General features: G+C 74.4%; 51 protein-coding genes (2 of these 51 running past the window's edge). 30 read left to right on the top strand and 21 right to left on the bottom strand.

Annotated features, from left to right (window positions below):
* On the top strand, nucleotides 1-633 hold the 3' portion of the coding sequence (locus CUT44_RS04525; protein WP_100200800.1) for a zinc-binding dehydrogenase. The gene continues 339 nt to the left of window position 1, outside the view; 633 of the gene's 972 nt are visible here — the last part of the coding sequence; its start codon lies beyond the left edge, outside the window; the stop codon is at nucleotides 631-633.
* Between the two features lie 286 nt (nucleotides 634-919).
* The gene (locus tag CUT44_RS04520) at nucleotides 920-2323 is read left to right on the top strand and encodes a dipeptidase (protein WP_100200799.1); all 1404 of its coding nucleotides are present in this window, start codon (nucleotides 920-922) and stop codon (nucleotides 2321-2323) included.
* A gap of 71 nt (nucleotides 2324-2394) precedes the next feature.
* Here CUT44_RS04520 and CUT44_RS04515 read toward each other — a convergent pair whose 3' ends face one another.
* On the bottom strand, nucleotides 2395-3396 hold the full coding sequence (locus tag CUT44_RS04515) for an NUDIX hydrolase (RefSeq protein WP_100200798.1): 1002 nt from the start codon (nucleotides 3394-3396) through the stop codon (nucleotides 2395-2397).
* A gap of 90 nt (nucleotides 3397-3486) precedes the next feature.
* Complete coding sequence (locus CUT44_RS04510) at nucleotides 3487-4428, bottom strand: ROK family protein (protein WP_100200797.1); 942 nt, start codon at nucleotides 4426-4428, stop codon at nucleotides 3487-3489.
* A gap of 165 nt (nucleotides 4429-4593) precedes the next feature.
* Between CUT44_RS04510 and CUT44_RS04505 the strand changes: the two genes are divergently transcribed.
* A complete protein-coding gene (locus CUT44_RS04505) occupies nucleotides 4594-5649 on the top strand; it encodes a LacI family DNA-binding transcriptional regulator (protein WP_100200796.1) in 1056 nt (351 codons plus the stop codon).
* A gap of 106 nt (nucleotides 5650-5755) precedes the next feature.
* Here CUT44_RS04505 and CUT44_RS04500 read toward each other — a convergent pair whose 3' ends face one another.
* The 3 genes from CUT44_RS04500 to CUT44_RS04490 form a co-directional block, all read right to left on the bottom strand.
* Nucleotides 5756-6718 (bottom strand): electron transfer flavoprotein subunit alpha/FixB family protein, encoded by a 963-nt coding sequence (locus CUT44_RS04500; RefSeq protein WP_100200795.1) that lies wholly within the window; start codon nucleotides 6716-6718, stop codon nucleotides 5756-5758.
* 49 nt (nucleotides 6719-6767) lie between these two features.
* A complete protein-coding gene (locus CUT44_RS04495) occupies nucleotides 6768-7553 on the bottom strand; it encodes an electron transfer flavoprotein subunit beta/FixA family protein (protein ID WP_100200794.1) in 786 nt (261 codons plus the stop codon).
* Nucleotides 7554-7784: 231 nt separating this feature from the next.
* The gene (locus CUT44_RS04490; RefSeq protein WP_408646708.1) at nucleotides 7785-8144 is read right to left on the bottom strand and encodes a thioredoxin family protein; all 360 of its coding nucleotides are present in this window, start codon (nucleotides 8142-8144) and stop codon (nucleotides 7785-7787) included.
* 458 nt (nucleotides 8145-8602) lie between these two features.
* On the opposite strand from CUT44_RS04490, the gene CUT44_RS04485 reads away from it, so the two are divergent.
* The gene (locus CUT44_RS04485) at nucleotides 8603-9316 is read left to right on the top strand and encodes a lysophospholipid acyltransferase family protein (RefSeq protein ID WP_100200792.1); all 714 of its coding nucleotides are present in this window, start codon (nucleotides 8603-8605) and stop codon (nucleotides 9314-9316) included.
* Nucleotides 9317-9352: 36 nt separating this feature from the next.
* Here the strand turns inward: CUT44_RS04485 and CUT44_RS04480 are convergent, their stop codons facing one another.
* From CUT44_RS04480 to CUT44_RS04465, 4 genes are all read right to left on the bottom strand, one after another.
* Complete coding sequence (locus CUT44_RS04480; RefSeq protein WP_100200791.1) at nucleotides 9353-9931, bottom strand: transglutaminase-like domain-containing protein; 579 nt, start codon at nucleotides 9929-9931, stop codon at nucleotides 9353-9355.
* A 31-nt stretch (nucleotides 9932-9962) separates the two neighbouring features.
* Nucleotides 9963-11090 (bottom strand): threonine aldolase family protein, encoded by a 1128-nt coding sequence (locus CUT44_RS04475; protein ID WP_408646707.1) that lies wholly within the window; start codon nucleotides 11088-11090, stop codon nucleotides 9963-9965.
* On the bottom strand, nucleotides 11069-11848 hold the full coding sequence (locus CUT44_RS04470) for an SDR family oxidoreductase (RefSeq protein WP_100200789.1): 780 nt from the start codon (nucleotides 11846-11848) through the stop codon (nucleotides 11069-11071). Before CUT44_RS04470 ends, CUT44_RS04475 begins: the two co-directional genes overlap by 22 nt.
* 112 nt (nucleotides 11849-11960) lie before the next feature.
* A complete protein-coding gene (locus CUT44_RS04465) occupies nucleotides 11961-13373 on the bottom strand; it encodes a DUF6421 family protein (RefSeq protein WP_100200788.1) in 1413 nt (470 codons plus the stop codon).
* A 359-nt stretch (nucleotides 13374-13732) separates the two neighbouring features.
* Between CUT44_RS04465 and CUT44_RS04460 the strand changes: the two genes are divergently transcribed.
* On the top strand, nucleotides 13733-14419 hold the full coding sequence (locus CUT44_RS04460) for a glycerophosphodiester phosphodiesterase (RefSeq protein ID WP_100200787.1): 687 nt from the start codon (nucleotides 13733-13735) through the stop codon (nucleotides 14417-14419).
* Here the strand turns inward: CUT44_RS04460 and CUT44_RS04455 are convergent.
* On the bottom strand, nucleotides 14403-15002 hold the full coding sequence (locus tag CUT44_RS04455) for a GNAT family N-acetyltransferase (RefSeq protein WP_100200786.1): 600 nt from the start codon (nucleotides 15000-15002) through the stop codon (nucleotides 14403-14405). The genes CUT44_RS04460 and CUT44_RS04455 overlap by 17 nt on opposite strands.
* Nucleotides 15003-15068: 66 nt before the next feature.
* Here CUT44_RS04455 and CUT44_RS04450 point away from each other — a divergent pair, with 66 nt between their 5' ends.
* The 5 genes from CUT44_RS04450 to CUT44_RS04430 all read left to right on the top strand — a co-directional run bounded on the left by CUT44_RS04450 (nucleotide 15069) and on the right by CUT44_RS04430 (nucleotide 18926).
* Nucleotides 15069-15461 (top strand): VOC family protein, encoded by a 393-nt coding sequence (locus CUT44_RS04450; RefSeq protein WP_100200785.1) that lies wholly within the window; start codon nucleotides 15069-15071, stop codon nucleotides 15459-15461.
* Between the two features lie 198 nt (nucleotides 15462-15659).
* Entirely contained in the window at nucleotides 15660-16262 is a 603-nt protein-coding gene (locus CUT44_RS04445; RefSeq protein WP_100200784.1) for a DUF5134 domain-containing protein, read from the top strand.
* 68 nt (nucleotides 16263-16330) lie between these two features.
* On the top strand, nucleotides 16331-17272 hold the full coding sequence (locus tag CUT44_RS04440; RefSeq protein ID WP_100200783.1) for a M56 family metallopeptidase: 942 nt from the start codon (nucleotides 16331-16333) through the stop codon (nucleotides 17270-17272).
* A gap of 86 nt (nucleotides 17273-17358) precedes the next feature.
* Nucleotides 17359-18033 (top strand): phosphatase PAP2 family protein, encoded by a 675-nt coding sequence (locus CUT44_RS04435; RefSeq protein ID WP_100200782.1) that lies wholly within the window; start codon nucleotides 17359-17361, stop codon nucleotides 18031-18033.
* 233 nt (nucleotides 18034-18266) lie between these two features.
* Nucleotides 18267-18926 carry a TetR/AcrR family transcriptional regulator gene (locus CUT44_RS04430; RefSeq protein WP_100200781.1) on the top strand — a complete coding sequence of 220 codons (660 nt, stop codon included), beginning with the start codon at nucleotides 18267-18269 and terminating at the stop codon, nucleotides 18924-18926.
* Between the two features lie 18 nt (nucleotides 18927-18944).
* Here the strand turns inward: CUT44_RS04430 and CUT44_RS04425 are convergent, their stop codons facing one another.
* A complete protein-coding gene (locus tag CUT44_RS04425) occupies nucleotides 18945-20429 on the bottom strand; it encodes an LVIVD repeat-containing protein (protein WP_100200780.1) in 1485 nt (494 codons plus the stop codon).
* 197 nt (nucleotides 20430-20626) lie between these two features.
* On the opposite strand from CUT44_RS04425, the gene CUT44_RS04420 reads away from it, so the two are divergent.
* Entirely contained in the window at nucleotides 20627-21340 is a 714-nt protein-coding gene (locus CUT44_RS04420; protein WP_100200779.1) for a DUF305 domain-containing protein, read from the top strand.
* A gap of 257 nt (nucleotides 21341-21597) precedes the next feature.
* Here the strand turns inward: CUT44_RS04420 and CUT44_RS04415 are convergent, their stop codons facing one another.
* The gene (locus CUT44_RS04415) at nucleotides 21598-21957 is read right to left on the bottom strand and encodes an ArsR/SmtB family transcription factor (protein ID WP_100200778.1); all 360 of its coding nucleotides are present in this window, start codon (nucleotides 21955-21957) and stop codon (nucleotides 21598-21600) included.
* A gap of 104 nt (nucleotides 21958-22061) precedes the next feature.
* On the opposite strand from CUT44_RS04415, the gene CUT44_RS04410 reads away from it, so the two are divergent.
* The 5 genes from CUT44_RS04410 to CUT44_RS04390 all read left to right on the top strand — a co-directional run bounded on the left by CUT44_RS04410 (nucleotide 22062) and on the right by CUT44_RS04390 (nucleotide 27279).
* On the top strand, nucleotides 22062-23141 hold the full coding sequence (locus CUT44_RS04410) for an NADH:flavin oxidoreductase/NADH oxidase (RefSeq protein WP_100200777.1): 1080 nt from the start codon (nucleotides 22062-22064) through the stop codon (nucleotides 23139-23141).
* A 123-nt stretch (nucleotides 23142-23264) separates the two neighbouring features.
* Entirely contained in the window at nucleotides 23265-24350 is a 1086-nt protein-coding gene (locus CUT44_RS04405; RefSeq protein ID WP_100200776.1) for a WD40/YVTN/BNR-like repeat-containing protein, read from the top strand.
* A 117-nt stretch (nucleotides 24351-24467) separates the two neighbouring features.
* Nucleotides 24468-25154 carry a uracil-DNA glycosylase gene (locus CUT44_RS04400; RefSeq protein ID WP_332888249.1) on the top strand — a complete coding sequence of 229 codons (687 nt, stop codon included), beginning with the start codon at nucleotides 24468-24470 and terminating at the stop codon, nucleotides 25152-25154.
* Nucleotides 25151-26194 (top strand): N-acetylglucosamine kinase, encoded by a 1044-nt coding sequence (locus tag CUT44_RS04395; protein WP_233221212.1) that lies wholly within the window; start codon nucleotides 25151-25153, stop codon nucleotides 26192-26194. The genes CUT44_RS04400 and CUT44_RS04395 overlap by 4 nt, the downstream gene beginning before the upstream one ends.
* 119 nt (nucleotides 26195-26313) lie before the next feature.
* Nucleotides 26314-27279, top strand: coding sequence for a sirohydrochlorin chelatase (locus CUT44_RS04390; RefSeq protein WP_100200775.1), 966 nt, complete (start codon nucleotides 26314-26316; stop codon nucleotides 27277-27279).
* A gap of 96 nt (nucleotides 27280-27375) precedes the next feature.
* On the opposite strand, the gene CUT44_RS04385 is transcribed toward CUT44_RS04390, so the two are convergent.
* Both CUT44_RS04385 and CUT44_RS04380 read right to left on the bottom strand, forming a co-directional pair.
* The gene (locus CUT44_RS04385; protein WP_100200774.1) at nucleotides 27376-28443 is read right to left on the bottom strand and encodes a lactonase family protein; all 1068 of its coding nucleotides are present in this window, start codon (nucleotides 28441-28443) and stop codon (nucleotides 27376-27378) included.
* A 165-nt stretch (nucleotides 28444-28608) separates the two neighbouring features.
* A complete protein-coding gene (locus CUT44_RS04380; protein ID WP_100200773.1) occupies nucleotides 28609-29031 on the bottom strand; it encodes a YjbQ family protein in 423 nt (140 codons plus the stop codon).
* Between the two features lie 102 nt (nucleotides 29032-29133).
* Here CUT44_RS04380 and CUT44_RS04375 point away from each other — a divergent pair, with 102 nt between their 5' ends.
* Entirely contained in the window at nucleotides 29134-30255 is a 1122-nt protein-coding gene (locus CUT44_RS04375; RefSeq protein ID WP_100200772.1) for an NAD(P)-binding domain-containing protein, read from the top strand.
* 39 nt (nucleotides 30256-30294) lie between these two features.
* Here CUT44_RS04375 and CUT44_RS04370 read toward each other — a convergent pair whose 3' ends face one another.
* Complete coding sequence (locus CUT44_RS04370; protein ID WP_100200841.1) at nucleotides 30295-31311, bottom strand: LacI family DNA-binding transcriptional regulator; 1017 nt, start codon at nucleotides 31309-31311, stop codon at nucleotides 30295-30297.
* Between the two features lie 386 nt (nucleotides 31312-31697).
* Here CUT44_RS04370 and rhaI point away from each other — a divergent pair, with 386 nt between their 5' ends.
* The 7 genes from rhaI to CUT44_RS04335 all read left to right on the top strand — a co-directional run bounded on the left by rhaI (nucleotide 31698) and on the right by CUT44_RS04335 (nucleotide 40928).
* A complete protein-coding gene (rhaI, locus tag CUT44_RS04365) occupies nucleotides 31698-32861 on the top strand; it encodes an L-rhamnose isomerase (protein ID WP_100200771.1) in 1164 nt (387 codons plus the stop codon).
* 8 nt (nucleotides 32862-32869) lie between these two features.
* Nucleotides 32870-34936 carry a bifunctional aldolase/short-chain dehydrogenase gene (locus CUT44_RS04360; protein ID WP_233221211.1) on the top strand — a complete coding sequence of 689 codons (2067 nt, stop codon included), beginning with the start codon at nucleotides 32870-32872 and terminating at the stop codon, nucleotides 34934-34936.
* 146 nt (nucleotides 34937-35082) lie between these two features.
* Entirely contained in the window at nucleotides 35083-36519 is a 1437-nt protein-coding gene (locus tag CUT44_RS04355) for a rhamnulokinase (RefSeq protein ID WP_233221210.1), read from the top strand.
* Nucleotides 36510-37268, top strand: a complete 759-nt coding sequence (locus tag CUT44_RS04350; RefSeq protein WP_100200770.1) for a (Fe-S)-binding protein — start codon at nucleotides 36510-36512, stop codon at nucleotides 37266-37268. The genes CUT44_RS04355 and CUT44_RS04350 overlap by 10 nt, the downstream gene beginning before the upstream one ends.
* Entirely contained in the window at nucleotides 37265-38821 is a 1557-nt protein-coding gene (locus CUT44_RS04345; protein ID WP_100200769.1) for a lactate utilization protein B, read from the top strand. The genes CUT44_RS04350 and CUT44_RS04345 overlap by 4 nt, the downstream gene beginning before the upstream one ends.
* The gene (locus CUT44_RS04340) at nucleotides 38818-39516 is read left to right on the top strand and encodes a LutC/YkgG family protein (protein ID WP_100200768.1); all 699 of its coding nucleotides are present in this window, start codon (nucleotides 38818-38820) and stop codon (nucleotides 39514-39516) included. The genes CUT44_RS04345 and CUT44_RS04340 overlap by 4 nt, the downstream gene beginning before the upstream one ends.
* 116 nt (nucleotides 39517-39632) lie before the next feature.
* Entirely contained in the window at nucleotides 39633-40928 is a 1296-nt protein-coding gene (locus tag CUT44_RS04335) for an exo-beta-N-acetylmuramidase NamZ family protein (RefSeq protein ID WP_100200767.1), read from the top strand.
* Nucleotides 40929-40962: 34 nt separating this feature from the next.
* Here the strand turns inward: CUT44_RS04335 and CUT44_RS04330 are convergent, their stop codons facing one another.
* Nucleotides 40963-43779, bottom strand: a complete 2817-nt coding sequence (locus CUT44_RS04330; RefSeq protein WP_100200766.1) for a type 1 periplasmic-binding domain-containing protein — start codon at nucleotides 43777-43779, stop codon at nucleotides 40963-40965.
* A gap of 263 nt (nucleotides 43780-44042) precedes the next feature.
* Between CUT44_RS04330 and CUT44_RS04325 the strand changes: the two genes are divergently transcribed.
* Nucleotides 44043-44297 (top strand): hypothetical protein, encoded by a 255-nt coding sequence (locus tag CUT44_RS04325; RefSeq protein ID WP_100200765.1) that lies wholly within the window; start codon nucleotides 44043-44045, stop codon nucleotides 44295-44297.
* On the opposite strand, the gene CUT44_RS04320 is transcribed toward CUT44_RS04325, so the two are convergent.
* Both CUT44_RS04320 and CUT44_RS04315 read right to left on the bottom strand, forming a co-directional pair.
* A complete protein-coding gene (locus tag CUT44_RS04320; RefSeq protein ID WP_100200764.1) occupies nucleotides 44281-44841 on the bottom strand; it encodes an O-acetyl-ADP-ribose deacetylase in 561 nt (186 codons plus the stop codon). The two genes, CUT44_RS04325 and CUT44_RS04320, sit on opposite strands and share 17 nt — an antisense overlap.
* A 147-nt stretch (nucleotides 44842-44988) precedes the next feature.
* Entirely contained in the window at nucleotides 44989-45672 is a 684-nt protein-coding gene (locus CUT44_RS04315; protein ID WP_100200763.1) for a ThuA domain-containing protein, read from the bottom strand.
* An 86-nt stretch (nucleotides 45673-45758) separates the two neighbouring features.
* Between CUT44_RS04315 and CUT44_RS04310 the strand changes: the two genes are divergently transcribed.
* Both CUT44_RS04310 and CUT44_RS04305 read left to right on the top strand, forming a co-directional pair.
* The gene (locus CUT44_RS04310; RefSeq protein WP_100200762.1) at nucleotides 45759-46154 is read left to right on the top strand and encodes a VOC family protein; all 396 of its coding nucleotides are present in this window, start codon (nucleotides 45759-45761) and stop codon (nucleotides 46152-46154) included.
* Entirely contained in the window at nucleotides 46151-46588 is a 438-nt protein-coding gene (locus tag CUT44_RS04305; protein WP_233221209.1) for an NUDIX hydrolase, read from the top strand. The genes CUT44_RS04310 and CUT44_RS04305 overlap by 4 nt, the downstream gene beginning before the upstream one ends.
* 34 nt (nucleotides 46589-46622) lie before the next feature.
* On the opposite strand, the gene CUT44_RS04300 is transcribed toward CUT44_RS04305, so the two are convergent.
* Both CUT44_RS04300 and CUT44_RS04295 read right to left on the bottom strand, forming a co-directional pair.
* Nucleotides 46623-47006 carry a nuclear transport factor 2 family protein gene (locus CUT44_RS04300; protein ID WP_100200761.1) on the bottom strand — a complete coding sequence of 128 codons (384 nt, stop codon included), beginning with the start codon at nucleotides 47004-47006 and terminating at the stop codon, nucleotides 46623-46625.
* A 58-nt stretch (nucleotides 47007-47064) separates the two neighbouring features.
* Nucleotides 47065-48921: an ABC transporter ATP-binding protein gene (locus CUT44_RS04295; RefSeq protein ID WP_100200760.1), complete on the bottom strand. Its 1857-nt coding sequence runs from the start codon at nucleotides 48919-48921 to the stop codon at nucleotides 47065-47067.
* Between the two features lie 321 nt (nucleotides 48922-49242).
* Between CUT44_RS04295 and CUT44_RS04290 the strand changes: the two genes are divergently transcribed.
* Nucleotides 49243-51165, top strand: a complete 1923-nt coding sequence (locus tag CUT44_RS04290) for an ABC transporter transmembrane domain-containing protein (protein WP_100200759.1) — start codon at nucleotides 49243-49245, stop codon at nucleotides 51163-51165.
* Nucleotides 51162-52943: an ABC transporter ATP-binding protein gene (locus CUT44_RS04285; RefSeq protein ID WP_100200758.1), complete on the top strand. Its 1782-nt coding sequence runs from the start codon at nucleotides 51162-51164 to the stop codon at nucleotides 52941-52943. The genes CUT44_RS04290 and CUT44_RS04285 overlap by 4 nt, the downstream gene beginning before the upstream one ends.
* A gap of 86 nt (nucleotides 52944-53029) precedes the next feature.
* On the opposite strand, the gene CUT44_RS04280 is transcribed toward CUT44_RS04285, so the two are convergent.
* On the bottom strand, nucleotides 53030-53824 hold the full coding sequence (locus tag CUT44_RS04280) for a metal-dependent hydrolase (protein ID WP_100200757.1): 795 nt from the start codon (nucleotides 53822-53824) through the stop codon (nucleotides 53030-53032).
* Between the two features lie 121 nt (nucleotides 53825-53945).
* Here CUT44_RS04280 and CUT44_RS04275 point away from each other — a divergent pair, with 121 nt between their 5' ends.
* Nucleotides 53946-55937, top strand: the 5' portion of a protein-coding gene (locus tag CUT44_RS04275) for a DEAD/DEAH box helicase (protein WP_100200837.1). Its footprint extends 537 nt past the window's final position; 1992 of the gene's 2529 nt are visible here — the first part of the coding sequence; the start codon lies at nucleotides 53946-53948; its stop codon lies beyond the right edge, outside the window.

The following is a 55937-nucleotide window of genomic DNA, read 5'->3' as shown; positions in this document are numbered from 1 at the left end:
TCGCTCCGCGACGCCACCTGCCTGCTGGGCCCGGGACTCACCGCGGTGAGCCTGGTGGAGGCGGCCCGGGTGCGCGCCGGGGAGACCGTCCTGGTGGAGGCGGCGGCGGGCGGGGTCGGCAGTCTGCTGGTGCAGCTGGCGAAGATCGCCGGAGCACGGGTGATCGGGGCGGCACGGGGCCGGAAGAAGCTGGCGCTGGCCGAGGAGCTGGGCGCGGACGCCACGGTGGACTACGGCGTGGAAGGCTGGGCCGACCGGGCGCGGCGGGCCGCGGGCGGGCGCGGGGTGGACGTGGTGTGGGACTCGGTGGGCGGTGCGGTCGGCCGTCGGGCCGTGGAGACCCTCGCCCCGGGCGGCCGGTTCGTCGTCTACGGCATCGCCTCCGGCAGCGGTACCGAGATCCCCGGCGCCCTGGTCTACGGACGGGGCCTGACCGTCATCGGCTACGGCGCCGGCAACCCCGTCATCGACCACTCACGGCGCCACGCGCTCCAGGCCCGCGCCCTGGCCGAGGCCGCCGTGGGGCGTCTCAGGCCCGTCGTCGGGCAGTGCTTCCCGCTGGAGGAGGCCCCTCGGGCACACGAGGCACTCACCGCCCGCGCGACCGTGGGCAAGGTACTGCTCATTCCCTAGTGCCGCGTCGGCCGGAACCCCGGGCGGGAGCGCCGCATGCGGCTCCCGGTCGCGACCGCCTCCTCCCGGCCCCGGAAGCCCGGGAGGACCACGGCACCAGGGCGTCTCGCCGCCGGGCGTACCCCGGCTGACTGACGCGGTACCGGACCGCGGACCTCCCGGTCCGCTGTGGGAGTGCTGTGGGAGTGCTGTGGGAGTATCGGCGGCGGGTATTCCCGAACCTCCCGCCCGCACGGCCGGTGATCCCGTCCCCGGGCACACGACGCGACACCCGAAGGAGCGCTCCATGGCGCAGGACGCCGCTGTCCCCTCCACCCGGCCCGGTACCGACGCGCCCGGTGTGGCGGCCACCGTCGCCTCGCTGATGCCGCTGGCCCGCACCGAGCTCACCGAGCTGGTGGCCTTCAGGTCGGTGGCCGACCCGGCGCAGTACCCGCCCGAGGAGTGCGAGGCGGCGGCCCGCTGGGTGGCGGACGCGCTGCGTTCCGAGGGCTTCACGGACGTGGCCCTGCTCGACACCCCGGACGGCACGCGCTCCGTGTACGGGTACCTGCCCGGCCCGGCCGGCGCACCGACCGTGCTGCTCTACGCCCACTACGACGTGCAGCCGCCGCTGGACGAAGAGGCCTGGCTGTCCCCGCCGTTCGTCCTGACCGAGCGGCAGGGACGCTGGTACGGGCGCGGCGCCGCGGACTGCAAGGGCGGCTTCGTCATGCATCTGCTCGCACTGCGCGCGCTGAAGGCGAACGGCGGGGTCCCGGTCGGCGTCAAGGTGATCGTCGAGGGCTCGGAGGAGCAGGGCACCGGCGGTCTGGAGCGCTACGCCGAGGAGCATCCGGAGCTGCTGGCCGCCGACTGCGTCGTCATCGGGGACACCGGCAACTTCCGCCGCGGGGTGCCCACCGTCACCGCGGCGCTGCGCGGCATGACCATGGTGACGGTGCGGGTGGACACCCTGGCGGGCAACCTGCACTCCGGGCAGTTCGGCGGCGCCGCCCCGGACGCGCTGGCGGCGCTGATCCGCACCCTGGACTCGCTGCGCGCCGAGGACGGCTCGACCACCGTCGACGGGCTGTCCTCGGACACCTCCTGGGACGGCCTGGAATATCCCGAGGAGGACTTCCGCGCGGACGCCAGGGTGCTCGACGGGGTGGAGCTGACCGGCTCGGGCACCGTCGCCGACCGCGTCTGGGCCCGGCCCGCCGTCACCGTGCTCGGCATCGACTGTCCGCCGGTGGTCGGCGCCACCCCGTCGGTGCAGGCGAGCGCGCGGGCGCTGGTCAGCCTGCGGATCCCGCCGGGCGTCTCCCCCGACGAGGCCACCGCGCTGCTCACCGCCCATCTGGAGGCCCACGTCCCCTGGGGCGCCCGGGTACGGGTGGAGCAGGTGGGCCGGGGGCAGCCGTTCCGCGCGGACACCACCGGCCCGGCGTACACCGTGATGGCCGAGGCGCTGCGCGAGGCGTACGACGGTGCCGAGATGCGGATCGCCGGGCAGGGCGGCTCGATCCCGCTGTGCGGCACCCTGGCCGCGCTCTACCCGGAGGCGGAGATCCTGCTGATCGGGCTGAGCGAGCCGGAGGCGCAGATCCACGCCCCCAACGAGAGCGTCTGCCCCGAGGAGCTGCGGCGGCTGTCGGTCGCCGAGGCGCTGTTCCTGCGCGGGTACGCCGAGGCCGGACGCGGCTGAGCCGGTCCCCGGTCCGGGAGCCCGAGCCTCCGGACCGGGTCCCGCCCGTCCGGCGGCCGGCCGGACGGGCCTCATCCGCCGACCGGGACACCCGCCTCCAGGTTGAGGGCGGTGCCCCGCTCCCGGGCCCGCAGTGCCCAGTGCAGCCGGTCCCGGCGCACCGGGGGCAGCAGTCCGGCCGCCTCCCGCTCGGTGACGAAGCGCCAGCCGCGCAGTTCCGCGCCGGGCAGCAGCATGCCGCGGGCCGCGCTCCCGGTCAGCACTCCGCCGTCGAAGAGGAGCCGCAGGCCGCCGTGGCCCGGCGGCACCGGCGGCTCCCAGTCGACGACCAGCAGCCGCGGCTCGGTGTCCAGCCGCAGCCCCAGTTCCTCCGCCACCTCGCGCATCCCGGCCCGGGCGGGCGGCTCGCCGGGCTCGACGACGCCGCCGGGGAACTCCCAGCCGGGTTTGTAGGTCGGGTCGACGAGCAGCACCCGGTCCCGCTCGTCGAAGAGCAGGACCCCGGCCGCCACGGTCTGCGCGGTCGGCGCCGGGGTCTGGACGATGTCGCAGGCACCGGCGCCGGCGAGCACCGCCCGGGCGACCCGCTCGGCGGTCTGCCGGGGCGTCAGCGCCGAGGCGTCGACGGTGTACGCGTCGTCCCGGAGCCAGGACAGCGCCCGCCGGTACTCCGCCGACCGGTCCCCGGGCGGGGTCTCCCCGCCCGGGGCGACAGGTCTTCGCAGGATCGTTTCATCTGTGTGCAGCAGTACATGGCACACCGGGACACGGCGGGCCGCCAGCCCGCCGAAGATCTCGTCGCGGTACTCCTGCCGCAGCAGTGTCATCGGGACCACCAGGGTGCCGCCCACCTCGTCGTGGAGAGCGGCGGCCGTCTCCACCACCAGCCGCCGCCAGACGGGCAGGTCCTGGTGGTCGGCCACCTCCTCCAGCCGCTTGCGCGGCAGGACCGCGCGCAGTTCGCCGGCGATCCGCCCGGGGTCGAACAGGGCACCTCCCGGGAACAGCTCGGCCAGCTCGCGGGCCACGGCGGTCTTGCCGGCACCACAGGCGCCGTTCAACCAGACGATCACGGTCCCCCTCCTCCGTCGTCCCGGTTCACTTGCCCGCTCGGCACCGTCCCGGAAACGCACGGCGGCACCGGAAGGCCGCCGCCGCTCCCGTCACTCCGGGCGGCCCAGCACCTCCCGGCAGGCCGCCGCGGCCCCCACCAGTCCGGCGTCCGTGCCCGTCCCGGCCGGTACGACCTCCAGGTGCCGGACGAAGGAGAGCGTGGCGTACTCCTTCAGCGTCCGGCGCAGCGGCGCGAACAGCACCTCTCCCGCCTGGGCCACTCCCCCGCCGATCACCGCGAGGTCGATCTCGACCAGGGCCGCGGTCGCGGCGATCGAGGCCGCCAGCGCCCGCGCGGCGCGCTCGAAGGAGGCGGTGGCCACCGGGTCGCCCGCCCGGGCGGCGGCGGCCACCGCGGCGGCGCCGGCCGCGCCGTCCGGTCCCGGCCGCCAGCCGTCCGCCAGGGCCCGGCGCGCGATGTTGGGCCCGCTGGCGAAGCCCTCCACACAGCCGCGCGCCCCGCACGGGCAGGGCTCGCCGCCGAGTTCCACGCTGAGGTGGCCGATGTGGCCGGCGTTGCCGGTCGGTCCGGGGTGCAGCCGGCCGCCCAGGACCAGCCCTCCGCCCACGCCGGTGGAGACCACCATGCACAGGACGTTGTCCCGGCCGCGCGCCGCGCCCTGCCAGTGTTCGGCGGCGGTGATCGCCACCCCGTCCCCGACCAGGGTCACGGGCAGCTCCCCCACCCGCTCGCGCACCCCGGCGACCAGGGGATAGTCCCGCCAGCCGGGGATGTTGACCGGGCTCACCGTGCCCCGCCCGGCGTTCACCGGCCCGGCGCTGCCGACGCCCACGGCCGCCACCCGCCCCCACTGGGGCGCGGCCCGCAGTTCGCCGAGCACCTCGGCCACCGCACCCATCACGGTGCCGCCCGGCTCCCGGGCCGGGGTCGGCCGCCTGGCCCGCAGCAGCACCCGGCCCTCACCGTCCACCAGCGCGCCCGCGATCTTGGTGCCGCCGATGTCGAGGGCAGCGAGAAGGTCCTGGTCCATGAGCGGCAAGTCTCACCCATTCCTGACAACGTTGTCCACTCCGCTGCCGGCCCTGGCCGGGCATGGTGTTCTGCGGCATCATGCTCAGCGGCGACGGCACGTCCCCCGCGGTCCCACAACCCGCGGCCGCTTCGCCGCCCGCCATGCCGACAGAACAGGACCTCAGTGACCGACACCGCACAGCCGGCACGATCCCACCGACGCCGCTACGGTCTGCGGCCCACGATGAAGGACGTGGCGGCGCGCGCCGGAGTCGGGCTCAAGACCGTCTCCCGGGTCGTCAACGGCGAGCCGGGCGTCACCCCCGACACCGAGCGCCGGGTGCAGGAGGCCATCACCGCGCTGGGTTTCCGCCGCAACGACAGCGCCCGCGTCCTGCGCAAGGGCCGCACCGCGAGTGTCGGCCTGGTTCTGGAGGACCTCGCCGACCCCTTCTACGCCCCGCTCAGCCGTGCCGTCGAGGAGGTCGCCCGGGACCACGGAGCGCTGCTGATCAACGGATCCAGCGCCGAGGACGGCGACCGCGAGCGGGAGCTGGTGCTCGCCCTGTGCGCCCGGCGCGTGGACGGGCTGGTGGTCATCCCCGCCGGCGACGACCACCGCTATCTGGAGCCGGAGATCGCCGCCGGGATCGCCACGGTCTTCGTGGACCGCCCGGCCGCGCGCATCGAGGCCGACGCGGTGCTCTCCGAGAGCTTCGCCGGAGCCCGGGACGGCGTCGCCCACCTCATCGCCCACGGCCACCGCAGGATCGGCTTCGTGGGCGACCTGCCGCACATCCACACCGCCGCCGAGCGGCTGCGCGGCTACCGCGCCGCGATGGCCGGGGCCGGGCTGCCGGTGGACGGGTCCTGGATCGCGCTCGGCCCGACCGACCCGGCACGGGTACGGGCCGACACCGAGCGCATGCTGGCCGGGGGCGGCCCGGCCGAGCCGGTCACCGCACTGCTGACGGGCAACAACCGGATCACCGTCACCGTGGTACGGGTGCTGGCCGCTCTCCCCCGGCGCGTCGCGCTGGTGGGCTTCGACGACTTCGAGCTGGCCGACCTGCTGACCCCGCCGGTCACCGTCATCGCCCAGGAGCCCGCCCTGCTGGGCCGCAGAGCCGCCGAGCTGCTCTTCCGGCGGCTGGACGGTGCCGCCGACCCGCCACGCCGCGTGACACTGCCCACCCGGCTGATCCCGCGCGGCTCGGGGGAGATACCGCCGCAGCCGTGACCCCGGCGGCTCCCTCCGCACCACCACCGGGACCGCACGCGGCGGGGCCGCGCGGCCCTCCCCGGTCGCGCGGCCCCGCCGTGTGGTGCCGTCCTGCTTCTGCCGGTCAGCCCTTGCGGGCCTTGACCTCCTCGGTCAGCTGCGGAACGACCTGGAAGAGATCACCGACGACGCCGTAGTCGACCAGGTCGAAGATCGGGGCCTCGGCGTCCTTGTTGACGGCCACGATGGTCTTCGAGGTCTGCATGCCCGCCCGGTGCTGGATGGCGCCGGAGATGCCCGCCGCGACGTACAGCTGCGGCGAGACGGTCTTGCCGGTCTGGCCGACCTGATGGGTGTGCGGGTACCAGCCGGCGTCCACCGCGGCGCGCGAGGCGCCCACGGCCGCGCCGAGCGCGTCGGCCAGGTCCTCGATGACCGCGAAGTTCTCGGCGCCGTTGACGCCGCGGCCGCCGGAGACCACGATCGCGGCCTCGGTCAGCTCGGGGCGGCCGGTGGACTCGCGCGGGGTGCGGGAGACGACCCGAGTGCCGGTGGCGGTCTCGCCGAAGGTCACGGCGAGCTGCTCCACCTCGCCCGCGGCCGGGGCGGTCTCGGGGGCGGCGGAGTTGGGCTTGACGGTGATGACCGGGACGCCCTTGCTGACCCGGGACTTCGTGGTGAAGGAGGCGGCGAAGACCGACTGGGTCGCCACCGGGCCCTCGTCACCGGCCTCCAGGTCGACGACGTCGGTGATGATGCCCGAGCCGATGCGCAGCGCCAGGCGGGCCGCGATCTCCTTGCCCTCCGTGGAGGAGGGCAGCAGGACGGCGGCCGGGGAGACGGCCTCGACCGCGGCCCGGAGCGCGTCCACCTTCGGCACGACGAGGTAGTCGGCGAACTCCGGCGCGTCGGCGGCGAGCACCTTCACCGCGCCGTACTCGGCCAGCGTCGGGGCGGCCTTGTCGGCACCGCCGCCCAGGTGCACGGCGACCGGGTCGCCGATACGGCGGGCCAGGGTCAGCAGTTCGAGGGTGGGCTTGCGGACGGCGCCGTCCGTGTGGTCGACGTAGACAAGGACTTCAGCCATGGGAGTGCTCCTGCGGGAGTTGCGAGGACGGTTGAGGAGGATCGGGGGGTCAGATGAACTTCTGGCCCGCGAGGAACTCGGCGAGCTGCTTGGCGCCCTCGCCCTCGTCGGTGACGATCGTGCCCGCGGTGCGGGCCGGGCGCTCCGTGGCGTCCTCGACCTTCGTCCAGGAGCCCCCGAGACCGACCTCGTCCGCGTCGATGTCCAGGTCGTCCAGGTCCAGCGACTGAACCGGCTTCTTCTTGGCGGCCATGATGCCCTTGAAGGAGGGGTAGCGCGCCTCGCCGGACTGGTCGGTCACCGAGACCACGGCCGGGAGGGACGCCTCCAGCTGCTCGGTCGCGGCGTCGCCGTCGCGGCGGCCGGTGACCTTGCCGTCGGCCACGGAGACCTCGGACAGCAGCGTCACCTGCGGCACGCCCAGGCGCTCGGACAGCAGCGCGGGCAGCACGCCCATGGTGCCGTCGGTGGAGGCCATGCCGCAGACGACCAGGTCGTAGCCGGTCTTCTCGACCGCCTTGGCCAGCACCAGGGAGGTGCCGACGGCGTCGGTGCCGTGCAGGTCGTCGTCCTCGACGTGGACGGCCTTGTCCGCTCCCATGGACAGCGCCTTGCGCAGCGCGTCCCGGGCGTCCTCGGGCCCCACCGTCAACACCGTGACCTCGGCGTCATCGGCACCCTCGGCGATCTGGAGCGCCTGCTCGACGGCGTACTCGTCGAGCTCCGACAGCAGGCCGTCCACGTCCTCGCGGTCGACGGTCAGGTCGTCGGCGAAACGCCGGTCGCCGGTGGCGTCGGGCACGTACTTCACACAGACAACGATCCTCAAGCTCACGCCGGCTCTCCTACTTGCGTCGATTACTGGCAGCCTCGTCCTCACAGGCAGCATAGGCGCCTGGTCGGGCGGATTCCGGTCCGGTGGGGCCGGCTCTCCATCCAGGATATTACTCGTCAGTATACTTTTCCCCTACCCACCTCCCGGACCGGTGAACTGTGACCTTCCCAACGGCTCACACCGCCTCGCCGAGCGCCGCCCCCTCACACCGCCTCGCCGAGCGCCGCCCCCTCACACCGCCTCGCCGAGCGCCGCGATGATGTCGACCTTGCGCGGCAGACCGGCCGCCCGCCGCACCACCCTCCCCCGCGCGTCCAGCACCAGGACGGTGGGAGTGCTCGTGATCCCCAGCGCGCGCACCAGCTCCAGCCGGGACTCGGCGTCGACCTCGACATGGGCGACGCCCCCCACCATGCCGGAGACCTCCGCCAGGACACGCCGGGTGGCCTGGCAGGGCCGGCAGAAGGCACTGGAGAACTGGACCAGGGTGGCCCGCTCCCCCAGCCGTTCCGCACCGATCTCCCCGGCGGTCAGCCACTCCCCCGCGCCCCGTCCCCGCATCGCCGTCCTCCCGTGTTGCCCACGCGGCATTCCTGAGGTGCCGACTCCGGCACCGCCTTCCGCAGCACCCGCCACCGCCCCCGTCATTCCCGGATCCGGCCACCGCGTGCACGAGCGAACGGCCCCAGGGACCACAGACACAGCGGTGGCGCGCCCGACGATGGCCGGGAGGGGACGGGGAGGGGCGGGTGCTCCGGACACTCAAGCGTTATTTGCGGCCAATGAGCGGCTCAGGAAACGTGACACGTCCACGGCCGTAAATAATGCCGTCCGGAGTACCCGCCCCGGACCGGCCCCGCACCCCCCACCCACCGCACCCGCGCCCGCAGGCCCCCGGCACCCCGGCGCCCGGACCGCCCCGGCGACGTGACGAAGATCTCTCCGGCCCGCCGCGCCCGGCACTGGGCAGAGAAGTTACGCACACGTAGGTTCGGGTAGACCAGCCGGGAGAACCCTCCCCAGGCAGCTCACAGAAGGGTCCTCCCCGCATGGCAGAACTGGTGTATCCACCCGTCATCGGCGCGGCGCGCGCCCTGTTCAAGTCCCTCGACCTGCGCTTCGACATCGAGGGCACCGAGAACATCCCGCGGCACGGCGGTGCCGTGCTGGCCAGCAACCACATCGGCTACCTCGACTTCGTCTTCGCCGGGCTGACCGCCCGGCCCGCCAAGCGGCTGGTGCGCTTCATGGCGAAGGAGTCGGTCTTCCGGCACAAGGTCTCCGGACCGCTGATGCGCGCCATGAAGCACATCCCGGTGGACCGCGCCCAGGGCGAGCACGCCTACCGCCACGCGGTGGATTCACTGCGCTCCGGCGAGATCGTCGGGGTCTTCCCCGAGGCGACGATCTCGGAGTCCTTCACCCTCAAGCGGTTCAAGACGGGTGCGGCCCGGATGGCGCAGGAGGCGGGCGTCCCGCTGCTGCCGGTCGCCCTGTGGGGCACCCAGCGGCTGTGGACCAAGGGCCGCAAGCGGGACTTCGGCCGCAACCACTTCCCGATCACCATCCGGGTGGGCGAGCCGCTGCGGGCCGCGGCGGGCGAGTCGGTGGCCCAGCTCACCGAGCGGCTGCGCGACCGGGTGCAGGAGCTGCTGGAGGCGGCGCAGCGGGCGTACCCGGTGCGGCCCCAGGGCCCGGACGACACCTGGTGGGTCCCCGCCCACCTGGGCGGTACGGCACCGGCCCAGGCCCAGGCGCGGTAGGCCCGGTACCCAGGCCCGGTGCCCCCGCGCCCGCCGTCACAGGGACACCGGCAGCAGCCGGTCCAGCTCCGTCCGGTCGGCCGACCGCCGCAGCGCGTCGAGGACAGGGGCGGGCGGAGCGGCGTACAGGACGGGGATGTCGTACTGCCCCGCCGCCGGGTCCGGGGTGTACGCGAGGCGTTCGCCGTCGAGGGAGAAGCGCGCGTCCACGCCGGGCCTGTTGCCCCTCGGGTCCTGGCGGGCCCAGGGGCGGCCGGGCAGCTTCACCGCGACCAGGCCGTGCACGACTTCCAGCTTCTGGTAGCACAAGGCGGCCGGGATCCCCGCGTGGCGGAGCAGCGCGGCCAGCGCGTGCGACTTGGCGTAGCAGATGCCGTTGCGGGTGGCCAGCACGTCCGAGGCGCGCCAGGCCACCCGCGGGTCGCCGCTGTCGTAGGAGTGCGGGACGGCGTCGCGCACGAACTCGTAGGCGGCCCGGGCATAGGACTCGGGCTCCGCACCGGCCGAGGACCGCAGCCGCGCGGCCGTCCGCGCGACCAGCGGATGCCGGTGGTCGACGGCCTCGTCGGCGGCGAGGTAGGCGGACAGCTCCAGGGCCTGCTGGGTCAGCTCCATGGCCCGGCACCCTAGCCGGGCGCGGACCGGCTCACCTCCCCATTTCCTCCCGCAGGGCGGCGACGAAGGCGTCCACGTCCTCCTCGGTGGTGTCGAAGGCGCACATCCAGCGCACGTCCCCGGCCGCCTCGTCCCAGAAGTAGAAGCGGTGGCGCTTGCGCAGCCGCTCGCCCGCCTCGCGCGGGAGCCGGGCGAAGACGGCGTTGGCCTGCACGGGGTGGAGGATCTCCACGCCCTCGACGGTGCGCACCCCCTCGGCCAGCCGCCGCGCCATGGCGTTGGCGTGGGCGGCGCCGCGCAGCCACAGATCGCCGGCGAGCAGCGCCTCGAACTGCACCGAGACGAAGCGCATCTTGGAGGCGAGCTGCATCGACAGCTTGCGCAGGTGCTTCATGGCCCGCACCGCGCCGGGGTTCAGCACGACGACGGCCTCGCCGAAGAGCATGCCGTTCTTGGTGCCGCCGAAGGAGAGCACGTCCACGCCCGCGTCCGTGGTGAACGCCCGCAGGGGGACGTCCAGCGCGGCGGCGGCGTTGGCGATGCGGGCGCCGTCGAGGTGGACGGTCATGCCGTGCTCGTGGGCGGTCTCGCAGATCGCCCGGATCTCCTCGGGGGTGTAGACGGTGCCCAGCTCGGTGTTCTGGGTGATCGAGACGACCTGGGGCGTCGCGCGGTGCTCGTCGTCGAAGCCGTACGCCTCCCGCCCGACCAGGGCGGGGGTGAGCTTGCCGTGCTCGGCGGGCACGGGGAGCAGCTTCAGCCCGCCCACGCGCTCGGGCGCGCCGCACTCGTCCACGTTGATGTGGGCGCTGTCGGCGCAGATCACCGCGCCCCGGCGGTCGGTGAGCGCCTGGAGGGCCACCACGTTGGCGCCGGTGCCGTTGAAGACCGGGAAGACCTCCGCGGCGGGCCCGAAGTGGGCGCGGAAGACCTCCTGGAGGTGGGCGGTGTACTCGTCACCGCCGTAGGCGGTCTGGTGGCCGCCGTTGGCGAGGGCGAGCGCCGCCAGGATCTCCGGGTGCGCGCCGGCGTAGTTGTCGCTGGCGAAGCCGCGTGCCCGCGGGTCGTGACGGCGGCGGGCCGCCGTCACCGGTGCCTCCCCCGGCCTCCTCACCGGTGTCTCGGTCGGGTGGGTCGCTACGGTTGCGGGGTCAGCCACAGGCGGTGTCCGTTCACTTCCTCGGCGGGCTCGTCCCACAGTCCGGTGATGGCCTCGGCCAGCTCCCGGACGTCGGTGAAGCCCGCGAACTTCGCGTTCGGGCGCTCGGCGCGCATCGTGTCGTCCACCAGCGCCTTGACCACCAGGATGGCAGCCGCGGCGGGCGGCCCCGCGACCGCCCCCCGGCCCGCCTTGCGGAAGGAGTCGGCCAGGGCCAGGGTCCACGCCTCGGCCGCGGACTTGGCCGCCGCGTAGGCGGCGTTGCCCGCGGTGGGCCGGGTGGCGCCGGAGGCGCTGATCAGCACGTAGCGGCCCCGGCCGCTGCGGCGCAGGGCCCCCTCGAAGGCCAGGGAGGTGTGCTGCACGGTCCGCACCAGCAGCTTCTCCAGCAGTTCCCAGTGGGACAGGTCGGTCTCCGCGAAGGCCGCCGAGCCGCGCCAGCCGCCCACCAGGTGCACCAGGCCGTCGATCCGGCCGTACTCCTTCTCGGTCCGGGTGGCCCACTCCCGGGTGGCGTCCAGGTCCAGCAGATCGATGATGTCGCCGGTGACGGTGGCTCCGCCGTGCGCGAAGCGGGCCCGGTCCACCGCGGCGGCCAGCCGTTCGGCGTCATAGTCGGCGGCCACGACCGTGGCCCCCCGCTCGGCCAGCCGCAGCAGCGCGGCCTGCCCGGCCGGTCCCGCCGCGCCGGCGACGGCCACGACGGCGCCCTCCAGCGGACCGCCGTTGCCGTTGCCGTTGCCGGAGATTGTGGTCATGGTGCTCGCCCCTCTGTGCTCCCGGTCGTGCGGTCGTGCTCCCCGGTGTGTTCCCGGTCCGGTTCTTCCGGCCCGTGACCCGGCGGCTTCGGGGTTCCCCCGTCCGCGGGGCTCACGCCGCCGCCGGGAGGCCGGACTCGGCGGTGATGCCCTTCGTCGAGGCGATCACCTTCCGCAGCTTCCTGGCCAGCGCCTCGTAGAACATGCTCAGCGGGAACTCGTCCGGGAGCACCTCGTCCACCAGTTTGCGCGGCGGGAGGCTGAGGTCCAGGGCGTCGGGGCCCTTGGCCCAGGTCGAGCCGGGGTGCGGGGCCAGGTAGGCCGACACCAGCTCGTACGCCTTGAACCAGTGGACCAGCTTCGGGCGGTCGATGCCCTCCCGGTAGAGGGTCTCGATCTCCTCGCGCAGCCGCGCGGTCACCTCGCGGGCCCGCTCCCAGTCGACGGCGAGCCGGTTGTCCCGCCAGCGCAGCGCGTCGTGCCTGTGGAGGTAGGCGAACAGCAGCTGGCCGCCCAGCCCGTCGTAGTTGCGGTTGCGCTCGCCGGTGACGGGGAAGCGGAACAGGCGCTCCAGCAGTACGGCGTACTGCACGTCGCGGCCCTGCGGGAAGCCGTCCGCGGCCAGCTTCCCGGCCTCGTGGAAGGCGGTGAGGTCGCAGCGCAGCTCCTCGATGCCGTACATCCAGAACGGCTGGCGCTGCTTGATCATGAACGGGTCGAAGGGCAGGTCGCCGTGGCTGTGGGTGCGGTCGTGGATCATGTCCCACAGTACGAAGGTCTGCTGGGCGCGGCGCTGGTCGGTCAGCAGGCCGCGGGCGTCCTCGGGCAGTTCCAGCTCGGTGACCTCGCAGGCGGCCTCGACCACCCGGCGGAAGCGGGCCGCCTCGCGGTCGCAGAAGATGCCGCCCCAGCTGAACCGCTCCGGCGCCTCGCGCACCGCGACGGTCTCGGGGAAGAGGACCGCGGAGTGGGTGTCGTAGCCGCTGGTGAAGTCCTCGAAGGCGATGCCGAGGAAGAGCGGGTTGTCGTAGCGGGTGCGCTCCAGCTCGGCCAGCCAGTCCGGCCAGACCACGCGCAGGACGACGGCCTCCAGATTGCGGTCCGGGTTGCCGTTCTGCGTGTACATGGGGAAGACGACCAGATGCCGGCGGCCGTCGACGCGGTGGGCGGCGGGCTGGAAGGCGAGCAGGGAGTCCAGGAAGTCGGGTACGCCGAAGCCGCCGTCGGCCCAGCGGCGCAGGTCGGTCACCAGCGCCCGGTGGTACGCCGCGTCGTGCGGCAGCAGCGGGGCGAGCTCCTCGACCGCCGACACGGCCTTTTCCAACAGGTGCTCGATCTCGGCGCGCGGGGGGACTCCCTCGGCGCCGAAGTCGATGGAGCCGTCCTTGCGCTGGGCAGGGCGGATGGCCTCGACGGCCTCCTTGAGCACCGTCCAGGCGGGGTGGTCCACAACACGCTCGGCGAACGGGCCGTCGGCGGCCCGGTCCTCGTCCGTCGCCACCGCGGGCGAAAGGATTTCCGTCATCACTACCCCCTTCACTGGAGAAACTCTTGCCCCAGCACCGTAGTCACGAAGATCTCTTCAATCAACTCGGCGGGAAGCAAATCCTTCCGCGATACGCCTCCAACGCCGACGGTTTTCCTGCTTGCGTGCACCGAAACAGAAGAGATGCCCGTACTTGCCGGGACTGCCGTAACCGCCGCCCTCAGCCGTCGTTACGGAAGAGCCCCTCGCCGGGGCCCGCGCCGACGGCTCCGGTCCGGCGGGCTACCCTGGCGGCGCTCACCCGCCGTCCCCCCACCGTTCACACCCGTCGTCCACACTGCCGTCCGTACCCGTCCGCGGCACCGCCGCGGGCACCGCAGGAAAGCGAGTAACACGCCGTGCCACTGCTCACCGTCGGGCACCGCGGGGTGATGGGTGTCGAACCGGAGAACACCCTGCGCTCCTTCGTCCGGGCCGAGCGCGAGGGCCTGGACGTCATCGAACTGGACCTCCATCTGAGCCGGGACGGCGCGCTGGTGGTGATGCACGACGCGGAGGTGGACCGCACCACCGACGGCACCGGCCCCGTGGCCGGGATGACGCTGGCCGAGCTGCGCGCCCTGAACGCGGGCCTGGGCGAGCGGGTACCGGTCTTCGAGGAGGTCGTGGACGCGGTCTCCGCCCCGCTCCAGGCCGAGATCAAGGACCGCGCCGCGGCCCGGGTGCTCGCCGGGGCCATCGAGCGGCGCGGGCTGCACGAGCGCGTCCGGGTGATCTCGTTCCACGACGACGCCCTGCGCGAGATCCGCGGGCTGCTGCCGGACATCCCCGTCGCGCTGGTCACCGGCAGATCCACCTCCACCGCTCCCGAGCGCGCCCGGGAGCTGGGCGCGGAGATGGTCTCCTGCGAGTTCCGGTGGCTGGCGGCCGAGGTCGTCGAGCGCTGTCACGCGGCCGGCGTCGAGGTGATCTCCTGGACGGTCAACACCGACGCGGAACTGGCCCGTGCCCGTGAGCTGGGCCTGGACGGGGTGGTCACCGATCTGCCCGCCATCGCCCGGAAAGCCGTCAGCGAAGAGGTTTGACCAGCAGCTCGAACTCCAGGCCGGGCCGCCGCGGGATGCCGAAGCGCTCGTCCCCGTACGGGAAGGGACTGCGCTGCCCGGTGCGGGCGTAACCGCGGCGCTCGTACCAGGCGATCAGGTCCTCCCGGGCGGTGATCACGGTCATCTGCATCTCCCGGGCCCCCCACTCGGCCCGCGCCAGCCGCTCGGCCTCGGCCAGGACCCTCCTGCCCAGCCCCGCGCCCTGGAGCCCGGGCCGCACGGCGAACATCCCGAAGTACGCCACGGTCCGCCCCGTCCCGTCCGTACGGCGCTCCAGATGGCAGCAGGCGAGGAGCTCGGCGTCCCGCTCGGCCAGCAGGATCCGGCTGCCGGGGGCCGCGATGAGCCCGGCGACGCCCTCGGGGTCGGTGCGCTGCCCGTCCAGCAGGTCGGCCTCGGTGGTCCAGCCCGCCCGGCTGGCCTCTCCCCGGTAGGCCGACTCCACCAGGGCCACCAGCGCGGGGACGTCGGCCCGGGCGGCGGCACGGAAGTCCGGGGACGGCGGGACGGTGTCCGGGGAGGCCGGGACACACGGGGCGTTCAGGGCGTCCGGGGAGTGCATGGACAGGAGCCTAATCGGCCGGTTCGCCCCCCGGCCCGCGGGGGCGGGGGCGTTAGGCTCCGCACCATGGTGCACGTACTGAGCAGCCGGACGCTGCTGCGTCCCACCGACCCCGACCGCTCGCGCGCCTTCTACGGCGGAACGCTGGGGCTGGCCGTCCACCGGGAGTTCGGCACCGGGCCGGAGCGCGGGACCGTCTACTTCCTCGGCGGCGGCTTCCTGGAGGTCTCCGGGCGGTCCGACCGGCCGCCCGCTCCCGGGCTGTGCCTGTGGCTCCAGGTGGCCGACGTCGCCGCGGCCCACGAGGAGCTCCGCTCCCGCGGGGCGACGGTGCTCCGGGAGCCCCGGCGGGAGCCGTGGGGGCTGGTGGAGATGTGGATCAGCGATCCGGACGGGGTGCGGATCGTGCTCGTCGAGATCCCCGGGGACCATCCACTGCGCTACCGGCCCGGGATCTGAACCGGTCCCGGACCGCCGCGCCCCGCCCGTGCCCCGCCCGTGCCACGTCCGCGGCGTGCCCCGGGCACGCTCCCCGGGTACTCCCGCGCGCTCCCGTGCCGGAACACGGCACCGGGCATCCTCCCGGCGGGACCGGCCGGAAGTGGCCGGGGCGGTCGGGGCGGTCGGGGCGCTCGGGGCGGTCGGGGGAGGCGCGCGGTGCACGGTCCGGAAACGGTCGGCTGGCCGCTGGCGGCGCTGTGCGCCGCGGTGGGCGCGTACTGCCTGCTGCGGATGCGCGACGGCGGGCCCGGGCAGCGGCGGACGGCCGCGGGCGAGGCACTGATGGGCTTCGGCATGGCGGTGATGGTGCTGCCCGTCCCGGTGGCGCCGCTGCCGCCGGTGGTCCTCGCGGTGTTCTTCGGCGCCGTGGCGGGGCGGGAACTGCTGCTGGTCCGGCACGCTCCGGCCCACCACCTGCACCATGCCGTCGGTGCGCTGGCCATGGTCCACATGGTGCTCCCCCTGGCCGCCGCGCCGGCCGGGCAGCACGGGGAGCACGGTTCCCACCCGGCCGGGACGCCGGTGGCCGGCTGGGTGCTGCTGGCCTACTTCGCGGGGTACGTGCTGCGCACGGGCGCCCGGCTGCTCCCGGGGCACGGACCGGACGGCTGCGGCCCGTGCGGGGGTGTCCCCGGCCCGTGCGGCGGTGCGGTGGGGATCAGGGGCACGGGGGCCGCGCTGCTGCGGCTGCCGGAGGTGGCGGCCGCCTGCCGGGTGGCGATGGGCATCGGGATGTTCACCATGCTGCTCGCCCCGTGAGATGAGGTGTGCGTCACTTCCCGTCTCCGGCCGGGCGTACCGTAGCCGCGGGCTCATAGGCTGTTGCCATGATGGTCGCGCTCGCCCTGCTCGTCCTGGGCGCACTGCTCGCGGCAACGGCGCCGCGCGTACTGGCCCGCGCCTCCTGGCCCGACCGCGAGCCGGTGCTGGCCCTGTGGGCGTGGCAGTGCGTGGTGGTCGCCGTACTGCTGTGCTGTGTGCTCGCCATGTCCCTGTCCGCGGCGGCGGCCTGGCAGGCGGTGCGCGGGCATGTCTTCGCCCCCGCGCCCAGCCGGGTCGTCGAGGCGTACGGGCTGAGCATGTTCGGCGAGTCCTGGCCCGCGGTGGTGGCGGTGGTGCTCGCCTGCGGCGGCCTGTGGAGCGCCGCGATGCTCGCCCGGGAGATCCGTGCCGCGCGCGCCGGACGCCGCAGGCGGCGGGCCGAACTCCTCGCCCGCGCCCCGGTGCTGCCGGGTGAGGAGCCCGGCGCCGGGGAACGGCTGGTGGTGCTGGAGGGCGAGCGCCCGGACGCCTGGTGGCTGCCGGGGAGCACGCCCCGTCTGGTGGTCACCACCGCGGCGCTGCGGCGGCTGGGCGGGCGGCAACTGGACGCGGTCCTCGCCCACGAGCAGGGGCATCTGCGGGCCCGGCACGACTGGCTGCTGAACTGCTCGGCCGCCCTCGCGGCCGGCTTCTCCCGGGTGCCGGTCTTCCGGGCGTTCCGGGACCAGGTGCACCGGCTGGTGGAACTGGCGGCCGACGACGTGGCCTCGCGTCGCTGCGGCCGGCTGACCGTGGCCCTGGCGCTGGTCGGGCTGAACGAGGAACGCGGGGCCTTCGGCCCGTACGCCCCGCACCACGCCCAGGTGCCGCAGCGGGTCGACCGGCTGCTGGCGGCCGCGCCGCGGCTGTCGGTCCCGCGGCGGGTGCGGCTGACCGCGCTGGCCTCCCTGGTGCCGCTGGTCCCGCTGGTGGTGGCCTTCGTCCCCGGGCTGCGGGCCCTGGGTTAGCCCCGGCCGCGGAGGGGTAGACGGGTGACCACCCGCACGGCACGCCGGGTGGTCCGGAAGCCCCTGTCTCGGCGACGATCGGAACCATGGCCTCCCCCTCCCTCCGCTCCACCGCCCTGGTGTGCACCACGGTGTCCGCCGTCCTCGCGCTCCTCGTGGTGGGGGGCTGGGACCCGCTGCTGGCGTTCGACGCCCATGTCGCCTCCGAACTGCACCGCACGGCGCTCGCCGAGCCCGGCTGGACCCGGCTCAACCGCCTGCTGTCCGACTGGGTCTGGGACACCTGGACCATGCGGGCCCTGCTGGCCGCGGTGTGCCTGTGGCTGCTGCTGCGCGGCGCGGCCCGGCTGGCGGCCTGGGTCGCGGGCACCGGACTCGCCGGCGCCCTTCTCCAGCAGGCGCTGAAGGCGCTCTTCGACCGCGACCGGCCCCGGTGGGAACAGCCGGTGGACTCCGCCCAGTTCGCGGCGCTGCCCTCCGGGCACGCCATGACGGCGGCGCTCACCTGCGCACTGCTGCTGTGGCTGGTGCGGCTGCGCGGAGTCCGGCCCGGGGTGCGCCGGGCCGTGCTGTGGGGCTGTGCGGTCACCGTGGCGGGCGTGGGCTTCACCCGGGTCTACCTGGGGGTGCACTGGCCCACCGACGTCGTCACCGGCTGGCTGCTGGGCATCGCCGTGGCCGCGGCCTCGGCCGGGCTGTGGCGGCCCCGTGCCGTCCGGCGCGCCCGGCCGCGGGAGCCGCGGGAGTCCCGGCCGGGGTGATCCCCTCCCCCATGGCCGTCATGGGTGTGCTCTTCGACTTCTCCGAGCCCCGCCGCGACCGGTGCCGGCACGCCCGGGCCGAGTAGGGAGGGGGCCGGACGCGCAAGGGCCGGTCTCGGGCGATCCCCCGCGTCGCCCGAGACCGGCGTTCGCCCGGGCGGGGCCGACTCGCCGCCCGCCCGGGGGTCACTGAGTATATTGGCCAGCAGCCAGTCAACACAGGAGTTCTCAGGATGTCCCCTCGCAGCGCGTCGGTCAATGAGGAGATGCGCAGGCGTTCCCGGGAGAGGCTGCTGCAGGCGACGGTGGAGCTCGTCGACGAGCGGGGCTACGAGGCGACCACACTGGGGGACATCGCCGACCGTGCCGGGTCGGCGCGGGGGCTGGTGTCCTACTACTTCCCGGGCAAGCGGCAGCTGCTGCAGTCGGCCGTGCACCGGCTGATGCACCGCACCCTGGCCGAGGCGCTGGAGCGCGAACCGCGCCCGGCGGGCCCGGACGCCGGACGGGAGCTGCTGGCCCGCGCGGTCGACGCCGTCCTCGCTCTCGCCCGCGACCGGCCGACCCTGATGCGCACGCACATGGCGGGGATCCTGCAGCAGGAGGGGTTCGTCCGGTGCGAGGAGCAGCAGCGGCTGGCCGCGCTGCTGCGCGAGGTCGTCGTCCGCCACGGGTCGCGCGATCCGGACACCGACTACCCGCTGCTGCGCGCGCTGCTCATGGGCGCCGTCGTGGCCGTACTGCTGCCCGGGGCGCCGATGCCGCCGGCCCGGCTGCGCGCCGAGCTGTTCGGGCGGTACGGGCTGGACTGGGAACTGGGGTTCCCGCCGGACGTCCCGGAGCCCGGGCCGTCCGGCGGGAGCGGCACACCACCGCCGGACGGCCGGCGGTAGCGTGCCCGCGGTGGTGCGTCAGCGGTAGTCGGGCTGGGTCTGGGCGTTGAGCTCCCCCAGCCGGACGCGCTCGGCACCGGCGGTGCGCCGGTCCCGGATCTTCAGGACGTCGAAGCCCTTCTGGATGTCGTTCGAGTAGATGTGGCCGTTGTAGTAGTACGCCGACCAGGAGCCGCCGATGGCCTCGGGGTCGGCGAGCGGGCCCCGCTCGAAGTAGCCGATCTCCCTCGGCCGGGTGGAGTCGGTGAACTCCCAGACGGACACTCCGCCCTGGTACCAGGCCTGGACCATGATGTCGCGGCCCCTGACCGGGATCAGCGAGCCGTTGTGGGCGACGCAGTTCTCGGTGTCGGCCTGGTGCCGGGGGATCTTGAAGTAGCTCTTGAACACCAGCTCGCGCTGGTCGCCCCGGCCGGTGATGTGGTAGATGCCGTTGGCACCGCGCTTGTCGCCCACCTCGGCGTTGCAGGTGGCACCGGCGCCACCGCCGAGCTCGTCGGTGAAGACGACCTTCCTGCCGTTCTCGCTGAAGGTCGCCGAGTGCCAGAACGCGAAGTTCTCGTTGTCCTGGACCCGGTCGACGACCCGGGGCGCGGCGGGGTCGGAGACGTCCATCAGGATGCCGTCGCCCATGCAGGCGCCCGCGGCGAGCCTCAGCTTCGGGAAGACGGTGAGGTCGTGGCAGCCCGTGGTCGGCACCATGGCGCTCGGGTTCTCGGGCGGGCCCGGGTTGCCGCCGTCCGGGAAGAGGACGGGGAAGTCGACCACGGACGCCTTCTCCGGTGCCCTGCGCGGCACCTTGACGATGGAGATGCCGTCGTGCGGCGGCTTGCAGTCGGGGAAGGTCTCGTCCGGGAAGTAGGACGAGACGTAGACGTAGACGTTCTTGCGCTCGGGCATCAGCGTGTGGGTGTGCGAGCCGCAGGCGGTCTCGACGGAGGAGACGTAGCGCGGGTTCCGCTTGTCGCTGATGTCGAAGACCTTGATGCCCTCCCAGGAGCTCTTCTCCGTGGCCGGTTGCGCGGTACTGCTGCAGGAGTCGTCACTGCGCGAGGAGTCGGTGGAGAGGAAGAGCAGGTCACCGGAGACGGATATGTCGTTCTGCGAGCCGGGGCAGAGGACCTGGCTCACGATCCTCGGCGACTTCGGGCGGCTGATGTCGTAGACGGTGAAGCCGTCGTAGTTGCCCGCGAAGGCGTAACGGCCCTGGAAGGCCAGGTCGGTGTTGAAGCTCTTCAGGTCCCCCTTGGGCAGATTGGCCAGGTGGGAGATGTTCCTGCTGTGGACGATCTCGTCCACGGCGGGCGTCTTCCCGCTCCGGGCGGCGGTCCCGGCCGCCGTCCGGTCCTGCTCCGACGCCTTCCCCGACTTCGCCGGCGGTTCACCGGGGTCGGGGACGGCCGCCGCCGGTCCGGCGGCGAGGAGCGTGGCCAGCAGGCCGAATGCGGCCGCTGTCGCTCCGAGGCGTCTGCGCCGTGTGCTGTGTCCCGTCAACGACGTCACTGCGCTCCTCCGTCTCAGTTCCCTCTCAACCCGCGTTCCCCCGCTCCGAGTTGAACGGCCGCGGACCCGGGCAGTATGACCCTTCCCAGGTCCGTACCGACAGTGGGAAACGAACATGCTGCCGAAACGGCGGGCCGGAACACGTCCGTCCGTGCCAGGATCGGGGGACCGGCGTATCCCGTGTCGCAGGAGGAACGGTGACCGACCGTCACATGCCCCGGAGTTCCGGCCGTGCGCTCCCGGCCGCCCTGGCCGCCCTGGCCGTCCTGACGGGGCTGGCCGGCTGCGACGGCTCCGGGGAATCGGGGGACTCCGGAAGAACGGCACCCGGCGGGAGGCCTTCCGTGATCGCTCCCGGGAGGCCGGGAGAGGCCGCCGAGACGCTCTCCGCCGAGGAGGCCTCGAAGGCGGGCGAACGCGGCCGGGCCGAACCCAACGCGGCGGACTTCTCGTATGTCTCCAGGATGATCGAGCATCACGGGCAGGCGCTGGTGATGACCGAGCTGGCCGGTGAGCACGCCCGTTCCGGCGGGGTGCGCCGGCTCGCCGAGCGGATCGACGCGGCCCAGCGGCCGGAGATCTCGGTGATGCGCACCTGGCTCAAGCGCCACGGCGGCACGGAGGGCGGCGACACCCACGGCGAGCACGGCGGCCACGGCGAGCACGGCGGCGCGCCGATGCCGGGCATGGCCACCGAGGCGGAGCTGGCACGGTTGCGGACGGCACGCGGCGAGGACTTCGACCGGCTGTTCCTGGAGCTGATGATCGCCCACCACGAGGGTGCCGTCACGATGGCGAAGGACGCCGTGACCGAGGGCCGGGAGACCCAGGTCGAGGAGATGGCCGGCGAGGTGGCCGTCCAGCAGACCGCCGAGATCGGCCGGATGCGCGCACTGCTGCGGGGGCTCTGACCGCCGGGACGGGGGTTCCGCCCCGGCCGGCTCGCCTTCCCCCGAGTCCCTCCGCACCCCTGCGACGGCCGTTCGTCATCAACCGGACGCCGCCGACAGCCGACCGGCCCGCTCCACGGGAGAAGAGGGCCTTCCGGCGCCCCGCGCGGCGCCGATCGTCCGGAAGACCGGGCTTCCGTACGGCCCCCTGGTCACGCCCGGTGGCGTTCCCGCGCCCGCTCACCGGCCCCGGCGGGGCCGGAGCCTCCGCGCCCGGCTCACCCGCCGGTCCGGTCCGCCTGCCGGGCCGCCGCGGTGAGCACGCTCTCCAGCAGGCCCGGGAAGAGCAGGTCCAGGTCACCGCGGCGCAGGGCGCTCACCTTCGCGGTGCCCCGGTAGCACTGGCGGATCACCCCGCTCTCGCGCAGCACCCGGAAGTGGTGGGTGGTCGTGGACTTGCTGACCGGCACCTCGAAGACCGAGCAGGCCAGTTCCTCCTCCGTCGCCGCCATCGTACGGACGATCTGGAGGCGTACGGGGTCGGAGAGGGCGTGCAGGACGCCCTCCAGCCGGATCTCACCGGGGGCCGGATGGTCCAGTTCCCGGGCGGCGGGCGGGTTCGGGGAGCGGGGCGTCACGGCTCCATAGTACGAGAACTCTCGTAGTTTGACATCCACCGTAATACGACGTCTATCGTATGAACGCCGACCGGCCGAGACCACCGATCCCTGAGGAGCCTGCCGTGAGCGCTCTCTTCGAGCCCTTCAGCCTGCGGTCGCTGACCGTGCCCAACCGTGTCTGGATGTCCCCGATGTGCCAGTACTCCGCCCAGCCCACCGGTCCGGAGGCGGGCACGGCCGGCGACTGGCACTTCGCCCACTACGCGGCCCGGGCGGTCGGCGGGGCGGGGCTGATCCTGGTGGAGGCCACCGCCGTCTCCCCCGAGGGCCGCATCACCCCCGGCGACCTGGGCGTCTGGAACGACCGGCAGACGGCGGCACTGCGGCGGATCACCGGCTTCCTGAAGGAGCGGGGCACCACGGCGGGCATCCAGCTCGCCCACGCCGGGCGCAAGGCGTCCACCGACGCCCCCTGGCGCGGCGGCGGGCCGCTGGGTGCCGGGCAGGGCGGCTGGCGCCCCCTCGCACCGAGCGAGGTGCCCTTCGCCGAGGGGCACCCGGTCCCCCTGGAGCTGTCGGAGGAGCGGCTGGAGGAGGTGGTGGGGCAGTTCGCCGACGCCGCGCGCCGGGCGCTGGCCGCCGGTTTCGAGGTCGCCGAGGTCCACGGCGCGCACGGCTATCTGCTCCACGAGTTCCTCTCCCCGCTCGCCAACCGGCGCACCGACGCCTACGGCGGGAGCTTCGAGAACCGCGTCCGCTTCCCGCTGCGGGTGGTGGCCGCCGTCCGCGAGGTGTGGCCCGAGGAGCTGCCGCTGTTCTTCCGTGTCTCGGCCACCGACTGGCTGGCGGACGGCTGGAGCGCCGACGAGACCGTACGGCTCGCCGCCCTGCTGCGGGAGCACGGCGTGGACCTGCTGGACGTCTCCACCGGCGGTGTCGCGCCCGGGGCGCGCATCCCGTCCGGGCCGGGCTACCAGGTGCCCTTCGCCGCACGGGTGCGGGCGGAGACCGGACTGCCGGTGGCGGCGGTCGGTCTGATCACCGAGCCGGAGCAGGCCGACAAGATCGTCGCGAACGGCGAGGCGGACGCGGTGCTGCTGGGCCGGGAGCTGCTGCGCGACCCGTACTGGCCGCACCGCGCGGCGCGGACGCCGGGCACGGCACCGGCCCGGCTGCCGGACCAGTACGCCTGGGCGCTCTGACCTCCCGCCCCGGTCTCCCGCGGCGGACCGGAGCACCTCCGGGGCCCGCTCGCCACCGGCCGGTGTCAGTGCCGGGGTGCAGACTGACGCCCCGACAGACAACGGCGTCCCGGAGGTAGTGGCATGACCGACGTACTGCTCGCGGTGGGCACGCGCAAGGGACTGTTCCTGGCCCGCCGGCGCGGTGGCGACTGGGAGTTCGGCGATCCGCTCTTCACCGCGCAGGCGGTCTACTCCGTCGCGATCGACACCCGGGGGCCGGCGCCCCGGCTGCTGGCCGGGGCCGACAGCGCCCACTGGGGTCCGTCGGTCCTCCACTCCGACGATCTGGGGGCCACCTGGCACGAGCCGAAGCGGCCCGCGATCCGGTTCGGTGCGGACACCGGCGCCTCACTGGAGCGCGTCTGGCAGCTCCGGCCCGCCGGCCGCGGCGCGCCCGGTGTGGTGTACGCGGGGACGGAGCCGGGGGCGCTGTTCCGCTCGGAGGACGGCGGGGAGACCTTCGAACTGGTCCGCGGGCTGTGGGAGCACCCCACCCGGGAGAAGTGGCAGCCGGGCGGCGGCGGGCTGGGGCTGCACACGATCCTGACCGATCCGCGCGACGAGGACTCGCTCACGGTGGCCGTCTCCGCCGGCGGCGTCTACCGCTCCGGGGACGGCGGGAGGAGCTGGACACCGTCCAACACCGGGGTGGAGGCCGTGTTCCTGCCGGACCCGTTCCCGGAGTTCGGGCAGTGCGTGCACAAGATCGCCCGGGACGCGGCCGATCCGGACCGGCTGTACCTGCAGAACCACTGGGGTGTGTACCGCAGCGACGACGCGGGCGCTACCTGGTCCCCGATCGCCGGCGGGCTGCCCTCCACCTTCGGCTTCCCCGTCGCCGCGCACCCCCGGCGCGGCGGGGTGGCGTACCTGTTCCCGCTCAACGCCGACAGCGACCGGGTGCCGGCCGGGCGGCGCTGCCGGGTGTACCGCACCGAGGACGCGGGCGCGAGCTGGCACCCCCTCTCCGCCGGGCTGCCGGGGACGGACCACCACGGGCCGGTGCTGCGGGACGCCCTGTGCACGGACGACGCCGACCCGGCGGGGGTCTACTTCGGCAACCGCAACGGCGAGGTGTTCGCCAGTGCCGACGAGGGCGACACCTGGCGCCGGCTGGCCGCCCAGCTGCCCGACGTGCTGTGCGTACGGGCGGCGGTCCTGGGCTGAACGGTGGCGGGCCGGCCGGACAGGACCGGCCGGCCCGCCGGGGCCCGGCTGACGGGCCGTCGGATGATCGGCGGACCGGGCGGTGAGCGGCGCGCCGAGCCAGTAGAGTGACCGCCCGTGGCAGCACGAACAGCACGACCCCTGAACGAGATCGTGGAAGCGGGCTGGGCCGGGGCGCTGGAGCCCGTGGCCGGACGTATCGCCGCGATGGGCGACTTCCTGCGCGCGGAGATCGCCGCGGGACGCACCTACCTGCCGGCCGGACCGAACGTGCTGCGGGCCTTCCAGCAGCCCTTCGACGACGTCCGGGTCCTCATCGTGGGCCAGGACCCCTATCCCACCCCGGGGCACGCCATCGGTCTGAGCTTCGCGGTGGCCCCCGAGGTGCACCCGCTGCCCGGCAGCCTGGAGAACATCTTCCGGGAGCTGCGGAGCGACCTCGGGCTGCCCCGCCCCTCCAGCGGTGACCTCACGCCGTGGACGGAGCAGGGGGTGCTGCTGCTCAACAGGGCGCTGACCACCGCGCCGCGCAGGCCCGCCGCGCACCGGGGCAAGGGCTGGGAGGAGGTCACCGAGCAGGCGATCCGGGCCCTGGTGGAGCGCGGCAAGCCGCTGGTGGCCGTCCTGTGGGGGCGGGACGCGCGGAACCTGCGTCCGCTGCTGGGGCCGTTCCCGGCGGTGGAGTCGGCGCACCCCTCCCCCATGTCGGCGGACCGCGGGTTCTTCGGCTCACGTCCGTTCAGCCGGGCCAACGAGCTGCTGGCCCGGCAGGGCGCGGAGCCGGTGGACTGGCGCCTGCCGTGACCCGGTGGGTCCTGGGGGTCGACTCGGGCGGCTCCGGGCTGCGCCTCGCCCTGGCCCGGTCCGGTGACGGCACCGGTGACGGCACGACCGGCGGGGACGGCGGCGGTACGGCGCCGGTGCCGGCGGGCACCGACACGGTGGACGAGCCGGTGCGCACCGGCTCCGCGGGCATCGACCCGCACCACCTGCTGGAGCTGGTGCTGCCGCGGGCCCGGAACCTGCTGACGGCCGCGGCGGGACGGGACGGCGGGACCGGGACGGTGATCGACGCCGTGTGCGTGGGCGCGGCGGGCATGGCGACGCTCGGCGGCGGGCTGCGGGCCGTACTGCCCGAGGCGTTCGCCGGGGAGTTCGGCACCCGGCGCACGGCACTGGCCGCCGACGCCGTGACCGCGTACGCCGGGGCACTGGGCGAACGGCCCGGCGCGGTGGTCGCCGCGGGCACCGGGATGGTCGCCACCGGCACCGACCTGCGCACCTGGCGGCGGGCCGACGGCTGGGGCCACCTGCTGGGCGACTGCGGCGGCGGTGCCTGGATCGGCCGGGCCGGTCTGGAGGCCGCGCTGCGCGCCCACGACGGGCGGCCGGGCGGCTCGGCCGCCCTGCTCGCCCGGGCCGAAGCCGTCTTCGGCCCGGTGACCGCGCTGCCGGGGAAGCTGTATCCGCGCACCGACCGCCCGGCCGTACTGGCCTCGTTCGCGCCCGAGGTGGCCCGGCTCGCCGGGGAGGACCCGGTCGCGGCGCGCGTGCTGGACGAGGCCGCCGCCGAGATCGCCATGAGCGCCGCCGCCGTCTGCCCGGCGGCCGGCGACCCCGCGGCCGGCGGCCGCGTCGCCCTGACCGGGGGCCTGCTGCGGCTCGGTGAGCCGCTCCTCGCCCCGCTCCGCCGGGAGCTGGCGGCCCGGCTGCCGCGGGTCCGGACCGTGCCCGCGGCGGGCGGGCCGCTGGCCGGGGCGCTGCTCGTCGCCGGCCGGCTGTCCCGGGGCGCACTGCGGCTGCCCACCGGTCCGGGACTTCTCGGTGTAGTGCACACCGGGTGAGCAATGTGACCGGTACACCCCGGTCCGTGACCACGACTCGCGGGAGGAAGGCGGACAGAACGGAAATGCCGCGCCCCGCCCGAACAGCCGGACCCCGCAAGGCATTAGCATGCGGCGCCATGAGCACCCCCACTGGGCCCGCGAATGGCCTGCCTGTACGAATGCCGCGTCCCCGCCAGCCCGGACGGCACCGCCGGCCGGAGCCCGTCGTCGCGCCCGAGGGTGCGCCCGCGCTGGTACTGGCCGTCCCCGGGGTGCCCTCCGGCACCACCCGCGGCCTCGCCGAGGAGGTCGTGAGCATAGCCCGCTCCGAACTGCCCGGACTGGACGCCCGCATCGGCTATGTGGACGGTGACGACGAGGAGTTCCCCGCGCTGCGGAGCGTGCTGGCCCGGACGGCCGACGAGCACTCCGCCCGTGTCTCCGCCGCCGCGGCGCGGACGGCCGACGAGGAGGGCGCCTCGGAGGAGAACGCCGAACAGCCCCCGCGGCCCCGGCTCCAGGACGCCCCGCCCGCCGTCGTCGTCCCCCTGCTGGCCGGTCCGGACAGCGCGCAGCTGCGCCGCATACGCCAGGCCGTGCTCGCCGGCGGCTCCGGTGCCGAGCTGACCGATGTGCTCGGTCCGCACCCGCTGCTCGCCGAGGGCGTCCACGTACGGCTGTCGGAGGCCGGACTGGCCCGGGCCGACCGCGCCCGGCTGTTCACCGTGGCGACCGCCGCGGACGGCATCATCCTGGCCGCCATGGGCGGCGAGGAGGCGGTGCAGGCGGCCGGGATCACCGGCATGCTGCTGGCCGCCCGGCTGGCGGTGCCGGTGCTGGCCGCCGGTCTGGACGAGGACGGCTCCGTCACACGGGCCGCCGCACAGCTGCGCGAGGCCGGTGCCCAGCAGTTGGCGCTGGCGCCCTGTCTGATCGGCCCCGAGGTCCCCGAGGGCCTGCTGGAGTCCGCGTCGAAGGAGGCGGACTGCCCCGTCGCGGAGCCGCTGGGCTCCTACACCGCGGTGGGCAGGCTGGTCGCCTCCACCTACGCCGCCAAGCTGGGTATCCCCCAGCGCCCGCAGCAGGGGACGCCGGCCGGCTGACCGCGGTCAGCGCCGCCCGCCCGCCGGGCCCGTGCCGGACTCCGTCCGCCCGTCGGCCCCGGTGGGCCCCGGGGCCCCGGGACTCCGGCCGGCCCGTCAGCCGAAGACGACGCAGGTGGCGGCGGGTACCCCGACCGAGCCCGCCCGGTGCGGCACACCGGTGTCCGGGTCGAGGTCGAACCAGGTCACGTCGCCCGAACGCTCGTTGGCGGCGTAGAGCCTGCGTCCGGCCGGGTCGAGGGCGAGGTCGCGCGGCCAGTGCCCCCCGCACGGGACGGTCGTGACCGGTTCCATGCCCTCGCCGTCCGGGTCCAGGGCGAGCACGGCGATGCTGTCGTGTCCGCGGTTGGCGGCCCAGGCCCACCGGCCGTCGGCGGAGACCACCAGCTCCGAGGGGTAGTTCTCCTTCGCCCCTCCCCCGGTGCCCCCGGCGTCCCCCGGCAGGGTGCCGACCGTCCCGGCCGGCTCCAGGGTGCCGGTGTCCCGGTCCCAGCGGCAGCAGGTCACGGTGGAGTCCAGCTCGTTGATCACATAGGCCCGGTCGCCGCGCGGGTGGAAGGCCAGATGCCGCGGCCCGCTGCCGGGCCGCAGCGGTGTCCGGGCGTGGTGGCGCGGAGCGGCCCCGGCGTGGTCGAGCCGGTAGACCCACACCGCGTCGGCACCGAGGTCGACCGCCAGCAGCCAGCGCCAGGATGCGTCGGCCACCACCGCGTGGGCGTGCGGCCCCTCCTGCCTCTCCCGTACCGGACCGGAGCCCTCGTGCGGCAGTACGGCCGGCCGTGCCCCGAGGGTGCCGTCGGGGCGCAGCGGCAGGCAGCTGATGCTGCCGGAGGTGTAGTTGGCGGTGATCAGCTGTCCGGCCGCGCAGGTCAGATGGGTGGGACCGGCCCCCTCGACGGACACCGCGGGGCCGGCCGGGGCCGGCCGGTCGGGGTCGGCCAGGGAGAGCGCGACGGCATGGCCGTCCTCGGTCTCGCTGACCGCGTAGAGCATGCCCGCGCCCGGTCCGAGCGCGAGGTAGGAGGGGTCGGCCACCGCGTCGGTGTGCCCAGTCACGGTCAGTGCGCCGGTGTCCGGGTCGACGGCGGCCGTGGTGATGCCGCGTCCCCCCGCCGAGGTGTAGGACCCCAGGTACGCCCGCCGCCCGCTGTCCGTTCCGCTCACCGCTCCACCCTCCGTGCTGTGCTGTGCTGCGCCGTGTCGTGCCCGGCGATCAGTTCCCGGGCGACCGTAGCACCCGGCCCCGGATCGCTGGGAGCGCTTCCATCCTCTCGGCGGGGCGCCGCACGGGCGCCCCGCCGGGAGGATCCGGGCGGCCGTTCCGGGCCGTCAGGCCAGGAAGGACAGCCGCACCCGGCGTTCGGGGTTGTCCCCGTTGGTGTCCACCAGGCAGACCGACTGCCAGGTGCCCAGCTCCAGCCGGCCGCCGACCACCGGCAGGGTGGCGTGCGGCGGGACGAGGGCGGGCAGGACGTGGTCGCGGCCGTGCCCGGGACTGCCGTGCCGGTGGCGCCAGCGGTCGTCGGCGGGCAGCAGGTCGCGCAGCGCGGCGAGCAGGTCCTCGTCGCTGCCGGCGCCGGTCTCGAGGACGGCCACACCGGCGGTGGCGTGCGGCACGAAGACGTTGAGCAGGCCGTCGCGGCCGTCGGCCACCTCGGCGAGGAACCTCTCGCAGTCACGGGTGAGGTCGGCGACGGTCTCGTGCGAACCGGTGGTCACCCGGAGGACTCGGGTCGTGAAGCGATCGCTCATGTGTCCATCCTGACGCCTCGTGGTCCGCCGCCGTGCACCGTCCCACCGGTTTCCGGGCGACCGGGCGGGAAGTTCCGGACCGCCCCGGTGGTTGGCCCGGACATGAAGTTCTCGGAGCCCGGACACGAGGTCGAGGTCGTGGTCGTCGGCGCCGGGCAGGCGGGCCTGTCCGGCGCGTACCACCTGCGGCGGGCCGGCTGGGAGCCCGGCCGGGACTTCGTCGTCCTGGACGGCTCCCCGCATCCCGGCGGGGCCTGGCAGTTCCGCTGGCCCACCCTCACCTACGGCCGGGTGCACGCCATGAACGCGCTGCCGGGCATGGCGCTGACCGGTGCCGATCCCGAACGCCCGTCCGCCGAGGTGATCGGGGAGTACTTCGCCGCCTACGAGCGCGCCTTCGGCCTGCGGGTGCGGCGCCCGGTACGGGTGCGCGCGGTGCGCGAGGCCGGGAACGGGCGGCTGCGGGTGGAGACCGACGCGGGCGTGTGGACCGCCCGGGCGCTGATCAACGCCACCGGCACCTGGGAGCGGCCGTTCTGGCCCCGGGTGCCGGGCCAGGAGGCTTTCACGGGCCGCCAGTTGCACACCTCCCGGTACCGCGGGCCGGAGTCCTTCGCGGGCGAACGGGTGGTCGTCGTGGGCGGCGGCACCTCCGCCGTCCAGCACCTGCTGGAGATCTCGCGGGTGGCCGCCGCGACCACCTGGGTGACCCGCCGGGAACCGGTCTTCACCGACGGCCCGTTCGACGAGGAGCAGGGCCGCGCCGCAGTCGCCCTGGTGGCGGAGCGGGTGCGGGACGGGCTGCCCCCGCGCAGCGTGGTCTCCGTGACGGGTCTGCCCCTGACCGAGGAGATGCGGCGCGCCCGGGAGAGCGGGGTGCTGCGGCGGCTGCCGATGTTCGACCGGATCACGCCGGGGGGCGTGGTGTGGGACGACGGCCGCGCGGTGGCGGCCGACAGCATCGTGTGGGCCACCGGCTTCCGCGCCGCGCTCGGTCATCTGGCGCCGCTGGGGCTGCGCGAGGCGGGCGGCGGCATCCGGTTGGAGGGCACCCGGGTGGTCCGTGATCCACGGATCCACCTGGTCGGTTACGGCCCCTCGGCGAGCACCGTCGGCGCCAACCGGGCCGGCCGGGCCGCGGTCCGCGGCCTCCGCGCGCTGCTGTCGTCCGGGAGCGTCCGCGGACCGGCACCGACGCCGGAGGAGGCGGCGGAGGCGGCCTGAGACACGTACGCCCGGTGCGCGTACCGCCGCGGTGGCGGGTCAGCGGTGGGCGGCGGAGATACTGGAGTCGCGTACGACCAGTTCGGGCTGGAGCACGATCTTCTGGTGCCGGTGCCGCGCGGCGTCCTCGCCGGTCTCCTCGATGAGCAGGTCGGCGGCCGTCCGGCCCATCCGGTAGGCGGGCTGCCGCACCGAGGTGAGAGGGACGGCCGCCGCCGCGGCGAACTCGATGTCGTCGTAGCCGACCAGCGCCATGCCGTCCGGCACCGGGACCCCGGCCGCGAACAGTGCCTGCAGCACCCCCAGGGTCAGCAGGTCGTTCGCGCAGAACACCGCCGTCGGGCGCGGTGTCATGCCCAGCAGCCGCGCCCCGGCGTCCCGTCCCGCCGCCACGTCCAGCCGCTCGCCCTCGACCAGGGTCAGGGCCTCCGGGGGCAGTCCGGCCTCGTGCAGGGCCGCCAGGACCCCGGTGTGGCGGTCGCGGCACTGGGAGAGCTGCATCGGCCCGCTCACATAGACCAGTTCGCGGTGTCCCTGGGCGAGCAGGTGCCGTGCGGCCAGCGTGCCGCCGGTGACGTCGTCGACGGAGACCGAGCAGCAGTCGTCGCCGGAGACCAGCCGGTCGACCATGACGTAGGGGATGCCGTGCCGCCGGAAGTCGGCCAGGCTGCGGCCGGTGATGTCGGCCGGGGTGATCAGGACACCGCGCACCCGCTGCTCGGCGAAGAGGGAGAGGTAGTCGGCCTCCTCGGCCGGGCTCTGGGCGCTGTTGCACAGCATCACCCTCAGCCCCTCCTCCCGTGCCGCGCGCTCGGCGCCGGTGGCGACGTCGGCGAAGAAGGGGTTGGCCATGTCGAGCACCAGCAGCGCGATGATCCGGCTGTGGCCCGCGCGCAGTTGCCGTGCCGACTCGCTGCGCACGTAACCCAGTTGGGTGATCACCGCCTGCACCCTGGTCCGGGTCTCCTCGGCGACCATCTCCGGGCGGTTGATGACGTTGGACACGGTGCCGACCGACACCCCCGCCCGACGTGCCACGTCCTTGATCCCCACCATGCGCGCCACGAGCCCCGACCGTCCCCTGACCTGTGTCGTCCGCGGCTCCTGCCCGGGCCGCGGGCCCATGCTACGCATCCGCGGCGGCGGCACGGCACCGCACGGCGGGCGCGGGCCGACCGGGGCCCCGGCACCGCCCGCCGTGCGGACCGGTCGGCGGGCCCGGCATCCGCGGTCGGCATGAATGGTTTCAGCAGGCATTCGGGCAGCAGGGCGGCACCCGGGGCGCGTCAACGGGCGCGGACGCCCGGACGACCTGCCCGGTGACCGCGGACGGAGCGGCGGGAGCGCCGGAATCCCGCCCTCTTGACACCCCCACCGGGCACCCCTAGCTTTCCCTTGGTGAAACGATTCACAACACCTCCGGCAGTCAGGAGCCCTGACGCATGACCGCCGCCACGGCCGCAGTGAAGGCGGCCCTCAAGGAGCAGTCCATCGAGACCCCCTCGTGGGCCTACGGCAACTCCGGGACGCGTTTCAAGGTCTTCGCCCAGCCCGGCGTCCCGCGCACCCCGCGCGAGAAGCTCGACGACGCGGCCCGGGTGCACGCGCACACCGGTGTCGCGCCGACCGTGGCCCTGCACATCCCCTGGGACCGGGTGGACGACTACGCGGCGCTGGCCGGATACGCCGAGGGGCTGGGGCTGCGGCTCGGGACGATCAACGCCAACGTCTTCCAGGACGACGACTACCGGCTCGGCAGCGTCTGCCACCCCGACCCGGCCGTGCGGCGCAAGGCGCTGGACCACCTGCTGGAGTGCGTCGACATCATGGAGGCCACCGGCTCGGCCGACCTGAAGCTGTGGTTCGCCGACGGCACCAACTACCCCGGCCAGGACGACGTCCGCGCCCGCCAGGACCGGCTGGCCGAGGCACTGGCGGAGGTGTACGGACGGCTGGGCGACGGGCAGCGCGTGCTGCTGGAGTACAAGCTGTTCGAGCCGTCCTTCTACACCACCGACGTCCCCGACTGGGGCACCGCCTACGCGCACTGCCTGCGGCTGGGCGAGAAGGCGCAGGTGGTCGTGGACACCGGTCACCACGCGCCGGGCACCAACATCGAGTTCATCGTGGCGGTGCTGCTGCGCGAGGGGAAGCTGGGCGGTTTCGACTTCAACTCCCGCTTCTACGCCGACGACGACCTGATGGCCGGCGCGGCCGATCCCTTCCAGCTCTTCCGGATCATGTACGAGGTGGTGCGCGGCGGCGGCTACGGGCCGCGGACCGCGTTCATGCTCGACCAGTGCCACAACGTCGAGCCCAAGATCCCGGCGATCATCCGCTCGGTGCTGAACGTCCAGGAGGCCACCGCCAAGGCGCTGCTGGTCGACCGCGAGGCACTGGCGGCGGCCCAGCGGGACGGCGACGTGCTCGCCGCGAACGCCGTCCTGATGGACGCCTACAGCACCGACGTACGGCCACTGCTGGCCGAGGTGCGTGAGGAGACGGGCCTGGAGCCGGACCCGGTCGCGGCCTACCACCGCTCGGGGTGGGCCGGGCGGATCGCGGCGGAGCGCAGGAGCGGACAGCAGGCCGGCTGGGGGGCGTGAGGAGAACCGTGACGGAGCACAGCACGGAAGACACCGAGGGGAACGGCGCGGCGGTCGGGGAGCTGCTGGCCCGCTCCCGCCGGCTCGGCGCCGATCCGCGCAACACCAACTACGCGGGCGGCAACACCTCCGCCAAGGGCACCGCCACCGACCCCGTCACCGGCGGCGAGGTGGAGCTGCTGTGGGTCAAGGGCTCCGGCGGCGATCTGGGCACGCTCACCGGGCAGGGCCTGGCGGTACTGCGCCTGGACCGGCTGCGCGCCCTGCGGGAGGTCTACCCCGGGGCGGAGCGCGAGGACGAGATGGTCGCCGCGTTCGACCACTGCCTGCACGGCCGGGGCGGCGCGGCCCCGTCCATCGACACCGCGATGCACGGTCTGGTGGACGCCGCGCACGTCGACCACCTCCATCCCGACTCCGGCACCGCGCTGGCCTGCGCGGCCGACGGCGAGAGGCTGACCGCCGAGTGCTTCGGCGGCCGCGTGGCGTGGGTGCCCTGGCGCCGCCCCGGCTTCCAGCTCGGCCTGGACATCGCCGCGGTCAGAAAGACCGACCCGCAGGCGATCGGCTGCGTGCTGGGCGGGCACGGCATCACCGCCTGGGGCGGGAGCTCCGGGGAGTGCGAACGCAACTCCCTGGAGATCATCCGCACCGCCGGGGCGTTCCTGGCCGAGCGCGGCCGGCCCAGGCCGTTCGGCCCGGTGATCGAGGGGTACGAGCCGCTGCCGTCGGACGAGCGCCGCGCCCGCGCCGCCGCGCTGGCCCCGTACGTGCGCGCCGCCGCCTCCGCCGACCGGCCGCAGGTCGGGCACTTCACCGACGCCGGGGTGGTGCTGGACTTCCTCTCCCGCGCCGAACACCCGCGGCTGGCCGCCCTGGGCACCTCCTGCCCGGACCACTTCCTGCGCACCAAGGTCCGCCCGCTGGTGCTGGACCTGCCGCCGACCGCGCCCCTGGCGGACGCGGTGGCGCGGCTGAAGGAGCTGCACGAGGAGTACCGCGCGGAGTACCGGGCCTACTACGAGCGTCACGCGCGGCCGGACTCCCCCGCGATGCGCGGCGCGGATCCGGCGGTCGTCCTCGTCCCCGGGGTGGGGATGTTCTCCTTCGGCCGGGACGGGCAGACCGCGCGGGTGGCGGGCGAGTTCTACGTCAACGCGATCAATGTGATGCGCGGCGCGGAGGCGGTCTCCGCGTACTCCCCCATCGAGGAGTCGGAGAAGTTCCGCATCGAGTACTGGGAGCTGGAGGAGGCCAAGCTGCGCCGGATGCCCGCGCCGGCGCCGCTGGCCACCCGGGTCGCGCTGGTCACCGGCGCGGGTTCGGGGATCGGGCGGGCCATCGCGCACCGGCTGGCCGCCGAGGGCGCCTGTGTGGTGGTCGCGGACGTCGACACGGCGGCGGCCGAGGCGGTGGCGGACGAACTCGGCGGTCCCGACCGGGCCGTGGCCGTGGCCGTGGACGTCACCGACGAGGAGCGGATCGGGGCGGCCTTCGACGCGGCCGTCCTCGCCTTCGGCGGAGTGGACCTGGTCGTCAACAACGCGGGCGTCTCCGTGTCGAAACCGCTGCTGGAGACCACCGCCGCGGACTGGGACCGGCAGCACGCGATCATGCCCCGCGGCTCCTTCCTGGTCTCCCGGGAGGCCGCCCGGGTCATGGCCGCGCAGGGGCTGGGCGGCGACATCGTCTACATCGCCTCCAAGAACGCGGTGTTCGCCGGTCCGGACAACATCGCCTACGGCGCCGCCAAGGCCGACCAGGCCCACCAGGTGCGGCTGCTGGCGGCCGAGCTGGGCGGGCTGGGCATCCGGGTCAACGGCGTCAACCCCGACGGGGTGGTGCGCGGCTCCGGCATCTTCGCGGGCGGCTGGGGCGCGCGGCGCGCGGCCCTCCACGGGGTGCCGGAGGAGGAGCTCGGCGCGTTCTACGCCCGGCGCACCCTCCTCAAGCGCGAGGTGCTGCCCGAGCATGTGGCGAACGCGGTGTTCGCCCTGGTCGGCGGCGAGCTGTCACACACCACCGGGCTGCTCGTCCCGGTGGACGCCGGGGTCGCCGCGGCGTTCCTGCGCTGATCCCCGCCACCCGTCCGGCCCAGTCCCGCTCCCGCGAGGTTCCCGTGTCCCCTGCGTCCCCTGCGTCCCCTGCGTCCCCTGCGTCCCCTGCGTCCGGAGCCCTGTTCTTCGCCGCCGTCGACCTGGGCGCCTCCAGCGGGCGCGTCATGGTGGGCACGGCCGGACCCGGCACCCTCCGGCTGCGTGAGGCGCACCGCTTCCCCAACCGCCCGGTCCGGGTGGGCGGGACCCTGTACTGGGACGTCCTCGCCCTGTACCGGGGCGTGCTGGACGGGCTGCGGGCGGCGGGGCGGCTCCTGCCCGGGCCGGGGCGCCTGGCCTCGGTCGGCATCGACTCCTGGGCGGTGGACCACGGCCTGCTGGACGCCTCGGGCACGCTGCTGGGCAATCCGGTGCACTACCGGGACGGACGCACCGCGGGAGCCGCCGAGCGGGCCGCGGCCGTCATGCCGGCCGAGGAGCTGTACGCCGCCACCGGCCTGCAGCACCAGCCGTTCAACACCCTCCACCAGCTTCTCGCCGCGCGGGGCACACCCGTGCTGGCCGCCGCCCGGCATCTGCTGCTGATCCCCGACCTGATCGCGTACTGGCTGACGGGCGAGATGGGCACCGAGCTGACGAACGCCTCCACCACCCAGCTGGTCGACCCGCGCACCGGCGACTGGTCACGGCCGGTCGCGGAGGCGTTCGGCGTCGACCTGTCGCTGTTCCCGCCGCTGCGCCGGCCGGGCGACCCGGCGGGCGAGCTGTCGGCGGAGGTGCTCCGGGAGTGCGGGCTGACCGGGCCGGTGCCGGTCACGGCCGTCGGCTCGCACGACACCGCCTCCGCCGTGGCCGCCGTCCCGGCACAGGGCCGCGGCGACGGGCGGTTCGCGTACGTCGCCACCGGCACCTGGTCGCTGGCCGGTGTGGAGCTGGACGCACCCGTGCTCACCGAGGCGTCCCGGGCCGCCAACTTCACCAACGAGCTGGGGGTGGACGGCACGGTCCGCCATCTGCGCAACGTCATGGGCCTGTGGCCCCTCCAGGAATGCCTGCGCGCCTGGGAGTCCGGGGCCGGGGGCCGGGGCCCGCGGCTGGAGACGCTGCTGCGCCGGGCGGCGAAGGCGCCCCCGCTGCGCTCGGTGGTGGACGCGGGCGACCCGGGCTTCCTGGCCCCGGGCCGGATGCCCGAGCGCGTCGCCGAGGCCTGCCGCCGTACCGGTCAGCCGGTTCCCCGCGATCCGGCCGAGACGGTCCGCTGCGTACTGGACTCCCTGGCCCTGGCCCACCGACGGGCGGTCGCCGACGCGCGACGGCTGTCGGACCGGGAGGTGGCGGTGGTGCACCTCGTCGGCGGCGGGGCCCGCAACGAACTGCTGTGCCGGCTGACCGCCGACGCCTGCGGGCTGCCGGTGGTCGCCGGACCGGCCGAGGCCGCGGCCCTGGGGAACGTCCTGGTGCAGGCCCGGGCCGCCGGTGCCCTCCACGGCGGCCTGGCCGGACTGCGGTCGCTGGTGCGGTCCACCCAGCCGCTGCGGCACCATGGGCCCATGGGTGACCGGGACGCCTGGCGGCGGGCGGAGGCCGCGGTATGCGGGTAGCGCTGTTCGTGACGTGTGTGACCGACGCGCTCCACCCGGGCACCGGGCGGGCCACCGTCGCGCTGCTGGAGCGGCTGGGGGTGACGGTGGACTTCCCCCTGGCCCAGAGCTGCTGCGGGCAACCGCAGTTCAACACCGGGTACCGGCGCCAGGCCGAACCGCTGGTGCGCCGCCACGCCCGGGCGTTCCGCGGGTACGAGCACATCGTCACCCCGTCCGCCTCCTGCGCGGCCATGGTGCGGGAGAACCACGTCCGCGTCGCCGCCGGCGCCGACGACGCCGGCGACGCCGCCCTGGAACGGGCCGCGGCCGAGGTGGCGGCGCGGACGTACGAACTGAGCGAGTTCCTGGTGGACGTGCTGGGGGTGACGGACGTGGGGGCGTACTACCCGCACACCGTCACCTACCACCCGACCTGTCACGGGCTGCGGACGCTGGGGCTGGGCGACCGGCCCCGGCGGCTGCTGGAGCGGGTGCGCGGGCTGGAGCTGGTGGAGCTGCCGGGCGCGGAGGAGTGCTGCGGTTTCGGCGGGACCTTCGCGGTGAAGAACGCGGCGGTGTCGGCGGCGATGGGGGCGGACAAGGCGCGCGCGGTCGAGGGCACCGGCGCCGCGGCGGTGTGCGCGGTGGACGACTCCTGTCTGACGCACCTCGGCGGCACCCTGGCCCGGCGCGGTTCGGCGGCCCGGACGGTCCACCTCGCCGAGATCCTGGCCGCCACCGAGGACACCGCCGGAGGCGGCACATGACGGGCGACCGTACCCACCTGGGCATGCCCGCCTTCCCCGAGGCCGCCGCCGAGGCCGTCCGGGACACGCGGCTGCGCGGCAATCTGCGGCACGCCACCGGCATCATCCGCGCCAGGCGCGCGCGGGCGGTGGCCGAGCTGGACGACTGGGCGGCGCTGCGGGCGGCCGGCGCCGCGGTCAAGGACCGTACGCTGCGACACCTCGACCACTATCTGGAGCAGTTGGAGGCGGCCGTCACCGCCGCGGGGGGCACCGTCCACTGGGCGGCCGACGCGGCCGAGGCCAACCGGATCGTCACCGCCCTGGTGGCGGCCACCGGTGAGCGGGAGGTCGTCAAGGTCAAGTCGATGGTCACCCAGGAGACCGGCCTCAACGGCGCCCTGGCCGAGGCCGGGATCCGCGTCTGCGAGACGGATCTGGCCGAGCTGATCGTCCAGCTCGGCGACGACCTGCCCTCGCACATCCTGGTCCCGGCCATCCACCGCAACCGGGGCGAGATCCGCGACATCTTCCGCGAGCGGATGGGCGAGTGGGGGCTTCCGGCACCGGAGGACCTGACCGACGAACCGGCCCGGCTGGCCGAGGCCGCCCGGCTGCACCTGCGGGAGAAGTTCCTGCGGGCGAAGGTCGGCGTCTCGGGGGCCAACTTCATGGTCGCCGAGACCGGCACCCTGGTGGTAGTGGAGTCGGAGGGCAACGGGCGGATGTGCCTGACCCTGCCCGAGACGCTGATCTCGGTGGTCGGCATCGAGAAGGTGGTGCCCACCTGGCGGGACCTGGAGATCTTCCTCCAGTTGCTGCCGCGCTCCGCCACCGCGGAGCGGATGAACCCCTACACCTCGATGTGGACCGGCACCGCGGGCACCGGGACGGATCCGGAGACCGCCGACGGCCCGCGCGTCTTCCACCTGGTGCTGCTGGACAACGGCCGCACCGACGCGCTCGCCGACACCGTCGGCCGCCAGGTGCTGCGCTGTATCCGCTGCTCGGCCTGTCTGAACGTGTGCCCGGTCTACGAGCGGGCGGGCGGGCACGCCTACGGCTCGGCCTACCCGGGCCCGATCGGCGCGGTCCTCACCCCGCAGCTGCGGGGCACCGCGACGGAGCTGGACGCCTCGCTGCCGTACGCCTCCTCGCTGTGCGGCGCCTGCTACGAGGTCTGTCCGGTAGCCATCGACATCCCCCGGATCCTGGTGCACCTGCGCGAACGCGTCGCCGAGGGCGGCGAGGTGACGGTGCGCGGGAAGCGGGTGACGGTGCGGCCCGCGCGGGGGCACGCGGCCGAGCGGGCCGCGATGCGCGCCGCCCGCTGGGCCCTCGACCGTCCCCGGGCGCTGCTGGCGGGTCAGCGGCTGGCCTCCCGCACCCGCCGGCTCCATCCGCGGCGGCTGCCGGGGCCGGGCCGGGCCTGGACGGCGAGCCGCGAGCTGCCCGGGGTGCCCGAGGAGTCGTTCCGCGCCTGGTGGCTGCGCACCCGGGACGCCGAGAGCGCAGGGAGCGCCGGGGAAGCCGGGGAAGCCGGGGAAGCCGGGGAAGGGGAGGACGGGCGATGAGCGACCGCGAGGTGGTGCTGGGCCGGATCCGCCGGGCCCTGCGGGACGTACCGCGCTCCGAGGCACCCGAGGACGTACCCGTGGCCCGGGAGTACGCCCGTGCCCATGTCCCGGACGGCACCGGGGGCTCCGGGGCTGCCGGGGACGCCGGAGCACTGACGGACCTGCTGGCGAGGAACCTGGCCGACTACCGCGCCCGGGTGCACCGCACGGACGCCGGCGGGCTGCCCCCGCTGCTGCGCCGGCTGCTGGCGGAGCGCGGCAGCCGCACGGTGCTGGTGCCGTCCGGTCTGCCGCCGTGGTGGCTGACGGCGGCGGATCCCGGCGGACCCGGCGGACCCGGCGGACCTGCCCGCGTCCACGACCGGGCCGGTGCCGCGGCGCGCGAGCTGGACGCGGTGGACAGCGTGGTGACCGGGTGCGCGGTGGCGGTCGCGGAGACCGGGACCGTCGTCCTGGACGGCGGTCCCGGCCAGGGACGCCGCCGTATCACCCTGATCCCGGACCACCACGTCTGCGTGGTCGAGGTGCCCGGCCAGGTGGTGGCGTCCGTACCGCAGGCCCTGGAGCGGCTCGTCCCCACCCGTCCGCTGACCTGGATCTCCGGTCCGTCGGCCACCAGCGACATCGAGCTGGACCGGGTCGAGGGCGTCCACGGGCCGCGCACCCTGGAGGTGGTCCTCCTGGCCGGGTGACCGGCCCCGGCGCCGTCGCCCCACCGGCGGAGCCGGGTTGCTCCGTCGTCGCTCCGCGTCCCTGTCACCGTGCGTGGCCCCTTGTCGCGCACGGCACACGCGGTTAGCTTCCCGGCATGCCCTCCCGCCGTTCCCTCCTCGCCGGCGGTGCGTCCGCCGCGCTGACCGCGCCCCTCCTCTCCTCCGCCGCCCCCGGCGCCCCCGCGGCCGCCGCCGCGCCGGGACGGTCCCGCCGGCACGGTGTCGTCCCCGGCGCCGACGCCGCGGCCGCCCGGGGGTGGTCCGTGCTGCGCGGCCGCCGGATCGGGGTGATCAGCAACCCCACCGGCGTCCTGCGCGACACCACCCACATCGTGGACTCCATGGCCGCGCACGGCTCACTGGAGATCGCCGGGATCTTCGGCCCCGAGCACGGCTTCCGGGGCAGCGCGCAGGCGGGCTCCTCCGAGCCGGAGTCCACCGACCCGCGCACCGGGCTGACGGTGTACGACGCCTACGGTGCGGGCGCGGCGAAGCTGGCCGCGCTGTTCACGGAGGCCGGCGCGGACACGGTCGTCTTCGACATCCAGGACGTCGGCGTCCGCTTCTACACCTACATCTGGACGATGTACGCCGCGATGGCCGCCGCCCGCTCCACCGGTGCCCGCTTCGTGGTGCTGGACCGCCCCAACCCGATCGGGCGACGTGCCGACGGCCCCCTGATGACCCCGGAGTTCACCTCCGGGGTGGGCGCCGGGGTGATCGTCCAGCAGCACGGGATGACGGTGGGCGAGCTGGCCGGCTACTTCAACGGGGAGCTGCTGCCCCGGGAGGGCGGGGGCGCGGTGGAACTGGAGGTCGTACGGCTGCGGGGCTGGGACCCGTACTCCACCGCGCACGAGCACGGCCTGCCGTGGGTACCGCCCTCCCCGAACATGCCGACCCCCGACACCGCCGCCGTCTACGCCGGGACGGGGTACTTCGAGGGCACCAACCTCTCGGAGGGACGCGGCACCACCCGGCCGTTCGAGTTCATCGGCGCGCCGTACCTGGACCACCGCTACGGCGACCGGCTGAACGCCCGGAAACTGCCCGGGGTGCGGTTCCGGGAGGCCTGGTTCACCCCCACCTCCGGCAAGCACACCGGTGTCCTCTGCGCGGGCGTGCAGCTCCACGTCACCGATCCGCGCCGCTACGAGCCGATCCCCACGGCGGTGGCGATGCTGGTGGAGGCCCGCCGCCACGAGGGCTTCGCCTGGCGGCAGGACTCCTGGGACGCCGCGCGCCCGTTCTGGATCGACAAGCTCTCCGGCTCGCCCCGGCTGCGCGAGATGATCGACGCGGGCGAGGACGCCGGAGCCGTGGTGGCCGCCTGGCGGGAGGAGGTCCGCGCCTTCGAGCGGACCCGGCGCGCGTACCTGCTCTACGGCTGAGCACCGCTCCGCCGGACGGCTCCGGGCGGACGGGTCAGCGGCGCGGCCGTGCGCAGCCGGGATCGTCGTCCTTCCGGGCGGCACCGCAGTGGAACACCTCCTCGGGCCGGGTGCCGGTGTCGGCGATGTCCCCGACCCGCATGAGGGAGATCCGCCGGCCGACCGGCTCGCCCCGGTCCTCGGGGAAACGGACGACGCCCGTGGCGCCGGAGAAGGGCCGCACCCGGTTCTGGTACAGCACCTCGGCGTGGACCGCCGCCGGGGTGATGGAGCGCGGGTCCCAGGACTGGCCGTTGACCCGAACGCGCGCGGTCAGCGTCTGGACGGCCCGCAGCAGCAGGGCGGCCGAGTCGTACGCGAGGCCGACGCGCTCGCCCACCGGTTCGTCCCCGTCCCCGCCCCCGCAGCGCGGCGGGTCGAGCACCGCGTCCGGGCCCTCCTCGCTGATCCACCTCAGGAACCGCTCCCCCGCCTCGTCCCTGCCGCCCCGTATCCGGGAGCGCAGGGCGCCGCAGGTGGCGTACGCCGCCTTCGAGACGTAGACCAGCGACAGGCCGCCCGGCGCGCTCCTGCGCAGCGAGGGGTTGGCCATGTAGCGGTTGACCGAGTCGTTGGCCACCAGATGGCGCGGCTGGTCGTCCCCGCAGGAGTTGCCCAGCGCCCGCAGGAAGTCGTCGAACTCGGACCAGCGCCCGGCGAAGAAGAGCATGCCGCCGTAGCCGCACTCCCCGGCCAGGTTGTCGCCGGCCTCGAAGGGCTTGCTGTACTCGATGCCGTTCAGACTTTCGCCCAGCCCGTCCAGGAGGGTCGAGACGTACAGGTCCTCCTCGCGGGAGGAGCGTTCGCCGAAGGTGTGGTAGACGCGGCTCTTCCGGACGCCGAGCTCGTCCCGGGCGTACGCCGCGACGAGCTCGGCCTGGTCCCTGTTGGGCGGGGCGAGCTGGAGGTAGAGCCGGGAGTTGTCGTACATGCCGTCGGCGGAGAGCGTGGGGGCGACCGCGGGCAGCCCCGCCCGGTTGAGCTCCCGCAGCGCCGCCGCCGTGCTCCGGCGGCTCTCGACCAGGCCGACCACGCCCACGACGGGCGCGTCCCCGCCCTCCCGCGCCAGCTCCGCGATCATGTCCACCAGGGTGTCGGCGTGTCTCATCTGGAACCCGGCGTTGGCGACGACGACCCGGACCAGGGGGACGTCATGGGCGTCGGCGGGCTGCTGCATCCCCTCGTACTGGGCGACGGCCAGGCCCTCCAGCTCCTCCCGCTCGGCGGCGTAGGCCTCCTCGTTCTCCTTGGTGGAACGGCCCGTCAGCGACCCCAGGTAGACGAGGGTGACGTAGGGGCGGCGCCGGTCGCTGCGCTCCCACAGCTCGCGCACCTCCCGGTTCTGGTCGAAGATCGTCCGCTGGACTCCCTGCAGCCTCTCCTGGCCCGGTTCGTCGTTGAACCTGAAGGCGGCGCTGTCGCTGTAGCCGATGCACTCGCCGTCCATGCCGCGCACCGAGATCTGCCCGGCGAAGGGCCGGTGGGTGCAGCCCGGCCAGCCCAGTTCCCGTCCCGTCCAGCCGAGGAGCGGGAGAAGGAGCGCCAGGCACACCGCCGCGGCGAACGCCCGGTGGGTGAACCACGGCGGACGGGGCGCCTCGATGCCCCTGGTCCGGCCGGTCCGCTCGGTGGCGTCCGGTCCGGGCAGCCGCACGGGCAGGTACCAGGCCGTGCGCGGCTGCGTCAGCCGCCTGCGGCGCAGCGTCTGGCGCCACCTCCGCCAGTCCTCGCCGCCGTCGGCGAGTTCCTCCAGCAGGACGGTGCGGGAGTCCTCCGGGGCCTGTCCGGCGATCCGGCGGGGCGGCCGGGGCCCGGCGTACACCAGCAGCAGGGGATCCCACTCCCCCGTTTCGACACGTACGTCGTTGACCAGACCGAGCAGCCTCTCGCCCAGATCCTCCCCGTCTCCGCCGTCTCCGCCGCCTCCGCCGCCTCCACCGTCCCCGGTGCCGCCGGTGTCCTCCGTCTCCCGCCGGGCGGGCCCCTGGAGCAGCACCACGGGATGGGCGGTGCGCCGCCATCCCCGGCCGTGGCGGAGCGAGCGGGCGTACGCCTGGCGGAGGTCCTCCAGGAAGGCATGGACCTGCAGCCGGTCGATCTGCTCGGGGTCCGTGTCGTCCCGGGCCTCCGTGGTGAGCCGCTCGGCCAGGGCCAGGAAGGTGCCGGGCGGCTTCGGCTCCGGGTAGCGCTGACGCGCGAACCACCGGTAGGTGCGGCCCGGGCCCGGGATCCGGTCGGAGACCGCGGCCCGGAACAGCACCGCCGGGAGCACCCCGTGGGCCAGGCGCCACAGCAGGTAGGGGACCAGTCCGAGCTGGCCGACGGCGCCGGGATCCCCCTGGCCCGTCCGGGAGGGGCGCCGGCGCTCGTGGAGGCGGCGGACGAGCTCGGCGGGGATCTCGTCCGCCGGGTACCCCGACAGGCGCTGCTCCAGCAGCCACCGCAGCAGCCCCAGGTGCCGGAACCACAGCCGTCCGGCGGCGGAACTCCGCCCCGACAGCGCCGCGCTCATCCTCGTCAGCAGATCACCGACGGTGGCACCGTCGCCCGGCCGGCCGACCCGGATCCGAGCGTGGGGCACCTGGCGCCGCACGGCCGAGGCACCGTTCAGGCCTTCCTCCACCGCGTCGAGCACCGCCTCCCCCCGCGCACCGGTGAGCCACAGGAGCGGCAGCGGGGACTCCGTACGGCGGGGACGCCGCACCAGCAGTGCGATCAGTTCGAGGAACACCCCGGTGCCCCGCGGCAGGACGGCTCCGCGGTCACGCGCCCGGACCGGTGTCTCCGGCCGCGTTCCTGACTGTGCGTCCATGTCTTCCTACCCCCCGTCACCCGGCTGTGCCGTCCCGTTCTAGCGCACGGCCGCGGTCCGGGGGAGGGATTTTCCGGCAGAAAACAGGTTTCTCCGCGGGAAGCCGACCGCGGCGGACCCCGGACGTGTCCGCCGGGCCGCCGCCGCACGGCAGACGTAACGCCGTGTTCTCGCACGAGTCGTCGGTCTGTATCGCGGGGGCGGGAGGGTCTGAGTACGTCACACCCCTCGATTCCGTGTGAACCCGCGAGAAGGAGTCCCCCGTGCTGCGCATCGTCACGCCGCTCACCACCCTGCCCCTGGTGCTTCTCGCCCTGGCCGAACCCGCGGAGGAGGACCGGCCGGAGGCCCCGGCCGGGGTTCTGTCACACCCCGGCCACGGCTGGCGCTACACCCTGGCCGGCGGTGGCCCCGACGACCTGTACACCGTCCAGGTGACCTGTGACCGCGCCGTACCGGATCCGCCGGCCGGCCCGGGTGCGGAGCGGAACGCGGTGCCGGTCACAGTTGGGCGGTGAAGGCCTCGTAGGCCTCCCGCCCGAACAGGACGAAGCGGATCTCCTCGAAGGCCTCCCTCTCGACGTTCCCGATGTCCCCGGAGTCCTCGGCGGCTCCGGCGCCTTTCCCCGCCTCCTCCCGCACCGCGCGCAGCGCGATACGGGCCCCGTCGTCCATCGGCCAGCCGTAGACGCCGGTGGAGATGGCGGGGAAGGCGACGGTACGGGCGCCCAGTTCGCGCGCCACACGCAGCGACTCCCGGTAGCAGGAGGCGAGTTGCTCCGAGCGGTCCTCGGTGGCGGACCAGACCGGTCCCACCGTGTGGATCACCCAGCGCGCGGGCAGCCGTCCGGCCGTGGTGGCCACCGCCCGGCCGGTCGGCAGTCCTCCCGGATAGTGGGAGGCGCGCAGGGCACGGCACTCGGCGAGGATCTCCGGACCTCCCCTGCGGTGGATCGCCCCGTCGACACCTCCGCCGCCCAGCAGTGCGGAGTTGGCGGCGTTCACCACCGCGTCGACGGACTGCTCGGTGATATCTCCCGGGATGAGGTGGATTGTGACCATACAGTCATCCTGCCATCGGGCCGACCCACTCGACGGAGCTTCCCTTCCGCCTCTCCCTGCCTTCCCCCGCCTCCCTCCGGCACTCCCGGCGGGCCCCCTCCCATGGCCGCGGCCCCGTCTCCGGACGGCCGTTTCCCGCCACCGTGCTCACGGCCGCGCCGGAAGCCGCACCGCAAGCCGCGCCGCCCAGACCAGCCCGCCGAGCAGATGACGGCGGAAGGCCGGATCGGAGTAGGACTCGCGGGTGTGGCCCAGGGCGGTGTAGAAGGAGCGGCCCCCGGTGTTCTCGTGGCACCAGGCCAGCGGGTGGTCCTCCCCCATCCCACCGCCCTCGTACGTGCTCTCGTCGGCGGAGAGCAGCACCCGCACCCGGCCGCGCGGACTGGCCCGGAAGTCGTACCACTCGTCGGTGAACGGCCATACGGTGTCCAGGTGCGCGGTGGCCGGGTGATCGCGGTCCTCCACCACCGCGACCCCCGGCTGGAGATCGGGGTGCCGCTCGAAGCGGGCCCCCACCAGTTCCCCGTACCAGGGCCAGTCGTACTCGGTGGTGGTGGCGGCGTGGACGCCGACGAACGCGCCGCCGCCCTCCACGTACGCCCGCAGGGCGGCACGGCTGTCGGAGGTGAGCACCTCACCGCTGGTGGAGAGGAACACCACCGCCCGGCAGCCGTCCGCCAGGGCGGTGGCGAGCTCACCGGGTTCCTCGGTGGCGGTGACGGCGAAGCCGTGCTCGTCACCGAGGGCCCGGAAGGCGTCGGCGCCGTCCGGGATGGAGTCGTGCCGGTAGTCGGTGGTCCGGGTGAAGACGAGGATCCGAGGGGAACTCATGACTCCATGTTCCCCGTTCCGCCCCGGTGGCGGGCGGTCGGCGTGGCCGGGGACACCTCGGGTCTCCGGCCACTACGCTCGGGGACATGCCCGCAGCCCGTTTGAAGGATCTCGTCGTGGACGCCGGTGACCACCAGGCGCTCGCCGACTGGTGGTGCGCCGCGCTGGGATACGAACGCCGCAGGCCGATGGGGCACCCGCCGCCCCCGCCCGAGTGGCCGGTGGCCATCCACCACCCGCAGGACGCCGCTCCGGTGATCTGGTTCCATTCGGTGCCCGAGCCGAAGACCGGCAAGAACCGGGTGCACTTCGACGTCTGGGGCGACACCGAGGAGCTGCTCGCGCTGGGCGCCACCCTGGTGCGGCGGCGCGATCGGGAGATCGAGTGGGACGTCCTGGCCGACCCGGAGGGGAACGAGTTCTGCGTGTTCACCCCGCGCAGGCCGGGCTCCCTCGGACCGGGCGGGAGCGAGGGCCGGTGACGGACGCCACGACGGACGCCGTGACGGGACCGGGGACACGGCTGATCGACACGGTGGCGTGGATCCACCTGCGCGACGGCAGGATCCTGGGCACCCGGACCCGCGGCAAGGAACTCTTCTACATTCCCGGCGGCAAGCGCCACGACGGCGAGAGCGACGTCCAGACCCTGCTGCGGGAGGTCGAGGAGGAACTGACCGTGGCGATCGTCCCCGGCAGCGTCGCCCATGTGGGCACCTACGAGGCGCCGGTCGACCGCCGCACACCGGATGTCGTGGTCAGGATGGCCTGCTACACCGGCGACCACCGCGGCACGCTCGCCGCCAGCAGCGAGATCGAGGAGATCGCCTGGCTGTCCTACGCCGACCGCGGCCGGGTGCCGCCGGTGGACCAGCTGGTCTTCGACGAGCTGCGCGCGGCGGGCGAGCTGTCGTGACCGGGCTGCCGGCCGGGCGACCGGGGCGACCGGCTCAGTAGCGCTCGACCAGGTGCTCCCGGCCGGCGGGCGGCTCGTACGGCTCGGGCCAGAAGTCGGTGACGGTGTCGATCAGCCCGTCGCCGTCCAGGGTGAAGAAGCACAGTCCGGGCACGGTGTCGCCGTCCACGGTGAAGCTCGTCCAGCTCACGCCCCGGCGCTCCTCGGCCACGACGCGCTCCACGGTCACCCGCCAGGCGCCGGGGTACTCGGCGTTGAAACGCACGTAGGCCTCCCGGCCGCGGACCCGTTCGCGGGTCTGGGGCAGCTCGTAGACGACACCGGGCGCCAGCAGGGCTCCGAAGGCGTCCCAGTCCCTGGCCTGCGCCGCGGACCAGTACCGTTCGATCACCGCTCGGGTAGTCCAGTCACCAGTCATGCCGCCGGATTCTGCCCCATGGCACCGACAGCGATGTCCGGGCCGGTGTCCGGACGGCTCAGGCGGAGGCCGGCTCCGTCGCTCCGGGCTCCGGAGCGGCCGGCTCCGGAGCGGCGGGCAGGACGGCGTCACGGCGCAGCAGGGCCGCGTAGCGTCCGTCGCGGGCGAGGAGCTCTTCGTGGGTGCCGCGCTCGGCGATCCGGCCGCCGTCGAGGACGAGGATCTGGTCGGCGTCGCGGATCGTCGACAGCCGGTGGGCGATCGTCAGCGTCGTACGTCCCGAGGACAGGGCGTCGATCGCCCGCTGGACCGCCTGCTCGGTACGGGTGTCCAGGGCACTGGTGGCCTCGTCGAGGATGAGGACGGGCGGATCGCGCAGGATCGTCCGGGCGATGGCCAGCCGCTGCTTCTCACCGCCCGAGAAGCGGTAACCGCGCTCGCCGACGAGGGTGTCGTACCCCTGGGGCAGCGAGGCGATGTGGTCGTGGATCTGGGCGGCGCGCGCCGCAGCCTCCAGCTCGGCGTCCGTGGCACCGGGCCGGGCGAAGCGGAGGTTGTCCGCGACGGAGGCGTGGAAGAGATAGGTCTCCTGGGAGACCACGCCCACCGCCCGGGCCAGGGAGTCGAAGTCCAGGTCCCGTACGTCGATCCCGTCGATGGTGACCCGGCCGGAGGTGACGTCGTACAGCCGGGGCACCAGATAGCTCAGCGTGCTCTTGCCGGAGCCGGTGGGGCCGACGACGGCGAGGCTGCCGCCCGCGGGGACGGTCAGGTCGATGCCGCTGAGGGTGGGGGAGCCGGCGGCCGGATCGTAGGAGAAGGAGACGTCCTCGAAGCGGACCTCGCCGCGTGCCCGGGCCAGCCGTACGGGCCGAGCGGGCTCGGTGATGTCCACCGGCAGGTCCAGGTACTCGAAGATGCGCTGGAAGAGGGCCAGTGAGGTCTGTATCTGCACGCCGGTGTTCAGCAGCGAGACGGTCGGCCGCAGCAGGCCCTGCTGGAGGGTGACGAAGGCGACCAGCGTCCCGATGGAGAAGGCCGGGCCGCCGAGCTGGAGGAGCAGCCCGGCCGTCCAGTACAGCAGCGCCGGGATGGCGGCCATCACGATGCCGATGACCGACATGCGCCAGCGCCCGGCCATGTTGGCGCGGACCTCCAGGTCCGCCAGGCGGTCGGACTCGTCGGCGAAGACCCGGGTCAGGGAGTCGGCGCGGCCCATGGTGCGGCCCAGCAGGATGCCGCTGACCGACAGCGACTCGGTCACCATCGCCGACATCGCGGCCATCTGCCGCTGCCGCCGGGTGGCGATCGTCTTGCGCTCGCGGCCGACCCGGCGGCTGATCCAGACGAACAGCGGCAGCAGCACCAGCGAGACGATCGTCAGCCGCCAGTCCAGCGCCAGCATGGCGACGAGGGTCGCCACCACGCTGGTGAGGTTGGACACCAGGGAGGTCGCGGTGGAGGTGACGGTGGCCTGCATGCCGCCGATGTCGTTGGCGATGCGGGACTGGACCTCGCCGGTGCGGGTGCGGGTGAAGAACGCCAGGGGCATCCGCTGGAGCTTGGCGTAGACGCCGGTGCGCAGATCGTGCATGACACGCTGGCCGACCGTGGTGCTGATCAGCGTCTGGAGGACGTTGAAGACACTGGTCAGCACCGCTGTGGCGATCATGCCGAGGGCGAGCAGGGACAGCAGGCCGGTGCGCTGCTGCGGGATCGCCACGTCGAGGATCTCGCGCAGCAGGAACGGGGAGGCGACCGAGACCAGCGAGGACGCTCCGACGAGCAGGCCGACCACTGCCAGCCGCCCCCGGTAGGGACGGAACAGCCGCAGGATGCGGCTCAGCTGGGCGGGCGGCTGCGGTGCGCCCTTCTCCCGGGGCGGCGGGGTCCAGGCGGGTTCGTCGTGGTGCAACGCACTCCTTCGGCGGTGGAGGGTCGATGAGGGGCGGCCGGTTCACCAGCCTACGGCCGGGAGCGGTGGGCCGGGCGGCCCGGCGGACCGGGCTCTCCCGGCCGTCCGTCACGGCCGCCCGGGCGCACCGGCGGCACCCGCGGGCCGGCCCGGCGGAGGCGACGGAGCGGTGCAGGGGCGGCGCGGGAAGATCGGAGGAGTGCGGTGGGGGCCGGTCGTGCGCGGCCGTGCGCGGCCATGCGGAAAATCCTTTGCCCCGCCGACGGATACCGGAGGAGCCTTGCACGGTTGCCCCGCCGCCGAGACCGCCCCTGGGACGCCATGCAGATTCGCGATCTTCCGTACTCCGATCCCGGTGATCCCGACACCCGGTCCGGACTCCGTCTCATGCTCTGGCTGTACCGCGCGCAGCTCGGCGGCCAGCTCAGATCCCTGGCCTGGGGCACTCTCCACATGACGGCGGTCGCCGCCTTCCCGCTGGCCGTGGGGCTGGCCGTGCAGGCCGCCGCCGACCGCTCCGGGAGAGGGCTCACCACGGCGGGCGCGCTGATGACGGTACTGGGGCTGGCGGTCACGGTCGGCGACACCATGCTGCACCGCACCGCCGTCACCAACTGGGTCACCGCGGCGGCCCGGATACAGCAACTGCTGGTACGGCGGACCGCGGAACTGGGGGCCGCCCTGACCCGGCGGGTGGCGGCCGGGGAGGTCGTCGCCGTCTCCACCGGCGACATCGAGAAGATCGGCTGGTGTGTGGAGAGCGCCTCCCGCTTCGGCGCGGCGCTGCTGGGCACGGTCGGGGTGTGCACGGCCCTGGTGGTGTACGAACCGCTGCTGGGCGGCCTGGTGGCCCTGGGCGTGCTGGTACTGGTACTGGCCGTGCTGCCGTTGCTGCCACCCGCGACCCGGCGCGCCGACGCGCAGCGCGCGAAGGCGGGCCGGGCCACCGAGCTGGCCGCGGACACCGTCGCCGGGCTGCGGGTGCTGCGCGGCATCGGTGGGGAGGAGCTGTTCCTGGCCCGGTACCGGCGGGCCTCGCAGGAGGTGCGGCGGGCGGCGGTGCGCACCGCGCGGATGTGGTCGCTGATCGACGCCGTGCAGGTGGCCCTGTCCGGGCTGCTGCTGATCTCGGTGGTGTGGTTCGGTGCCCGGCTGGTGCTGGACGGCCGGATCGCCGTGGGCGAGCTGGTGGCGGTGTACGGCGCGGTGACCTTCCTGCTCTTCCCGCTGCGGCTGTTCCAGGAGTTCGCCATGGCCTGCTCCTTCGCCCGGCCCTCGGCGAAACGGGCGGCCCGGATCCTGGCACTGCGGCGCCGGTCGGGAACCGGGCACGCCGGGCACGCCGGGCACGCCGGGCACGGAGTCACCGAGGTGCCCCGCGGTGATCTGTACGACCCGGTGAGCGGGCTGCTCGCACCGGACGGACGGCTCACCGCGGTGGTGTGCGGCGACCCGGATTCGGCCGGACGGCTCGCCGAACGGCTGGGCGGGCACGGCACCGCCCGGGACGAGGAGGCGCCGTCGGTGCTGCTGGGCGGGGTACCCCTGGACGAGGTGCCGCCGGCGGCGGCCCGTACCGCCGTACTGGTGCAGGACAAGGATCCGGTACTGCTGTCGGGCACGCTGCGGGAACTGCTCGACGTGCCCTCGCCCGGCTCGGTCACCCCCCGGCGGGCGCTGGAGGCCGCCCAGTGCGGCGATGTGCTCGACGCCCTGGCCCGCGGCGGCACCGGCGGCCCGGACGGGGACCCGATGGAGGCGCGGATCACCGAGCGCGGCAGGTCCCTGTCGGGTGGCCAGCGCCAGCGGCTGGCACTGGCCCGGTCACTGGTCGCCGACCCCGGGGTGCTGGTGCTGGACGAGCCGACCAGCGCGGTGGACTCGCACACCGAGGCCCGGATCGCCGACGCACTGCGGCAGATCCGCGCAGGCCGCACCACGGTGGTGTTCTCCGCCAGCCCGCCGCTGCTGGACCGGGCCGACCGGGTGGTGTTCGTCCGGGGCGGTGCGGTGGCCGCCGTCGGCACCCACCGGGAACTGCTGGCGAACGGAGCGGAGTACCGCGCGGTGGTCACCCGCGACACCGGCGATGTGGCGGGTGGTGGCGGTGGCGGTGGCGGTGGCGGCGATGGCATCGGCGCCGGTGACGGTGACGACAGGGATGACGGCGGTACCGGCGGTGCGGCCGGAGAGGTCCGGCGGCCGCGGGAGCGCGGGCGCGAGCGGATGGAGGAGAGGGCATGATCGGAGTCCCGCCCCCCGAGTACGATCCGGCCGCGCCGGAGTCGGCCACGACCCTGCCGGTCGGCGCCCCGCGGACCGTGCGCGCCTACACCGGTGAGCTGCTGCGGCGGCACCGCGGCGCGTTCGCGGCGCTGGTGGCGGTGAACACGGTGGCGGTGGTGGCCTCCATGGTCGGCCCCCAGCTGCTGGGGCGTGTGGTGGAGGATCTCGCCGCCGGGGCCCGCGAGCTGCACCTGGAACGTACCGTCGTCCTGTTCGCCGTCGCCCTGGCCGTCCAGGCCCTGTTCGTGCGGCAGGTACGGCTGCGCGGGGCCGTGCTGGGCGAGCGCATGCTGGCGGATCTGCGCGAGGACTTCCTCGTCCGCTCGGTGGGGCTGCCGCCGGGCGTGCTGGAGCGGGCCGGGACCGGAGATCTGCTGTCCCGGATCACCACCGACATCGACCGGCTGGCGGGCGCCATGCGGGAGGCGGTGCCGCAGCTGTCCATCGGTGTCGTCTGGGCGGGGCTGCTGCTGGGGGCGCTCACGTTCACCGCGCCGCCGCTGGCGGTGGCCGTGGTGGTCGCCCTGCCGGTGCTGCTGGTGGGCTGCCGCTGGTACTACCGGCGGGCGCCGGGTGCCTACCGCTCCGAGGCGGCGGGCTACGCCGCCGTCGCCGCGGCACTGGCCGAGACCGTGGACGCGGGACGGACCGTGGAGGCCCACCGGCTGGGCACTCGCCGGGTGGCCCTGTCCGAACGCCGTATCCGCGAGTGGACCGCCTGGGAGAGGCGCACTCTGTGGCTGCGGACCGTGATCTTTCCCGTGGTCAACGCGTTCAACGTGCTGATCCTGGGTTTGGTGCTGATGCTCGGCGGTCTCTTCGTGCTGGAGGGCTGGATCTCGGTGGGCGAGCTGACCACCGGTGCGCTGCTCGCCCAGATGCTGGTCGAGCCGATCGGCATGATCCTGCGCTGGTACGACGAGCTCCAGGTGGCCCAGGTCTCCCTCGCCCGGCTGGTCGGGGTACGGGAGATCGACCCGGACACCGGTGACGGCACGGTGGAGCCCGCGGGCCGCGAGGTGCGGGCCGACGAGGTGCGGTTCGGCTACCGGGCCGGCGACGACGTACTGCACGGTGTGTCGCTGGACGTGGCGCCCGGTACCCGGGTCGCGCTGGTCGGTCCGTCGGGCGCGGGCAAGTCGACGCTGGGGCGGCTGCTGGCCGGCGTCTACGCCCCGCGGACGGGCTCGGTCACCCTCGGCGGCGCCGAGCTCGCCCGGATGCCCGCGGAGCGGGTGCGCGAGCATGTGGCGCTGGTCAACCAGGAGCACCATGTCTTCGTCGGTTCGCTGCGCGACAACCTGCGGCTGGCGAGGGCGGACGCCTCCGACACCGAACTGTGGAGCGCGCTGGCGGCGGTGGACGCCGACGGCTGGGCACGTGGTCTGGTGGACGGCCTGGACAGTGAGGTCGGTTCCGGCGGACTGGCGGTCACCCCTGCCCGGGCCCAGCAGATCGCGCTGGCCCGGCTGGTGCTGGCCGATCCGCACACCCTCGTGCTGGACGAGGCGACCTCGCTGCTGGACCCGCGTGCCGCCCGGCGGCTGGAGCGCTCGCTCGCCCGGGTGCTCCGGGGACGCACCGTGGTGGCGATCGCCCACCGGCTGCACACCGCGCACGACGCGGACCTGATCGCGGTGGTGGAGAACGGCAGGATCAGCGAGCTGGGCAGCCACGACGACCTGGTCGCCGCGGACGGCGCCTACGCGGCGCTGTGGCGCTCCTGGCACGGCTGAGCCCGTCCGGGCACCGCCCGGACCACCCGCACCGCCGGCCCCTCCTCGCCGGAGCGCGCCGGCGGCGCGGGGAGGGCCGGACGGGTTCAGCCGGCGAACCCCAGGGCCCACAGCCCGCTCAGCGCGCCGGTCAGCATGAATCCCGGCATCAGGATCTTCAGCTCCACCCAGCTGCCCGCCTTGAAGCGCACCGGCTTGGGCGGGCCCAGCGGATACCAGCGCCTGCTTCCCACGGGGATCGGCCACAGTATCGGGCAGCCGGAGACGGTGATGGAGTCGCCGACGTTGTGGACCAGGGAACCGAGCACGATCGGCAGCCCGAGCCACAGGTACTCCTGTCCGGCTCCGGTGAACAGCCAGTCCGCCCCGTTGCCCGGCCTGTCCAGGACGCCGGCCAGTATCCAGGCGCTGGTCGCACCCAGCAGCCAGACCAGGACATCGCTGGAGACCCGTGCCGCCCGCCACAGCAGCCCCTCGACGGCCAGCACCAGGTGGACGAAGAGAATGCCCAGGACCGCCCAGCGGCCGCCCAGCACCGCCAGCGCCGAGAAGCCCGCCCCCACCGCCACCGCCCACAGCCAGGTGTGGGTGAGGGTGCGGTGGCCGCCCGCCCGGCTGGGGTCCCCGGACTTGCGGGTGGCCTTGTAGACCGCGCACGACAGCCGCTCGATCACCACGCACAGCCATTTGGAGAACGGGCCGAAGGCCCGGGAGATCGTCGCCGACTTGTGGTCGAGGTCGGGGGCCAGCGCCGCGCCCGCGCAGATCAGCGCACCGACCAGCAGCACCGGCCAGGGCATCGGCCGGTCCAGGCTGTACGTCACCGCCCCCACCAGCAGCCATGCCGCCGCTCCCGACAGCGAATGCGCCGGTCCCATCATGTGCGCCCCCCACCCCTCGTGCTCGTTCCACCGCCCTGCCGGCGACACAGCGTAGCGCCGGTGATCTTCGTACCGTCGGCCGGTTCCCCCCGAGGCGGTCGCGGAAGGCAGTATGGAGTGCGTGACCCTTATCGATCAGATGCCGAGCACCGCAGACCCCGACGCTCTCTACGACGCCTTCTCCTCCTGGGCCGAGGGACGGGGCATCACGCTCTATCCCGCCCAGGAGGAGGCACTGATCGAAGTGGTCTCCGGGGCGAACGTCATCCTGTCCACCCCGACGGGCTCCGGCAAGAGCCTGGTCGCGGCCGGAGCGCACTTCGCCGCGCTCGCCCAGGACAAGGTCACCTTCTACACCGCCCCCATCAAGGCGCTGGTGTCGGAGAAGTTCTTCGACCTGTGCAAGATCTTCGGCACCGAGAACGTCGGCATGCTCACCGGTGACGCCTCGGTCAACGCCGACGCGCCCGTGATCTGCTGCACCGCCGAGGTGCTCGCCTCCATCGCGCTGCGGGACGGCCCGGACGCCGACATCGGCCAGGTCGTGATGGACGAGTTCCACTTCTACGCCGAGCCGGACCGGGGCTGGGCCTGGCAGATCCCCCTGCTGGAGCTGGAGCACGCGCAGTTCGTCCTGATGTCGGCGACGCTCGGTGACGTCAGCCGCTTCGAGGAGGATCTGACCCGCCGCACCGGGCGGCCGACCGCCGTGGTGCGCTCCGCCACCCGTCCGGTCCCGCTGAGCTACGAGTACCGCACGACCGGTCTGACCGAGACGCTGACCGAGTTGCTCGAGACCCGCCAGGCACCGGTGTACATCGTGCACTTCACCCAGGCGCAGGCGGTGGAGCGGGCCCAGGCGCTCATGAGCATCAACATGTGCTCGCGCGCGGAGAAGGACGAGATCGCCAAACTGATCGGCAACTTCCGCTTCACCACCCGGTTCGGGCGGAACCTCTCGCGCTACGTCCGGCACGGGATCGGGGTGCACCACGCCGGGATGCTGCCGAAGTACCGGCGGCTGGTGGAGAGACTGGCCCAGGCGGGACTGCTGAAGGTCATCTGCGGCACCGACACCCTCGGTGTGGGCGTCAACGTGCCCATCCGCACGGTGCTGTTCACCGCGCTGGCCAAGTACGACGGCAGCCGGGTGCGCGTGCTGCGGGCCCGGGAGTTCCACCAGATCGCCGGCCGTGCCGGGCGGGCGGGCTTCGACACGGCGGGTCTGGTGGTGGCCCAGGCGCCCGAGCACGTCGTCGAGAACGAGAAGGCCCTGGCCAAGGCCGGTGACGATCCGAAGAAGCGCCGCAAGGTGGTCCGGAAGAAGGCACCGGAGGGCTTCGTCAACTGGAGCGAGAAGACCTTCGAGAAGCTGATCGCCTCCGAGCCGGAGCCGCTCACCTCCCGCTTCAGGGTGACCCACGCGATGCTGCTGTCCGTCATCGCGCGGCCCGGCGACCCCTTCCGGGCGATGCGCAAGCTGCTGGAGGACAACCACGAGGACCGGCGCAGCCAGCTGCGCCACATCCGGCGGGCGATCGCCATCTACCGCTCGCTGCTGGACGGCGGTGTCGTCGAGCAGTTCGATGCCCCGGCCGCCGAAGGAGGGGGAGGGACGGGACGCCGCATCCGGCTGACCGTCGACCTCCAGCAGGACTTCGCGCTCAACCAGCCGCTGTCCACCTTCGCGCTGGCCGCCTTCGAACTGCTGGACCCCGAGTCGCCCTCGTACGCGCTGGACATGGTCTCCGTCGTGGAGTCCACGCTGGACGATCCCCGGCAGATCCTGGCCGCCCAGCAGAACAAGGCCCGGGGGGAGGCCGTGGCGCAGATGAAGGCGGACGGCGTCGAGTACGAGGAGCGCATGGAGCGGCTGGCCGACATCGGCCATCCCAAGCCGCTGGAGGAGCTGCTCTTCCACGCCTACGGCGTCTACCGCAAGAGCCACCCCTGGGTCGGCGACCACCCCCTGTCGCCGAAGTCCGTCGTCCGCGACATGTACGAGCGGGCGATGACCTTCGGCGAGTTCGTCTCGCACTACGAGCTGGCCCGCACCGAGGGCATCGTGCTGCGCTACCTGGCCAGTGCCTACAAGGCACTGGAGCACACCGTG

The sequence above is a fragment of the Streptomyces carminius genome (assembly GCF_002794255.1).
GTDB classification, from domain to species: Bacteria; Actinomycetota; Actinomycetes; order Streptomycetales; family Streptomycetaceae; genus Streptomyces; species Streptomyces carminius.
Note: the sequence above shows the minus strand (reverse complement) of the source record. Positions and strands in the feature narration are given on the sequence as shown.

Excerpts from the sequence above, each read along its gene's own strand:
- CUT44_RS04480 (WP_100200791.1), bottom strand. The coding sequence starts at position 9,931 with ATGGAGCTGACCCAGCAGGCCCTGGAGCTGTCCGCCTACCTCGCCGCC.
- CUT44_RS04455 (WP_100200786.1), bottom strand. The coding sequence starts at position 15,002 with ATGCACTCCCCGGACGCCCTGAACGCCCCGTGTGTCCCGGCCTCCCCG.
- CUT44_RS04345 (WP_100200769.1), top strand. The coding sequence starts at position 37,265 with ATGACGGGCGACCGTACCCACCTGGGCATGCCCGCCTTCCCCGAGGCC.
- CUT44_RS04380 (WP_100200773.1), bottom strand. The coding sequence starts at position 29,031 with ATGAGCGATCGCTTCACGACCCGAGTCCTCCGGGTGACCACCGGTTCG.
- CUT44_RS04355 (WP_233221210.1), top strand. The coding sequence starts at position 35,083 with ATGGTGGGCACGGCCGGACCCGGCACCCTCCGGCTGCGTGAGGCGCAC.
- CUT44_RS04520 (WP_100200799.1), top strand. The coding sequence starts at position 920 with ATGGCGCAGGACGCCGCTGTCCCCTCCACCCGGCCCGGTACCGACGCG.
- CUT44_RS04340 (WP_100200768.1), top strand. The coding sequence starts at position 38,818 with ATGAGCGACCGCGAGGTGGTGCTGGGCCGGATCCGCCGGGCCCTGCGG.
- CUT44_RS04370 (WP_100200841.1), bottom strand. The coding sequence starts at position 31,311 with ATGGTGGGGATCAAGGACGTGGCACGTCGGGCGGGGGTGTCGGTCGGC.
- CUT44_RS04320 (WP_100200764.1), bottom strand. The coding sequence starts at position 44,841 with ATGGTCACAATCCACCTCATCCCGGGAGATATCACCGAGCAGTCCGTC.
- CUT44_RS04485 (WP_100200792.1), top strand. The coding sequence starts at position 8,603 with ATGGCAGAACTGGTGTATCCACCCGTCATCGGCGCGGCGCGCGCCCTG.
- CUT44_RS04450 (WP_100200785.1), top strand. The coding sequence starts at position 15,069 with ATGGTGCACGTACTGAGCAGCCGGACGCTGCTGCGTCCCACCGACCCC.
- CUT44_RS04280 (WP_100200757.1), bottom strand. The coding sequence starts at position 53,824 with ATGATGGGACCGGCGCATTCGCTGTCGGGAGCGGCGGCATGGCTGCTG.
- CUT44_RS04435 (WP_100200782.1), top strand. The coding sequence starts at position 17,359 with ATGGCCTCCCCCTCCCTCCGCTCCACCGCCCTGGTGTGCACCACGGTG.
- CUT44_RS04335 (WP_100200767.1), top strand. The coding sequence starts at position 39,633 with ATGCCCTCCCGCCGTTCCCTCCTCGCCGGCGGTGCGTCCGCCGCGCTG.
- CUT44_RS04405 (WP_100200776.1), top strand. The coding sequence starts at position 23,265 with ATGACCGACGTACTGCTCGCGGTGGGCACGCGCAAGGGACTGTTCCTG.
- CUT44_RS04440 (WP_100200783.1), top strand. The coding sequence starts at position 16,331 with ATGATGGTCGCGCTCGCCCTGCTCGTCCTGGGCGCACTGCTCGCGGCA.
- CUT44_RS04490 (WP_408646708.1), bottom strand. The coding sequence starts at position 8,144 with ATGCCGCGTGGGCAACACGGGAGGACGGCGATGCGGGGACGGGGCGCG.
- CUT44_RS04300 (WP_100200761.1), bottom strand. The coding sequence starts at position 47,006 with ATGACTGGTGACTGGACTACCCGAGCGGTGATCGAACGGTACTGGTCC.
- CUT44_RS04350 (WP_100200770.1), top strand. The coding sequence starts at position 36,510 with ATGCGGGTAGCGCTGTTCGTGACGTGTGTGACCGACGCGCTCCACCCG.
- CUT44_RS04375 (WP_100200772.1), top strand. The coding sequence starts at position 29,134 with ATGAAGTTCTCGGAGCCCGGACACGAGGTCGAGGTCGTGGTCGTCGGC.
- CUT44_RS04510 (WP_100200797.1), bottom strand. The coding sequence starts at position 4,428 with ATGGACCAGGACCTTCTCGCTGCCCTCGACATCGGCGGCACCAAGATC.
- CUT44_RS04390 (WP_100200775.1), top strand. The coding sequence starts at position 26,314 with ATGAGCACCCCCACTGGGCCCGCGAATGGCCTGCCTGTACGAATGCCG.
- CUT44_RS04290 (WP_100200759.1), top strand. The coding sequence starts at position 49,243 with ATGCAGATTCGCGATCTTCCGTACTCCGATCCCGGTGATCCCGACACC.
- CUT44_RS04430 (WP_100200781.1), top strand. The coding sequence starts at position 18,267 with ATGTCCCCTCGCAGCGCGTCGGTCAATGAGGAGATGCGCAGGCGTTCC.
- rhaI (WP_100200771.1), top strand. The coding sequence starts at position 31,698 with ATGACCGCCGCCACGGCCGCAGTGAAGGCGGCCCTCAAGGAGCAGTCC.
- CUT44_RS04470 (WP_100200789.1), bottom strand. The coding sequence starts at position 11,848 with ATGACCACAATCTCCGGCAACGGCAACGGCAACGGCGGTCCGCTGGAG.
- CUT44_RS04330 (WP_100200766.1), bottom strand. The coding sequence starts at position 43,779 with ATGGACGCACAGTCAGGAACGCGGCCGGAGACACCGGTCCGGGCGCGT.
- CUT44_RS04465 (WP_100200788.1), bottom strand. The coding sequence starts at position 13,373 with ATGACGGAAATCCTTTCGCCCGCGGTGGCGACGGACGAGGACCGGGCC.
- CUT44_RS04285 (WP_100200758.1), top strand. The coding sequence starts at position 51,162 with ATGATCGGAGTCCCGCCCCCCGAGTACGATCCGGCCGCGCCGGAGTCG.
- CUT44_RS04500 (WP_100200795.1), bottom strand. The coding sequence starts at position 6,718 with ATGGCTGAAGTCCTTGTCTACGTCGACCACACGGACGGCGCCGTCCGC.
- CUT44_RS04310 (WP_100200762.1), top strand. The coding sequence starts at position 45,759 with ATGCCCGCAGCCCGTTTGAAGGATCTCGTCGTGGACGCCGGTGACCAC.
- CUT44_RS04315 (WP_100200763.1), bottom strand. The coding sequence starts at position 45,672 with ATGAGTTCCCCTCGGATCCTCGTCTTCACCCGGACCACCGACTACCGG.